Origin of the sequence: Escherichia sp. MOD1-EC6162 (assembly GCF_002965125.1) — a bacterium.
GTDB lineage: Bacteria > Pseudomonadota > Gammaproteobacteria > Enterobacterales > Enterobacteriaceae > Escherichia > Escherichia marmotae.
Window position 1 is genome coordinate 1 of record NZ_PTSB01000009.1, and the last position, 57,671, is coordinate 57,671.

Annotated in this window: 58 protein-coding genes (1 of these 58 running past the window's edge); 29 read left to right on the plus strand and 29 right to left on the minus strand. The window is 47.7% G+C overall.

The genetic code is table 11. From position 1 onward, the window contains the following. Positions 1–113 precede the first annotated feature (113 nt). Together A9587_RS25430 and A9587_RS09460 are read left to right on the plus strand one after the other, a co-directional pair. The gene (locus A9587_RS25430) at positions 114–563 is read left to right on the plus strand and encodes a sigma factor-like helix-turn-helix DNA-binding protein (protein WP_258291465.1); all 450 of its coding nucleotides are present in this window, start codon (positions 114–116) and stop codon (positions 561–563) included. Positions 564–760: 197 nt separating this feature from the next. Next, on the plus strand, positions 761–1,591 hold the full coding sequence (locus A9587_RS09460) for a helix-turn-helix domain-containing protein (protein WP_105263810.1): 831 nt from the start codon (positions 761–763) through the stop codon (positions 1,589–1,591). 153 nt (positions 1,592–1,744) lie between these two features. On the opposite strand, the gene A9587_RS09465 is transcribed toward A9587_RS09460, so the two are convergent. Continuing rightward, a complete protein-coding gene (locus A9587_RS09465) occupies positions 1,745–2,881 on the minus strand; it encodes an HlyD family secretion protein (protein ID WP_001517476.1) in 1,137 nt (378 codons plus the stop codon). Between the two features lie 2 nt (positions 2,882–2,883). Next, a complete protein-coding gene (locus tag A9587_RS09470) occupies positions 2,884–3,246 on the minus strand; it encodes a DUF3302 domain-containing protein (RefSeq protein WP_001517475.1) in 363 nt (120 codons plus the stop codon). Positions 3,247–3,781: 535 nt separating this feature from the next. On the opposite strand from A9587_RS09470, the gene mtlA reads away from it, so the two are divergent. From mtlA to mtlR, 3 genes are all read left to right on the plus strand, one after another. Beyond that, positions 3,782–5,695, plus strand: coding sequence for a PTS mannitol transporter subunit IICBA (gene mtlA / locus A9587_RS09475; RefSeq protein ID WP_000093278.1), 1,914 nt, complete (start codon positions 3,782–3,784; stop codon positions 5,693–5,695). Positions 5,696–5,930: 235 nt separating this feature from the next. Beyond that, entirely contained in the window at positions 5,931–7,079 is a 1,149-nt protein-coding gene (mtlD, locus tag A9587_RS09485) for a mannitol-1-phosphate 5-dehydrogenase (RefSeq protein WP_000645402.1), read from the plus strand. Then, positions 7,079–7,666, plus strand: coding sequence for a mannitol operon repressor MtlR (gene mtlR, locus A9587_RS09490; protein WP_000228285.1), 588 nt, complete (start codon positions 7,079–7,081; stop codon positions 7,664–7,666). Before mtlD ends, mtlR begins: the two co-directional genes overlap by 1 nt. A gap of 11 nt (positions 7,667–7,677) precedes the next feature. On the opposite strand, the gene yibT is transcribed toward mtlR, so the two are convergent. Beyond that, entirely contained in the window at positions 7,678–7,890 is a 213-nt protein-coding gene (gene yibT, locus A9587_RS09495) for a protein YibT (protein ID WP_010376448.1), read from the minus strand. A gap of 267 nt (positions 7,891–8,157) precedes the next feature. On the opposite strand from yibT, the gene A9587_RS09500 reads away from it, so the two are divergent. After that, positions 8,158–8,520, plus strand: a complete 363-nt coding sequence (locus tag A9587_RS09500) for a YibL family ribosome-associated protein (protein WP_105263808.1) — start codon at positions 8,158–8,160, stop codon at positions 8,518–8,520. A gap of 545 nt (positions 8,521–9,065) precedes the next feature. On the opposite strand, the gene A9587_RS25645 is transcribed toward A9587_RS09500, so the two are convergent. Then, positions 9,066–9,122: a lipoprotein gene (locus tag A9587_RS25645; RefSeq protein ID WP_225996959.1), complete on the minus strand. Its 57-nt coding sequence runs from the start codon at positions 9,120–9,122 to the stop codon at positions 9,066–9,068. Between A9587_RS25645 and A9587_RS09505 the strand changes: the two genes are divergently transcribed. The 6 genes from A9587_RS09505 to trmL all read left to right on the plus strand — a co-directional run bounded on the left by A9587_RS09505 (position 9,104) and on the right by trmL (position 18,925). Beyond that, positions 9,104–9,751 carry a hypothetical protein gene (locus A9587_RS09505; protein ID WP_353889687.1) on the plus strand — a complete coding sequence of 216 codons (648 nt, stop codon included), beginning with the start codon at positions 9,104–9,106 and terminating at the stop codon, positions 9,749–9,751. The genes A9587_RS25645 and A9587_RS09505 overlap by 19 nt on opposite strands. A 43-nt stretch (positions 9,752–9,794) precedes the next feature. Continuing rightward, on the plus strand, positions 9,795–14,378 hold the full coding sequence (locus A9587_RS09510; RefSeq protein ID WP_105281919.1) for a YadA-like family protein: 4,584 nt from the start codon (positions 9,795–9,797) through the stop codon (positions 14,376–14,378). Positions 14,379–14,785: 407 nt separating this feature from the next. Then, positions 14,786–16,441, plus strand: a complete 1,656-nt coding sequence (lldP, locus tag A9587_RS09515) for an L-lactate permease (RefSeq protein WP_001055313.1) — start codon at positions 14,786–14,788, stop codon at positions 16,439–16,441. Next, positions 16,441–17,217, plus strand: coding sequence for a transcriptional regulator LldR (gene lldR / locus A9587_RS09520; protein WP_001517469.1), 777 nt, complete (start codon positions 16,441–16,443; stop codon positions 17,215–17,217). The genes lldP and lldR overlap by 1 nt, the downstream gene beginning before the upstream one ends. Then, positions 17,214–18,404 (plus strand): quinone-dependent L-lactate dehydrogenase, encoded by a 1,191-nt coding sequence (gene lldD / locus A9587_RS09525; protein WP_000586943.1) that lies wholly within the window; start codon positions 17,214–17,216, stop codon positions 18,402–18,404. The genes lldR and lldD overlap by 4 nt, the downstream gene beginning before the upstream one ends. 47 nt (positions 18,405–18,451) lie before the next feature. Next, entirely contained in the window at positions 18,452–18,925 is a 474-nt protein-coding gene (gene trmL / locus A9587_RS09530) for a tRNA (uridine(34)/cytosine(34)/5-carboxymethylaminomethyluridine(34)-2'-O)-methyltransferase TrmL (protein WP_000932355.1), read from the plus strand. 55 nt (positions 18,926–18,980) lie between these two features. Here trmL and cysE read toward each other — a convergent pair whose 3' ends face one another. From cysE to A9587_RS09555, 5 genes are all read right to left on the minus strand, one after another. Then, positions 18,981–19,802 carry a serine O-acetyltransferase gene (gene cysE, locus A9587_RS09535; protein WP_001277564.1) on the minus strand — a complete coding sequence of 274 codons (822 nt, stop codon included), beginning with the start codon at positions 19,800–19,802 and terminating at the stop codon, positions 18,981–18,983. A gap of 79 nt (positions 19,803–19,881) precedes the next feature. Next, complete coding sequence (gene gpsA, locus A9587_RS09540; RefSeq protein ID WP_001517467.1) at positions 19,882–20,901, minus strand: NAD(P)H-dependent glycerol-3-phosphate dehydrogenase; 1,020 nt, start codon at positions 20,899–20,901, stop codon at positions 19,882–19,884. After that, on the minus strand, positions 20,901–21,368 hold the full coding sequence (secB, locus tag A9587_RS09545) for a protein-export chaperone SecB (RefSeq protein WP_000003377.1): 468 nt from the start codon (positions 21,366–21,368) through the stop codon (positions 20,901–20,903). Before secB ends, gpsA begins: the two co-directional genes overlap by 1 nt. A gap of 62 nt (positions 21,369–21,430) precedes the next feature. Then, the gene (gene grxC, locus A9587_RS09550; RefSeq protein ID WP_000024387.1) at positions 21,431–21,682 is read right to left on the minus strand and encodes a glutaredoxin 3; all 252 of its coding nucleotides are present in this window, start codon (positions 21,680–21,682) and stop codon (positions 21,431–21,433) included. A gap of 139 nt (positions 21,683–21,821) precedes the next feature. Continuing rightward, a complete protein-coding gene (locus tag A9587_RS09555; RefSeq protein ID WP_001517466.1) occupies positions 21,822–22,253 on the minus strand; it encodes a rhodanese-like domain-containing protein in 432 nt (143 codons plus the stop codon). A 244-nt stretch (positions 22,254–22,497) separates the two neighbouring features. Here A9587_RS09555 and gpmM point away from each other — a divergent pair, with 244 nt between their 5' ends. The 3 genes from gpmM to A9587_RS09575 are packed head-to-tail and all read left to right on the plus strand — an operon-like array spanning position 22,498 to position 26,298. Beyond that, a complete protein-coding gene (gpmM, locus tag A9587_RS09565) occupies positions 22,498–24,042 on the plus strand; it encodes a 2,3-bisphosphoglycerate-independent phosphoglycerate mutase (protein WP_001517465.1) in 1,545 nt (514 codons plus the stop codon). Positions 24,043–24,075: 33 nt separating this feature from the next. Continuing rightward, complete coding sequence (gene envC, locus A9587_RS09570) at positions 24,076–25,335, plus strand: murein hydrolase activator EnvC (RefSeq protein WP_001517464.1); 1,260 nt, start codon at positions 24,076–24,078, stop codon at positions 25,333–25,335. A 3-nt stretch (positions 25,336–25,338) separates the two neighbouring features. Beyond that, positions 25,339–26,298 carry a divergent polysaccharide deacetylase family protein gene (locus tag A9587_RS09575; protein WP_105263979.1) on the plus strand — a complete coding sequence of 320 codons (960 nt, stop codon included), beginning with the start codon at positions 25,339–25,341 and terminating at the stop codon, positions 26,296–26,298. Here A9587_RS09575 and waaH read toward each other — a convergent pair. From waaH to kbl, 3 genes are all read right to left on the minus strand, one after another. Beyond that, positions 26,285–27,319, minus strand: a complete 1,035-nt coding sequence (gene waaH, locus A9587_RS09580; protein WP_000982071.1) for a UDP-glucuronate:LPS(HepIII) glycosyltransferase — start codon at positions 27,317–27,319, stop codon at positions 26,285–26,287. The genes A9587_RS09575 and waaH overlap by 14 nt on opposite strands. Positions 27,320–27,555: 236 nt before the next feature. Beyond that, entirely contained in the window at positions 27,556–28,581 is a 1,026-nt protein-coding gene (tdh, locus tag A9587_RS09585) for an L-threonine 3-dehydrogenase (RefSeq protein WP_000645981.1), read from the minus strand. 9 nt (positions 28,582–28,590) lie between these two features. Continuing rightward, positions 28,591–29,787: a glycine C-acetyltransferase gene (gene kbl, locus A9587_RS09590; RefSeq protein WP_001213851.1), complete on the minus strand. Its 1,197-nt coding sequence runs from the start codon at positions 29,785–29,787 to the stop codon at positions 28,591–28,593. A 213-nt stretch (positions 29,788–30,000) separates the two neighbouring features. Between kbl and rfaD the strand changes: the two genes are divergently transcribed. Genes rfaD through A9587_RS09610 form a run of 4 tightly spaced genes read left to right on the plus strand, consistent with a single transcriptional unit; the run spans position 30,001 to position 34,227 of the window. Next, the gene (gene rfaD, locus A9587_RS09595) at positions 30,001–30,933 is read left to right on the plus strand and encodes an ADP-glyceromanno-heptose 6-epimerase (RefSeq protein ID WP_000587764.1); all 933 of its coding nucleotides are present in this window, start codon (positions 30,001–30,003) and stop codon (positions 30,931–30,933) included. Positions 30,934–30,942: 9 nt separating this feature from the next. After that, positions 30,943–31,989, plus strand: coding sequence for an ADP-heptose--LPS heptosyltransferase RfaF (rfaF, locus tag A9587_RS09600; RefSeq protein WP_000699256.1), 1,047 nt, complete (start codon positions 30,943–30,945; stop codon positions 31,987–31,989). 3 nt (positions 31,990–31,992) lie between these two features. Beyond that, on the plus strand, positions 31,993–32,952 hold the full coding sequence (gene rfaC / locus A9587_RS09605) for a lipopolysaccharide heptosyltransferase RfaC (RefSeq protein ID WP_105263980.1): 960 nt from the start codon (positions 31,993–31,995) through the stop codon (positions 32,950–32,952). A 9-nt stretch (positions 32,953–32,961) separates the two neighbouring features. Continuing rightward, positions 32,962–34,227 carry an O-antigen ligase family protein gene (locus tag A9587_RS09610; protein ID WP_001141924.1) on the plus strand — a complete coding sequence of 422 codons (1,266 nt, stop codon included), beginning with the start codon at positions 32,962–32,964 and terminating at the stop codon, positions 34,225–34,227. A 25-nt stretch (positions 34,228–34,252) separates the two neighbouring features. Here the strand turns inward: A9587_RS09610 and A9587_RS09615 are convergent, their stop codons facing one another. From A9587_RS09615 to rfaQ, 10 genes are all read right to left on the minus strand, one after another. After that, complete coding sequence (locus A9587_RS09615) at positions 34,253–35,326, minus strand: glycosyltransferase family 9 protein (protein WP_105281920.1); 1,074 nt, start codon at positions 35,324–35,326, stop codon at positions 34,253–34,255. A 32-nt stretch (positions 35,327–35,358) separates the two neighbouring features. Continuing rightward, the gene (gene waaZ, locus A9587_RS09620; RefSeq protein ID WP_105263474.1) at positions 35,359–36,210 is read right to left on the minus strand and encodes a 3-deoxy-D-manno-oct-2-ulosonate III transferase WaaZ; all 852 of its coding nucleotides are present in this window, start codon (positions 36,208–36,210) and stop codon (positions 35,359–35,361) included. A 73-nt stretch (positions 36,211–36,283) separates the two neighbouring features. Beyond that, entirely contained in the window at positions 36,284–36,982 is a 699-nt protein-coding gene (gene rfaY / locus A9587_RS09625) for a lipopolysaccharide core heptose(II) kinase RfaY (RefSeq protein ID WP_000615163.1), read from the minus strand. Positions 36,983–36,999: 17 nt separating this feature from the next. Next, positions 37,000–38,016: a lipopolysaccharide 1,2-glucosyltransferase RfaJ gene (rfaJ, locus tag A9587_RS09630; protein WP_000376837.1), complete on the minus strand. Its 1,017-nt coding sequence runs from the start codon at positions 38,014–38,016 to the stop codon at positions 37,000–37,002. A 39-nt stretch (positions 38,017–38,055) separates the two neighbouring features. Beyond that, the gene (gene waaO, locus A9587_RS09635) at positions 38,056–39,075 is read right to left on the minus strand and encodes a lipopolysaccharide 3-alpha-galactosyltransferase (protein ID WP_105263475.1); all 1,020 of its coding nucleotides are present in this window, start codon (positions 39,073–39,075) and stop codon (positions 38,056–38,058) included. After that, a complete protein-coding gene (gene waaB / locus A9587_RS09640) occupies positions 39,075–40,154 on the minus strand; it encodes a lipopolysaccharide 1,6-galactosyltransferase (RefSeq protein WP_105263476.1) in 1,080 nt (359 codons plus the stop codon). The genes waaO and waaB overlap by 1 nt, the downstream gene beginning before the upstream one ends. Positions 40,155–40,173: 19 nt before the next feature. Then, positions 40,174–41,154: a glycosyltransferase family 8 protein gene (locus tag A9587_RS09645; RefSeq protein ID WP_024193618.1), complete on the minus strand. Its 981-nt coding sequence runs from the start codon at positions 41,152–41,154 to the stop codon at positions 40,174–40,176. Between the two features lie 31 nt (positions 41,155–41,185). After that, on the minus strand, positions 41,186–41,983 hold the full coding sequence (gene rfaP / locus A9587_RS09650; RefSeq protein ID WP_105263477.1) for a lipopolysaccharide core heptose(I) kinase RfaP: 798 nt from the start codon (positions 41,981–41,983) through the stop codon (positions 41,186–41,188). Next, positions 41,976–43,100, minus strand: a complete 1,125-nt coding sequence (gene rfaG, locus A9587_RS09655; RefSeq protein WP_038355028.1) for a lipopolysaccharide glucosyltransferase I — start codon at positions 43,098–43,100, stop codon at positions 41,976–41,978. The genes rfaP and rfaG overlap by 8 nt, the downstream gene beginning before the upstream one ends. Beyond that, the gene (rfaQ, locus tag A9587_RS09660; RefSeq protein WP_001517455.1) at positions 43,097–44,167 is read right to left on the minus strand and encodes a lipopolysaccharide core heptosyltransferase RfaQ; all 1,071 of its coding nucleotides are present in this window, start codon (positions 44,165–44,167) and stop codon (positions 43,097–43,099) included. The genes rfaG and rfaQ overlap by 4 nt, the downstream gene beginning before the upstream one ends. Positions 44,168–44,573: 406 nt before the next feature. On the opposite strand from rfaQ, the gene waaA reads away from it, so the two are divergent. Beyond that, positions 44,574–45,851, plus strand: coding sequence for a lipid IV(A) 3-deoxy-D-manno-octulosonic acid transferase (gene waaA, locus A9587_RS09665; protein WP_000891578.1), 1,278 nt, complete (start codon positions 44,574–44,576; stop codon positions 45,849–45,851). 7 nt (positions 45,852–45,858) lie between these two features. Continuing rightward, entirely contained in the window at positions 45,859–46,338 is a 480-nt protein-coding gene (gene coaD / locus A9587_RS09670) for a pantetheine-phosphate adenylyltransferase (protein WP_001171877.1), read from the plus strand. A 38-nt stretch (positions 46,339–46,376) separates the two neighbouring features. Here the strand turns inward: coaD and mutM are convergent, their stop codons facing one another. From mutM to radC, 4 genes are all read right to left on the minus strand, one after another. Next, positions 46,377–47,186, minus strand: coding sequence for a bifunctional DNA-formamidopyrimidine glycosylase/DNA-(apurinic or apyrimidinic site) lyase (mutM, locus tag A9587_RS09675; protein WP_001114550.1), 810 nt, complete (start codon positions 47,184–47,186; stop codon positions 46,377–46,379). Between the two features lie 96 nt (positions 47,187–47,282). After that, positions 47,283–47,450, minus strand: coding sequence for a 50S ribosomal protein L33 (rpmG, locus tag A9587_RS09680; protein ID WP_001051798.1), 168 nt, complete (start codon positions 47,448–47,450; stop codon positions 47,283–47,285). 20 nt (positions 47,451–47,470) lie between these two features. Then, positions 47,471–47,707 (minus strand): 50S ribosomal protein L28, encoded by a 237-nt coding sequence (rpmB, locus tag A9587_RS09685; RefSeq protein ID WP_000091955.1) that lies wholly within the window; start codon positions 47,705–47,707, stop codon positions 47,471–47,473. 216 nt (positions 47,708–47,923) lie between these two features. Next, positions 47,924–48,592, minus strand: coding sequence for a RadC family protein (gene radC, locus A9587_RS09690; RefSeq protein WP_001517452.1), 669 nt, complete (start codon positions 48,590–48,592; stop codon positions 47,924–47,926). Positions 48,593–48,763: 171 nt separating this feature from the next. Between radC and coaBC the strand changes: the two genes are divergently transcribed. The 3 genes from coaBC to slmA all read left to right on the plus strand — a co-directional run bounded on the left by coaBC (position 48,764) and on the right by slmA (position 51,123). Then, the gene (gene coaBC, locus A9587_RS09695; protein WP_105263478.1) at positions 48,764–49,984 is read left to right on the plus strand and encodes a bifunctional phosphopantothenoylcysteine decarboxylase/phosphopantothenate--cysteine ligase CoaBC; all 1,221 of its coding nucleotides are present in this window, start codon (positions 48,764–48,766) and stop codon (positions 49,982–49,984) included. Beyond that, entirely contained in the window at positions 49,962–50,420 is a 459-nt protein-coding gene (gene dut, locus A9587_RS09700; RefSeq protein ID WP_000976070.1) for a dUTP diphosphatase, read from the plus strand. The genes coaBC and dut overlap by 23 nt, the downstream gene beginning before the upstream one ends. A 106-nt stretch (positions 50,421–50,526) precedes the next feature. Continuing rightward, positions 50,527–51,123: a nucleoid occlusion factor SlmA gene (slmA, locus tag A9587_RS09705; protein WP_000818603.1), complete on the plus strand. Its 597-nt coding sequence runs from the start codon at positions 50,527–50,529 to the stop codon at positions 51,121–51,123. Positions 51,124–51,159: 36 nt separating this feature from the next. Here the strand turns inward: slmA and pyrE are convergent, their stop codons facing one another. Together pyrE and rph are read right to left on the minus strand one after the other, a co-directional pair. Further along, positions 51,160–51,801 (minus strand): orotate phosphoribosyltransferase, encoded by a 642-nt coding sequence (gene pyrE / locus A9587_RS09710; protein WP_001517450.1) that lies wholly within the window; start codon positions 51,799–51,801, stop codon positions 51,160–51,162. Between the two features lie 65 nt (positions 51,802–51,866). Next, positions 51,867–52,583: a ribonuclease PH gene (gene rph, locus A9587_RS09715; protein WP_001247086.1), complete on the minus strand. Its 717-nt coding sequence runs from the start codon at positions 52,581–52,583 to the stop codon at positions 51,867–51,869. A 126-nt stretch (positions 52,584–52,709) separates the two neighbouring features. Between rph and A9587_RS09720 the strand changes: the two genes are divergently transcribed. After that, a complete protein-coding gene (locus A9587_RS09720; RefSeq protein ID WP_000621334.1) occupies positions 52,710–53,573 on the plus strand; it encodes a YicC/YloC family endoribonuclease in 864 nt (287 codons plus the stop codon). Between the two features lie 253 nt (positions 53,574–53,826). Further along, a complete protein-coding gene (locus tag A9587_RS09725; RefSeq protein ID WP_085449438.1) occupies positions 53,827–54,444 on the plus strand; it encodes a trimeric intracellular cation channel family protein in 618 nt (205 codons plus the stop codon). Here the strand turns inward: A9587_RS09725 and ligB are convergent. Next, a complete protein-coding gene (ligB, locus tag A9587_RS09730) occupies positions 54,441–56,126 on the minus strand; it encodes an NAD-dependent DNA ligase LigB (RefSeq protein ID WP_105263479.1) in 1,686 nt (561 codons plus the stop codon). The genes A9587_RS09725 and ligB overlap by 4 nt on opposite strands. 257 nt (positions 56,127–56,383) lie before the next feature. Between ligB and gmk the strand changes: the two genes are divergently transcribed. The 3 genes in view from gmk to spoT are tightly spaced (at most 54 nt apart) and all read left to right on the plus strand, a layout consistent with a single transcriptional unit that may run on beyond the window. Next, positions 56,384–57,007, plus strand: a complete 624-nt coding sequence (gene gmk, locus A9587_RS09740; protein ID WP_001517448.1) for a guanylate kinase — start codon at positions 56,384–56,386, stop codon at positions 57,005–57,007. 54 nt (positions 57,008–57,061) lie between these two features. After that, the gene (rpoZ, locus tag A9587_RS09745) at positions 57,062–57,337 is read left to right on the plus strand and encodes a DNA-directed RNA polymerase subunit omega (RefSeq protein WP_000135058.1); all 276 of its coding nucleotides are present in this window, start codon (positions 57,062–57,064) and stop codon (positions 57,335–57,337) included. 18 nt (positions 57,338–57,355) lie between these two features. After that, positions 57,356–57,671 carry the 5' end (the start) of a bifunctional GTP diphosphokinase/guanosine-3',5'-bis pyrophosphate 3'-pyrophosphohydrolase gene (gene spoT / locus A9587_RS09750; RefSeq protein WP_000280466.1) on the plus strand. It continues 1,793 nt past the right edge of the window, so 316 of the gene's 2,109 nt are visible here — the first part of the coding sequence; its start codon is at positions 57,356–57,358; the stop codon falls past the right edge of the window.

Genomic DNA, 57,671 nt, shown 5'->3' on the forward strand with positions numbered 1-57,671 from the left:
TATTAAAAATTATTTATTTTATAGTTGCCGCATAATATAAAAGATAATATTTTAGGATGTGCATGGATCTTGTCTTTATACTTGCAAGTGATAATAATTTTTTCAATTATGGAATGAGGTTGATATCTAATATTAACAGAACATTTAGATGCATAGATTTTACAGAGATCAATGACATAATCAGAACTGATTTTGATGCAGATGAGCTTTATCTTGTTTGTGACATCAAAAATTATTATGAATATAGTCTTCTGTTATCCAGAAAATCGATAACGTGTATTGATACTAGAAACATTAGAATACATAATAATTCTATCTATGTGGATAAAAAGAAAACATCGGTGATTGAAACAATAAATTCCTTAAACAATATTGAAATGGAGATTTTATACCTTTTCTATTTTCATGGTAAGAATGTGCGGGAGATTGCCAAAATAACCAATCTCTCAAAAGAGAAAATCTATTACCGAGTTAATCGCATCAAAGTCAAGTTGGGGATGAAAACAACCAGGAAATTACCAACATTATTAAGAGCTTTTTTTAATCAAACAATTGAGACTTAATATTGACTCGTTAATTACGCATAATTTCATCACGATAATATTATTATCCTTATAGTGATTACATCCATTCTGCATGTAATTCATTGTTTGTATTAATTATTTACCAGCCTGTTTAAAATTTACTCACGTTAAATTTTCGAGTTTACATAACTTAATAACTCATGGAATTATATATATACAAAGCATGAGGTGGCTTTATGAATAGTCGAGTTACTTGGACAAAGCTTGACATCTCCGTCAATAGGAATATTGATAATAATCATACACTTGTGTTAAAAAAAATACGCTTTTATAACAGTGCAATGATTTTTATCAGAAATGCACAATTAATCATTAAAACAAAAGATGGGGATATTATTAATATCTCTCCAGACTCTTTGTGTTATATAGAAAAGAACCTTGTCATTGATGCAACATTAAAAGTGCTTGGAAGTGGCGTACCCTATGATATTTATACGATTGATAGCGATATATTAAGTAACGTCTGTAAGGTCATGGAACCAATTTTGTCAGGCCAACATTTAGTCAGCCAGGTAAGAAAAAGAATATTTTTTTATAAACTGGAAGAAACAGATAAAGAGATTTTTAGACGCCTAATGAATGATGATTCACCACCACACAGGCAAGTTTATAAAATAACCTATTTACTTTCCAGAATCCATGAAATTGAACCTCTTGCTTATTCATTATCAGTTTCAACAGATATCACTTTTACAGAAAAAATCAAAAAGATCATCGAGTCAGATTTATCAAGAGCATGGAGGTTGATTGATCTTAGGGATATCCTGCATATGTCAGAAGTTTCAATTCGGAAAAAACTTGAAAGAGAAAACAATAACTTTAATGCGTTGGTGTTAGATATCAGAATGCAGCATGCGGCGAAGATGATTACATCCACTGAAAAGCATATCAATAGAATTTCGTATGATGTTGGATATACAAGCACATCTTATTTCATTCGAAACTTCAAAAGTTACTTTGGTATTACACCGAAACAGTTTTCTCTCAAGGTAAAAAGAAAAAATTAAATGTCCACTTTCTGGTATCAGGGGAGCGTTTATATGCTCAGTGGACTAGACAAAAAGGACACGAGTTTCGCAGGCCGAACAGCGAATACTCATGTCCTGTATTTGCAACTTTTTTAGCTCTCAACCACATTTATGCAACTCAATACCCAACATTCAATGATCCAAATAAAGATAATGCATCCAACTGGTCATTCTCAGCAGCACCTTACGCATCACTGAAACATGGCTGAAATGGTCGGAGTAAACCGCCACCTGGGCGTAGATGCCATCAGGTAAAGCATCAATATCAGCGTTAGGGTCCAGTTCGATGGTTCCCAGCACACCGTCAGTTCCAGGCACGACCGTTAATGATTGCAGTACCCCCTGCGCCTGGTACGAACCTCCAGGCACCACCGGCAAGATACTGGTCAGTTTGCCGTGGAATACCTGCCCCGGCAGCGCGTTAAATACCACTTCCGCATCATCGCCGGGTTTCAGACGCAACAGCGAGTTTTGCCGGAACTGGGCGACAATTTGCCGTTTTTGCTCAGGGATAAAGACCATCACCGGACGCAGCGGCAAAGCTGCCGCGTAAGTGCCTGGACGGATTAGCACCTGAGTAACATAGCCATTGCTCGGTGCACGAATAATGGTCTGCTCAAGGTTATATTTCGCTTCGGTAAGTTGCGCCCTTAAGCTGACAATCTGCGACTGCTCGCCGTTGACCATGCTGTCGAGTTGGCTCTGGATCTGCGCCTGCTCCGCCACGGAACCTTTCACCAGCGCATCCTGGGCGAGAAAATTTTGCCGCGCGTCGTCGATGTCACGTTCCGAAAACGGATTCACCGCCGCCTGGCTACCTTTCAGGTAACGTTGATAATTTTTAAACAGCCGGTCGCGCTCTGCTGAAACCTGAGTGGTGTTAGCCTGCGCTTCAGTGAGCTGCGCTTGCAGCGTCTTAATATTATGTGTCGCCGTCATCAGGTCGGCCTGAAGTCGGTCTACCCGCGCCTGATAACGCACCGGGTCGAGCTTAAAAAGCACCTCGCCCTTTTGAATAAGCTGATTATTTTTGTCCGTGACTTCAGTAACAATCCCTGTGACCTGGGGCGTGATGGGGATGGCAATCACCGCCTTTTGCGCCATAAAGGTGTAGGGATGGTTATAGTTCATCAATAAAATCAAACCACTCACCAGAAACACGCCACCGAGCGCCGCCGTCGCCAGCGTCCACTGATTCACCGGAATACGGAAGATTTTAAATATTGCCCACGCCAGCGCCACGTAAGTTAAGACAATCAACAGATCCATGATTAGATCTCCGGAAACGTGGAGTAGTCAGGTTTTTTCTCAGCAGCGAGTTGCTGCTCCAGCCGGGAGATGCGATCAGAAAGCGCGGCAATTTCTGGGTCAGGCGTTTTCTCTTGCGGTGTAATATGCGACTGCATTCCCCAGCCGCGCTCCGGTTGGTAAAGCGTGGCCCAGATCCACAGGAACGGCCAGATAATGTGGAGCGTAAATAAGCTGACCCACCCTGCGGTATGAATGGCGTCGGCATGAGGATGGTTGCGTTTTTTGGCAATCAAATAGGGGATGTCATGTATCGCGATGATTCCATAAAAGATCACCAGAAAGACGAAAATCAGCACTCCCAACGCGAAATAGTTTAGAAACATAGCTGCCTCGGATTCACGCTTATCAGAGTTGTTATGGGCTGGCAGCCAGATGGGCGTCGGGCTGATTATTTGACAATAATCCGGGTTTGCGATTCTCGCCATCACACCGAAGAATAATTTTAAGCGGTGATGAGTTACTCAGTGACATAACGGCCTTAAGGCAGAGCCAGAACATGCCGTAGATCACACCGGGTGAACGACTTAAGAAAATATCTTGTGATTTAGATCACAAAGATTCAACAAACCATCAAAGAAAAAACGTGACAAACCTCACATTTAAATGCCATTTTTAGCGAAAATCACCGCCTTGTTGTTTTTTTACACAAGTATTTTGTGATGAATATCACGTCAATTACCTCTCTACCCCCTATATTTATGTGATTGATATCACACAAAAGACCGTCGACTGGACAGTTAACCGATTCAGTGCCAGATTTCGCAGTATCTACAAGGTCCGGCTACCTCTGCCGCCACATTAACAAAAAACCTCGGGCTTCCAGCCTGCGCGACAGCAAACATAAGAAGGGGTGTTTTTATGTCATCCGATATTAAGATCAAAGTGCAAAGCTTTGGTCGTTTCCTCAGCAACATGGTGATGCCAAATATCGGCGCGTTTATCGCGTGGGGTATCATCACCGCGTTATTTATTCCAACAGGGTGGTTACCGAACGAAACGCTGGCGAAGCTGGTCGGGCCGATGATCACTTATCTCCTGCCGCTGCTGATCGGTTATACCGGTGGTAAGTTGGTAGGTGGTGAACGTGGCGGCGTGGTCGGTGCTATCACCACCATGGGCGTTATCGTCGGCGCAGATATGCCGATGTTCCTCGGTTCTATGATTGCAGGCCCGCTGGGCGGCTGGTGCATTAAGCATTTCGACCGCTGGGTAGATGGTAAGATCAAATCCGGTTTTGAGATGCTGGTGAACAACTTCTCTGCCGGTATCATGGGGATGATCCTCGCGATTCTGGCATTCATGGGGATTGGTCCGCTGGTTGAAGCCCTGTCTAAAATGCTGGCTGCGGGCGTTAACTTCATGGTTGTCCATGACATGCTGCCGCTGGCGTCTATCTTTGTTGAACCGGCGAAAATCCTGTTCCTTAACAACGCCATTAACCACGGTATCTTCTCGCCGCTGGGTATTCAGCAGTCCCATGAGATGGGCAAATCCATCTTCTTCCTGATTGAAGCAAACCCGGGTCCGGGTATGGGCGTTCTGCTGGCGTACATGTTCTTTGGTCGTGGTAGCGCTAAACAGTCTGCGGGCGGTGCGGCAATCATCCACTTCCTGGGCGGTATCCACGAAATCTACTTCCCGTATGTGCTGATGAATCCGCGTCTGATCCTCGCCGTTATCCTCGGCGGTATGACTGGCGTGTTTACGCTGACTATTCTGGGCGGTGGTCTGGTTTCTCCGGCATCTCCGGGTTCTATCCTCGCGGTACTGGCGATGACGCCAAAAGGTGCTTACTTCGCTAACATCGCGGGTGTATGTGCGGCAATGGCGGTTTCCTTCGTTGTCTCTGCCATTCTGCTGAAAACCAGCAAAGTGAAAGAGGAAGACGATATTGAAGCGGCAACTCGCCGTATGCAGGACATGAAAGCTGAGGCTAAAGGCGCGTCTCCGCTGTCTGCTGGTGATGTGACTAACGACCTGAGCCACGTGCGTAAAATCATCGTTGCCTGTGACGCTGGTATGGGTTCCAGTGCAATGGGCGCAGGTGTGCTGCGTAAGAAAATTCAGGATGCCGGTCTGTCACAGATTTCCGTCACTAACAGCGCGATCAATAACCTGCCGCCAGATGTGGACCTCGTCATCACTCACCGTGATCTGACCGAGCGCGCTATGCGTCAGGTTCCGCAGGCTCAGCATATTTCGCTGACTAACTTCCTCGACAGTGGCCTGTACACCAGCCTGACCGAACGTCTGGTTGCTGCCCAGCGCCATACTGAAAACGAAGAGAAAGTGAAAGACAGCCTGAAAGACAGCTTTGACGATTCTAACGCCAACCTGTTCAAACTGGGCGCGGAGAACATCTTCCTCGGTCGTAAAGCGGCAACTAAAGAAGAAGCTATTCGCTTTGCTGGCGAACAACTTGTGAAAGGCGGTTACGTTGAGCCGGAATACGTACAGGCAATGCTGGATCGTGAAAAACTGACCCCGACCTATCTGGGTGAGTCTATCGCCGTGCCGCACGGTACGGTTGAAGCGAAAGATCGCGTGCTGAAAACTGGCGTCGTGTTCTGTCAGTACCCGGAAGGCGTGCGCTTCGGTGAAGAAGAAGATGACATTGCCCGTCTGGTGATTGGTATTGCTGCCCGTAACAACGAGCACATTCAGGTTATCACCAGCCTGACCAACGCGCTGGATGATGAGTCCGTCATTGAGCGTCTGGCACACACCACCAGCGTGGACGAAGTGCTGGAACTGTTGGCCGGTCGTAAGTAACCCATTCCCACCCTCTCCACATGGAGAAGGTGTGGCTAATTGCCTGATGCGCTACGCTTATCAGGCCTACAAAACAAAGTGTAATTTATTGAATTTGCTCGTTCTTGTAGGCCGGATAAAGCGTTTACGCCGCATCCGGCAATATCTCGGCCCCTCTCCTCATGGAGAGGGTTTGGGTGAGGGAAATGCCTCACCCCAGCCCTCTCGGGTAAAAACATTGATGAAGGTTAATACTATGAAAGCATTACATTTTGGCGCAGGTAACATCGGTCGTGGCTTTATCGGTAAACTGCTGGCTGATGCGGGTATTCAACTGACATTTGCCGATGTCAATCAGGTGGTACTTGATGCCCTGAATGCCCGTCATAGCTACCAGGTTCATGTGGTCGGTGAAACCGAGCAGGTCGATACCGTTTCCGGCGTTGATGCCGTCAGCAGTATTGGTGATGACGTGGTGGATTTAATCGCTCAGGTCGATTTAGTCACTACCGCCGTTGGCCCGGTCGTGCTGGAACGAATTGCTCCGGCGATTGCTAAAGGGCTGGTGAAACGCAAAGAACAAGGTAATGCATCCCCACTGAACATCATCGCGTGTGAAAACATGGTTCGCGGCACCACTCAGTTGAAAGGCCATGTAATGAATGCCCTGCCGGAAGAAGCAAAAGCGTGGGTTGAAGAACACGTTGGCTTTGTCGATTCCGCCGTTGACCGCATCGTGCCGCCTTCTGCTTCTGCAACCAACGATCCGCTGGAAGTGACGGTAGAAACCTTCAGCGAATGGATTGTCGATAAAACTCAATTCAAAGGCGCGCTGCCAAACATCCCAGGTATGGAGCTAACCGACAACCTGATGGCATTTGTTGAGCGTAAACTCTTCACCCTGAATACGGGCCATGCTATAACCGCGTACCTCGGAAAACTGGCGGGTCATCAGACCATTCGTGACGCAATTCTCGATGAGAAAATCCGTGCGGTGGTAAAAGGTGCGATGGAAGAAAGCGGCGCGGTGCTAATCAAGCGCTACGGTTTTGATGCTGATAAACATGCTGCGTATATCCAGAAAATCCTCGGCCGTTTTGAAAACCCGTATCTGAAAGATGATGTGGAGCGTGTAGGCCGTCAGCCGCTGCGTAAACTGAGCGCCGGAGATCGTCTGGTAAAACCGCTGCTGGGTACGCTGGAGTACGGTTTACCGCACAAAAACCTGATTCAGGGTATTGCTGCCGCCATGCACTTCCGCAGTGAAGAAGATCCACAGGCTCAGGAACTGGCTGCGCTGATTGCCGACAAAGGGCCGCAGGCTGCGCTGGCACAGATTTCCGGGCTTGATGCCAACAGCGAGGTTGTCACAGAAGCGGTAACCGCTTATAACGCAATGCAATAATGGTGGACCAGGCGCAGGGGTCCCTGCGCCCGAATAACAGATTGTCAGATATGCAGGCAACAATGGAACAAACCCAGGCCTTTGAAAACCGTGTGCTTGAGCGTCTGAATGCTGGCAAAACCGTGCGAAGCTTTCTGATTACCGCCGTCGATCTCCTGACCGAGGCGGTGAATCTTCTGGTGCTTCAGGTATTCCGCAAAGACGATTACGCGGTGAAGTATGCTGTAGAACCGTTACTCGACGGCAATGGCCCGCTGGGCGATCTGTCCGTGCGCTTAAAGCTGATTTATGGGCTTGGCGTAATCAGTCGCCATGAATACGAAGATGCGGAACTGTTGATGGCACTGCGGGAAGAGCTGAACCACGACGGCAACGAGTACGCGTTTACCGATGATGAAATTCTTGGGCCATTTGGCGAACTGCATTGCGTGGCGGCGCTACCACCGCCGCCACAGTTTGAACCAGCAGACTCCAGTTTGTACGCGATGCAAGTTCAACGCTATCAACAAGCTGTGCGATCAACAATGGTCCTTTCACTGACAGAGCTGATTTCCAAAATCAGCTTAAAAAAAGCCTTTCAAAAGTAAGCAATGCTCGCTTACTGCTGCCCCTCTACCTGCTTCGGTCGATAAAGCCGACGATAATATTCCAGGCGTTGGAGATATAACGGCACGCTTTCCTCAGGTATATCGGACGGGATCGCGTTACGAGGGGGAAGTTTATTCAGATACTCCCGGAACGCCTGGCTAGATGCCATGAAATCTACGGCTTTATCGATAAAAAGCGGAACGTTTTCACCTATTTTGCCCATCATAATATCTCCGAATTACCCCGCGCCGGGAATGCGCGGCCGCCAATTTTAGTTTAGATCCCGGTAAAAATGGCATTAAGGAAAACGTGCGAAATCTACAACGCTTGTCCTCACTTGCTTATTACTTTTTATTAATCAATAAATTACATTCTTTTCTGAACGCAAAATTGGTTACCCAGCAAAACTATTACAATACCATCGGTTGTGAACAAAGCACCCCGTCACGCATACTAGGACTATAAATTTATCTTTATCAGAAGCCATCACATGAAAGAAGTCGAAAAAAACGAAATTAAACATCTTAGCGATCGCCTGGACGCCATCCGTCACCAACAGGCCGACCTGTCGCTAGTTGAAGCCGCAGACAAATATGCCGAACTGGAAAAAGAGAAAGCCACGCTGGAAGCTGAAATTGCTCGTCTGCGTGACATTCACAGCCAAAAACTCAGCAAAGAAGCACAAAAGCTGATGAAAATGCCTTTCCAGCGTGCGATTACTAAAAAAGAGCAAGCGGACATGGGCAAACTGAAGAAGAGTGTTCGTGGGCTGGTGGTAGTGCACCCAATGACCGAGCTGGGCCGTGAAATGGGCCTGCAAGAGATGACAGGGTTCTCAAAGATCGCGTTTTAAGTTCCTTTCTGGTCGCTGTAATCACAGCCTCTCACGATTTACTCGCTCCTGCTGGCACATGCAGGAGCCCCTTTCAAATACTAAAAATTATTAACATTCTTAGCATTGCATGTTCAATTTTGTCCGACTGTCTGCATGAACATCACAAGTCAAATTCTGAAAATATGCTGCGTAATAAAAGAGCTATATATAAATAATAAGTATGATTATTTACATTCCAATGATTAATTATTTATGTTTTCCAGCCAGTGTCACATTTATCGTCACAAAACATTTACCATACAAATATTAACTTCTTACCCTCCTCACCTTAACTCCGTTAAACATTTGACATGAATTGACACCGGTCATTAAAATTCGCGAGATTAGGTTATTAGTATCTACAAACTAAAATAGTTTGACATCTAATAACACACTCTCAGCACCCATTAATTCGAAAACTCTCTCATAAATTTTTATTGTGAATATGAAATATTAAATTATTCATATAAAAAATAACTACAACGTAGTTATCAAAGCATCAGGATTATGAAAAGGAATTCATCCTATGAACATGAAGAAAGCAGTACTAAGAGTGTTAACAATATCGTCACTCTGCGCATTAACAGGGTGTGACAATACTGAAAAAGTAAACGCAATTGATGAGTTCACCAAACAGCAAGCGTTGCAACAAGGTCAAATAGACACTCTAAAAAAGCAGCAAGAACAATATAAAAATAAAATTGAAATTATTGAAAAACAACAAAATAGCATCATAAGCAGTACCAAAACTCTTGCCAGCATCGTAAAGGCAGTCAAAGACAAACAGGACGAATTTGTCTTCACTGAATTTAACCCAGCACAAACCCAATACTTCATTTTAAATAACGGCTCTGTCGGTTTAGCAGGTCGGGTACTGTCTGTCGATGCGGTTGAAAATGGCAGCGTTATTCGTATTTCGCTGGTTAATCTATTAAGCGTTCCCGTATCAAATATTGGCTTTCATGCTACATGGGGCAATGAAAAACCTGCCGATCCTAAAGACTTAACAAAATGGCAGCAATTACTTTTCAGTACCTCAATGAACTCCTCGCTGAAATTATTACCAGGTCAATGGCAAGACATTAATCTGACGCTGAAAGGCGTATCTCCCAATAATCTGAAATACCTGAAACTCGCCATCAATATGGCAAACCTTCAGTTCGACGACCTTCACTCTGCGGAATCCCGACAGAGAAAAAGCAAAAAATAAATGCGGCTTCTGCGCTTATATCAAGGAATAGAGAGCATCAATAATGAACAAAATCTTTAAAGTTATCTGGAACCCGGCGACGGGCAGTTATAGCGTTGCCAGCGAAACGGCAAAAAGCCGTGGGAAGAAGAGCGGGCGCAGTAAGCTGTTAATTTCTGCGTTGGTTGTCGGTGGGTTGTTGTCGTCTGGAGCACATGCAGAAGTCACTCTTGATGGCGGTAAATCTGCTGAAGCTACTCCACTTAGTAATGGCTGGATTGCCATTGGTTTTGGAGCCATCGCAACATCAGCACAAACCGGGCCGGGTGGAGGCTCCAATACATCAAGTGTTGCAATAGGACAAAATGCGTTCTCTGGCGTGGGGGGGACCTCATTAGGCTTCAGTAGCAATGCGTCTGGAGAAAGATCGGTAGCGTTGGGGCAAGCAACTGTAGCTACTGGCAGCCGGGCTATTGCAATCGGAAGTGCGGCTCAAGCAACCAAAGAGTATTCCCTTGCGTTGGGGAATAGCGCTCATGCTAACGGTGATTATGCCACCGCGATAGGCAAAGACAGCGAAGCCAATGGCTTGCATTCACTCGCGATAGGCCAAGCAAGTGAGGCGACCAAAGCCGGTTCTGTCGCTATGGGCTATAACAGCCAGTCAAACGGAACAGGGGCTGTCGCACTGGGGCAGGACAGCTTTGTGAGCGGAAACGATAGCGCCGCTCTTGGTAATGGAGCCAGAACATCAGGAAATAATTCCGTCGCGCTTGGTGCGGGTGCTCTCGCAGCGGAAGACAATGTTATCTCTGTCGGTAACAATACGGACCAGCGAAAAATTGTATTTGTTGATAAAGGCATCATCAACAAAACAAGTACCGATGCCGTCAATGGCTCGCAGATTTTTGCGCTTAGCCAATCGGTAGCAAACCGGTTAGGCGGCAATGCCAGCGTGAATGCTGCTGACGGAACCGTTAATGCGCCAACCTATACTATTTCCTCAGGGACCTACAACAATGTAGGTGATGCTCTTGATGCAGTGAATTCGACAATCAACACCACCAATACGGCGGTGACAGATCTGAAGGACGATTCTCTGCTATGGGATGGCACTGCATTCAGTGCCAAACACGGCACCAGCACCACCAACAAAATCACCAACGTCATGGCCGGTAGCCTGTCAGACACCAGTACCGATGCCGTCAACGGCGCGCAACTGAAAACGACAAACGATAACGTTACCACCAACACCACCAATATCACCAACCTGACCAATGATGTCGCGGATATCAACACCACGATCACGGGCCTGGAAGATGATGCCCTGCAGTGGAATGGTACGGCATTCAGCGCCAAACATGGCACTAACACCACCAGCAAAATCACCAACGTCATGGCCGGTAGCCTGTCAGACACCAGTACCGATGCCGTCAACGGCGCGCAACTGAAAACGACAAACGATAACGTTGCCACCAACACCACCAACATCACCAACCTGACCAATGATGTCGCGGATATCAACACCACGATCACGGGCCTGGAAGATGATGCCCTGCAGTGGAATGGTACGGCATTCAGCGCCAAACATGGCACTAACACCACCAGCAAAATCACCAACGTCATGGCCGGTAGCCTGTCAGACACCAGTACCGATGCCGTCAACGGCGCGCAACTGAAAACGACAAACGATAACGTTGCCACCAACACCACCAACATCACCAACCTGACCAATGATGTCGCGGATATCAACACCACGATCACGGGCCTGGAAGATGATTCCCTGCAGTGGAATGGTACTGCATTCAGTGCCAAACACGGCACCAGCACCACCAACAAAATCACCAACGTCATGGCCGGTGACCTGTCAGATACCAGCACCGATGCCGTCAACGGCTCGCAACTGAAAACGACAAACGATAACGTTGCCACCAACACCACCAATATCACCAACCTGACCAATGATGTCGCGGATATCAACACCACGATCACGGGCCTGGAAGATGATTCCCTGCAGTGGAATGGCACGGCATTCAGCGCCAAACACGGCACCAGCACCACCAACAAAATCACCAACGTCATGGCCGGTGACCTGTCAGATACCAGCACCGATGCCGTCAACGGCTCGCAACTGAAAACGACAAACGATAACGTTGCCACCAACACCACCAATATCACCAACCTGACCAATGATGTCGCGGATATCAACACCACGATCACGGGCCTGGAAGATGATTCCCTGCAGTGGAATGGTACGGCGTTCAGTGCCAAACACGGCACCAGCACCACCAACAAAATCATTAATGTGGCGGCGGGAACACTATCGTCGTCAAGTACCGATGCCGTAAATGGCGGACAACTGTATGGTTTGAGCAGTTCTATCGCTAACTATTTGGGTGGAAATGCCTCTGTTGATTCAAGCGGCGTGTTTACTGGCCCAACCTATAATATCGGGGGCACTGATTACGATAACGTAGGTGAAGCATTAGCCGCTATTGACTCCTCAGTTGTAGCCTCACTCGGTGATGCCCTTGCCTGGGATGCCAAAACAGGCACATTCACAGCCAGTCATGGTGGTAGTGCCAGTAAAATCACTAACGTCGCCGCCGGTTCAATTTCTAAAGACAGCGCAGACGCAGTGAACGGTGGACAGCTCTATGATGTAAGCAACTCTATTAGTGACATTCTTGGCGGTGGTTCCACTGTTAATGCTGACGGCACAATCAACGCACCAGCCTATACTATCGCTAATACTGACTACGATAATGTAGGTGATGCACTGAGCGCGATAGACTCGACGCTTGATGATGCAATGATTTGGGATGATAACGCAGGTGCCTTTAGTGCGGCCCACGATGGTGATACCACCAGTAAAATCACTAATGTAAAAGCCGGTAACGTGGCGGTTGATAGCACCGATGCGGTTAATGGTTCTCAGTTGTATGCCACAAATGTGCTCATCAACCAGAATAGCGATATGATTAACCAGCTCGCTGGCGACACCAGTACGACCTATATTGAAGAGCATGGTGCAGGTGTAAATTACGTCCGTACAAACGATACCGGCTTGACCTTTATAGATGCCAGCGCAGCGGGCGTCGGCTCTACCGCGTTGGGTTATAACGCGACCGCATCGGGTGAAAACAGCCTCGCTATTGGTCGAGACAGTGTCAGCTCGATCGACTCCGGTATAGCACTGGGCAGTGGCTCAACCTCTGACCGTGTCATCGTCAAGGGCTCCCGTTCTGGCAGCGTAACGGAAAACGGGGTTGTCATTGGTTATGACACCACTGATGGCGAATTACTCGGTGCGCTATCTGTAGGTAAAGATGGTGAAAGTTATCGCCAAATCATTAACGTCGCAGATGGTTCAGAGGCTCATGACGTCGTCACTGTCCGTCAGTTGCAAAATGCGATAGGTTCAGTTGCAAGCACTCCTGCTAAGTACTTCCACTCAAACTCGAAAGAAGAGGATTCACTGGCCGTTGGGACGGACTCTCTGGCGATGGGTGCAAAAACAGTGGTCAATGGTGATGCCGGAATTGGTATTGGTTTTGGCTCCTTAGTGGTACAGGACGCAATTAACGGTATCGCTATCGGTTCCAGTGCTCGCGCGAACCATGCTAACAGCATTGCAATGGGTAATGGTTCTCAAACCACCGTTGGGGCCCAAAGCAACTATACCGCTTACAATATGGATGCCCCGCAAAACTCGGTGGGTGAATTCTCTGTAGGCAGCACCAATGGTCAGAGGCAAATCACTAATGTGGCAGCGGGCTCACAGGATACCGATGCGGTTAATGTTGGCCAGTTGAAAGTGACGGATGCGCGCGTTGAGATCAACACGACCAGTATCAATAACCTGAACAATCAGGTGAGCAATCTCGATACCCGTGTTACCAACATCGAGAATGGTATTGGCGATATTGTTACTACCGGAAGTACGAAATACTTCAAGGCAAATACAACCGGTGCGGATGCCAATGCACAGGGGGCGGACAGCGTCGCTATCGGTTCAGGATCAATCGCTGCTGCAGATAACAGTGTAGCCTTAGGTACAGGTTCGATCGCCGATGAAACTAATACCATATCTGTGGGGTCATCAACTAATCAGCGCCGCATCACCAATGTTGCTGCCGGTAAAAATGACACTGATGCAGTGAACGTCGCACAGTTGAAATCGTCCACTGAGGGTGGTGTTCGTTACAGTACGAATGAAGACGGTACGATTAACTACAGTACGTTAAACCTGGGTGATGGTAAGGGGGGCACGACGCAAATCAGTAATGTGTCAGCCGCTGTGAACGATCACGATGCGGTTAACTACGCACAGCTAAAACAAAGTATCCAGGATACCAATAGCTACACAGACCAGAAAATGGTTGAAATGGATAACAAAGTGAAGGGCGTAGAGAAAAAAATGAGCGGTGGTATCGCTTCGGCAATGGCAATGACTGGTCTGCCTCAGGCCTACACGCCAGGTGCCAGCATGGCTTCTATTGGTGGCGGTACTTATAACGGTGAATCGGCTGTTGCTTTAGGTGTATCGATGGTGAGTGCCAACGGTCGTTGGGTCTACAAATTACAAGGTAGTACCAATAGCCAGGGCGAATACTCCGCCGCACTCGGTGCCGGTATTCAGTGGTAATTATCCATTAACGAATGGGTAACCCTGATGCGCTACGCTTATCCGGCCTACAGGAGGATTCCACAAATTCCTGTAGGCCGGATAAGGCGTTCACGCCGCATCCGGCAAAATAAGGTGCACCAGGTCAACAATCTGCGGGCAATTCTCTGATGAGGATTGCCCTTTTCTTTACCAGACACCTTCCTCACCCCAAATTGGCCCTACCAATTCTTCCCTTATCTGGCCTCTGGTTCACAGTTCATCAATTCAAACTCACATTAACGTTGCCATTACATAACATTTGGTTAACCATTCATTGTCATTATCCCTACACAACAAAATTGGCAGTGCCACTTTTACACAACGTGTGACAAGGAGATGAGCAACAGACTCATTACACGATGTGCGTGGCCTCCAGGAGACCTGCAATGAATCTCTGGCAACAAAACTATGATCCCGCCGGGAATATCTGGCTTTCCAGCCTGATAGCATCGCTTCCCATCCTGTTTTTCTTCTTTGCGCTGATTAAGCTCAAACTGAAAGGATACGTCGCCGCCACCTGGACGGTCACTATCGCTCTGGCGGTAGCTTTGCTGTTCTATAAAATGCCGGTCGCCAACGCGCTGGCCTCCGTGGTTTATGGCTTCTTCTACGGCCTGTGGCCGATCGCGTGGATTATTATTGCAGCGGTGTTCGTCTATAAGATCTCGGTGAAAACCGGGCAGTTTGACATCATCCGCTCGTCCATTCTTTCAATAACCCCTGACCAGCGCCTGCAAATGCTGATCGTCGGTTTCTGTTTCGGCGCATTTCTCGAAGGGGCTGCAGGCTTCGGCGCACCGGTCGCGATTACCGCAGCCTTACTGGTCGGCCTGGGCTTTAAACCACTGTACGCCGCCGGGCTGTGCCTGATTGTTAACACCGCACCGGTGGCATTTGGCGCAATGGGTATTCCGATTCTGGTTGCCGGGCAGGTAACAGGCATCGACAGCTTTGAGATTGGCCAGATGGTAGGCCGCCAGCTACCATTTATGACTATTATCGTGCTGTTCTGGATCATGGCAATTATGGACGGCTGGCGCGGTATCAAAGAAACCTGGCCTGCGGTCGTGGTTGCGGGTGGTTCGTTTGCCATCGCACAGTACCTCAGTTCCAACTTCATTGGGCCGGAACTGCCGGACATTATCTCTTCGCTGGTATCGCTACTCTGCCTGACACTGTTCCTCAAACGCTGGCAGCCGGTGCGCGTTTTCCGCTTCGGTGATTTGGGGGCGTCACAGGTTGATATGACGCTGGCTCACACCGGTTACACCGCAGGTCAGGTATTGCGTGCCTGGACACCGTTCCTGTTCCTGACCGCCACCGTAACACTGTGGAGTATTCCACCGTTTAAAGCCCTGTTCGCTTCGGGCGGAGCGCTGTATGAGTGGGTCATCAACATTCCGGTGCCGTACCTCGATAAACTGGTTGCTCGTATGCCGCCGGTGGTCAGCGAAGCCACCGCCTATGCAGCCGTGTTTAAGTTCGACTGGTTCTCTGCCACCGGCACCGCCATTCTGTTTGCTGCGCTGCTCTCTGTTATCTGGCTGAAAATGAAACCGTCTGACGCTATCAGCACCTTCGGCAACACGCTGAAAGAGCTGGCGCTGCCCATCTACTCCATTGGTATGGTGCTGGCGTTCGCCTTTATTTCGAACTATTCCGGGTTGTCGTCAACACTGGCGCTGGCTCTGGCACACACCGGCCACGCATTCACCTTCTTCTCGCCATTCCTTGGTTGGCTGGGTGTATTCCTGACCGGCTCGGATACATCATCTAACGCCCTGTTTGCCGCTCTGCAAGCCACAGCAGCACAACAAATTGGCGTCTCTGACCTGTTGCTGGTTGCAGCCAACACTACCGGCGGCGTCACCGGCAAGATGATCTCTCCGCAATCTATCGCCATCGCCTGTGCGGCAGTAGGCCTGGTTGGCAAAGAGTCTGATTTGTTCCGCTTTACTGTCAAACACAGCCTGATCTTCACCTGTATGGTGGGCGTGATCACCACGCTGCAGGCCTATGTCTTAACGTGGATGATTCCTTAATGATGGTTATACCCAGACGCCTGTCAGACGAGGTAGCAGATCGTGTGCGGGCGCTGATTGATGAAAAAAATCTGGAGGCGGGCATGAAGTTGCCCGCTGAACGTCAACTGGCGATGCAGCTCGGCGTGTCGCGTAATTCATTACGCGAGGCGCTGGCAAAACTGGTAAGCGAAGGCGTGCTGCTCAGCCGACGCGGCGGCGGGACGTTTATTCGCTGGCGTCATGATGCATGGTCGGAGCAAAACATCGTCCAACCACTGAAAACGCTGATGGCCGATGATCCGGATTACAGCTTCGATATTCTGGAAGCCCGCTACGCCATTGAAGCCAGCACCGCCTGGCATGCGGCGATGCGCGCCACGCCTGGCGACAAAGAGAAAATTCAGCTTTGCTTTGAGGCAACGCTCAGCGAAGACCCGGACCTCGCCTCACAAGCAGACGTTCGTTTTCATCTGGCGATTGCCGAAGCCTCACATAACATTGTTCTGCTACAGACCATGCGCGGTTTCTTTGATGTCCTGCAGTCCTCGGTAATGCAAAGTCGCCAGCGGATGTATCTGGTTCCGCCCGTTTTTTCGCAACTGACTGAACAGCATCAGGCAGTCATTGACGCCATTTTTGCTGGTGATGCCGACGGTGCGCGTAAAGCGATGATGGCGCATCTCAGTTTTGTCCACACCACCATAAAACGATTCGATGAAGATCAGGCACGCCGCGCACGCATTACCCGCCTGCCCGGTGAGCATCATGAGCATTCGAGGGAGAAAAACGCATGATTATTTCCGCAGCCAGCGATTATCGCGCCGCCGCACAACGCATTCTGCCGCCGTTCCTGTTCCACTATATGGATGGCGGCGCATATTCTGAGTACACCCTGCGCCGCAATGTAGAAGATTTGTCCGACGTGGCGCTGCGCCAGCGCATTCTGAAAAACATGTCTGACTTAAGCCTGGAAACGACGCTGTTTAATGAGAAATTGTCGATGCCAGTAGCGCTGGCTCCGGTGGGCTTGTGCGGCATGTATGCGCGTCGCGGCGAAGTCCAGGCAGCAAAAGCGGCAGATGCGCATGGCATTCCGTTTACTCTCTCGACGGTTTCCGTTTGCCCGATTGAAGAAGTTGCACCAGCCATCAAGCGCCCAATGTGGTTCCAGCTTTATGTGCTGCGCGATCGCGGCTTTATGCGTAACGCGCTGGAACGGGCAAAAGCCGCGGGTTGTTCGACGCTGGTTTTCACCGTTGACATGCCAACGCCGGGCGCACGCTACCGTGACGCACACTCGGGTATGAGCGGTCCGAATGCCGCAATGCGCCGCTACTTGCAGGCGGTGACTCATCCGCAATGGGCTTGGGATGTGGGTCTGAACGGTCGTCCGCATGATTTAGGTAATATCTCAGCTTATCTCGGTAAACCGACCGGACTGGAAGATTACATCGGCTGGCTGGGGAATAACTTCGATCCATCCATCTCCTGGAAAGACCTTGAGTGGATCCGTGATTTCTGGGATGGCCCGATGGTGATCAAAGGGATCCTCGATCCGGAAGATGCCCGTGATGCAGTCCGTTTTGGCGCGGATGGCATTGTAGTTTCTAACCACGGCGGTCGTCAGTTGGATGGCGTGCTCTCTTCCGCCCGCGCACTGCCTGCTATTGCAGATGCGGTGAAAGGCGATATCGCGATTCTGGCGGATAGCGGCATTCGTAACGGGCTTGACGTTGTGCGTATGATCGCACTCGGTGCCGATACCGTACTGCTGGGCCGTGCTTTCCTGTATGCACTGGCCACGGCGGGCCAGGCGGGCGTAGCAAACTTGCTGAATTTGATCGAGAAAGAGATGAAAGTGGCGATGACGCTGACTGGCGCGAAATCAATTAGTGAAATCACGGAAGACTCGCTGGTTCAGGGGCTGGGTAAAGAGTTGCCTGCGGCACTGGCTCCGATGGCGAAAGGGAATGCAGCTTAAGGGTTAGATTAATATCTGCTATCCTGCCCCCGCACTAAGGGGGCAGTATGCTAAACATCGTACTTTACGAACCAGAAATTCCGCCAAACACTGGCAACATCATTCGTCTTTGCGCTAATACCGGCTTTCGTCTGCATATCATCGAACCGATGGGATTTGCCTGGGACGACAAGCGCCTGCGCCGCGCGGGGCTGGACTACCACGAATTTACCGCCGTTACGCGTCATCATGACTATAGCGCGTTTCTTGAGGCGGAAAATCCCCAGCGTCTGTTTGCCCTTACCACTAAAGGTACGCCCGCACATAGCGCCGTAAGTTATCAGGATGGCGATTATCTGATGTTCGGCCCGGAAACACGTGGCTTACCCGCAACCATCCTTGACGCCCTGCCCGCTGAACAAAAAATTCGTATTCCAATGGTGCCGGACAGCCGCAGCATGAACCTGTCCAATGCGGTGTCGGTGGTGGTGTATGAAGCCTGGCGGCAGTTGGGGTATCCGGGGGCGGTGTTGAGAGATTAGTTACCGTAGGCCGGATAAGATACGTTAGCATCGCATCCGGCACGATCACAGGACATCAGATCCCATCGCCATACTCAAACGTATGGTGAATGCCGTTGAAATGCTGATCCATATCCATTGACGGTTTATCGCTGTCTGGTTTACCGACGATACGCGCCGGAACGCCAGCGGCAGTGGTATGCGGCGGTACTGGTTGCAGCACCACGGAACCTGCGCCAATCTTCGCGCCACGACCAACTTCAATGTTGCCGAGAATTTTCGCACCAGCGCCAATCATCACGCCTTCACGAATTTTCGGGTGACGATCGCCGCTGGTTTTACCTGTGCCACCGAGCGTCACGGATTGCAGAATCGACACGTCATTTTCAATTACCGCCGTTTCACCAACGACGATGCCCGTCGCGTGGTCGAGCATGATACCGCGACCAATTTTTGCCGCCGGATGGATATCGACCTGGAACGTCACAGATACCTGGTTTTGCAAGAAAATTGCCAGTGCACGGCGGCCCTGATTCCACAACCAGTGACCAATGCGATACGCCTGCAAGGCATGAAAACCTTTCAGATATAACAATGGCGTTGAGTATTTATCTACTGCCGGGTCGCGAGTACGCACCGCCTGGATATCGCAGGCCGCAGAAGCGATCATTTCCGGGTCGGCGGCATAAGCTTCTTCAACCACTTCGCGAATAGCAATGGCAGGCATAATGGGCGATGACAGCTTGTTCGCCAGCATATAGCTCAATGCACTCCCCAGGTTTTCGTGCTTGAGTAGCGTTGCGTGGTAAAAACTGGCCAGCATTGGCTCACAGTCCGCCAGCGTTCTGGCTTCAGCTTTAATATTGTTCCAGACAATTTCCAGTTCTTCACACGACATTGCTTACTCCACACGATGAGGTAATGACCGGCCCGTTCTGCGCGAGCCGGGTCATAGCGGTAACAAAAGTTCCCTGGGTTTAGTGGCTGCTGCGCTCGTCCTTGCGTGCACGACCTAATAGTGTCAATGCTGCCTCGCGCGCGTTTTTTCCGCAATATAATACTTGATAAATTTCCTCGGTTATTGGCATTTCAACGCCGAAGCGATGCGCCAGTTCGCGAACCTCTTTCGTATTGCGGTAACCTTCCACCACCTGACCAATCTTCTCCTGCGCACTTTGTACATCCATGCCCTGACCGAGCATCATGCCAAAGCGGCGGTTACGCGACTGGTTGTCGGTACAGGTAAGCACCAGATCACCCAGGCCTGCCATGCCCATAAAGGTGGCAGGCTCGGCACCCAACGCCGTGCCCAGACGCGACATTTCAGCCAGGCCACGGGTGATCAGCGCCGTTCGCGCATTCGCCCCAAAACCGATACCGTCAGACATCCCCGCACCAATCGCAATGACGTTTTTCACCGCGCCGCCAAGTTGCACGCCAATGAAATCCGGGTTGCTGTAGACACGGAAACTTTTGCCGCAGTGCAGCAGTTGCTGGAGATCGTCAGCAAAATCCTGGTCGGTAGAGGCCAGCGAAATAGCCGTTGGTAAACCTGCTGCCAGCTCTTTCGCGAAAGTGGGGCCAGAGATAACCGCCAGCGGAATTTGATCGCCTAACGCTTCGCGCGCCACGTCCTGTAACAGACGCCCGGTTTCCGCTTCCAGCCCTTTGGTTGCCCATACCAGGCGCGCGTCAGGACGCATCAACGGTTTAATCTGCCGCAGTACTTCACCAAAGACATGGCTGGGTACGACGACGAGAATATTACGGCTGGCTGCCAGCGCAGTGGCGAGATCACTTTCAAGGTGGAGCGTATCGGGAAAAGGCACATCGGGGAGAAACGCGGCGTTACAACGGTCGCGTTCAAGCGTCGCGATATGTTCAGGGTCATGGCCCCAGAGGACAACCTCGTGGCCATTTCTTGCCAGGGTGATGGCAAGAGCGGTGCCGTACGAGCCGGCACCGATCACAGTCATTGAAGCATTACGTTGGTTCATCAGGCATCCTGATGTTCTTCAGTACCTTCGCCAGCCTGCTGCTGTAAATAGTTCATGAACAGAGCATCGAAGTTAACCGGCGCAAGGTTCAGTTGCGGGAATGTACCGCGGGATACCATGCTGGTGATGCATTCACGAGCATACGGGAACAGAATGTTCGGGCAGTATGCGCCCAGGCAATGTGCCATCTGGGTGCCTTCGATACCCGCGATGGAGAAAATACCGCCCTGCTGAACTTCGCACAGAAACGCGGTTTCTTCGCCCAGGGATGCCGTTACGGTAACACGCAGTACCACTTCGTAAACGTCATCTGCCAGTTGGGAAGATGCCGTATCCAGATCAAGTTTAACTTCTGGCTGCCAATCTTTCTGGAAAACGTGCGGCGCGTTCGGCGCTTCGAAAGAAATATCCTTGGTATAAATACGCTGGATCTGAAAAGTCATTTCGGTGTTGTTTTGTTCTGACATGTGTAGAAAACCCTTAAGTGTTGTCCTTAAATACTGCGCAATGTAATGCCAACGTTCACACGTTATTTCAGCAGAGGATCCAGTCCACCACGTGCATCCAATGCATACAAGTCGTCACAGCCGCCAATGTGCTGTGCGTCAATAAAAATCTGCGGAACCGTGGTGCGGCCACTGCGTTTGATCATCTCTTCACGCTTAGCGGCGTTGCCATCAATCGGCAGTTCCTGGAAATTCACGCCCTTGCTGCTCAGCAATGCTTTCGCACGATGGCAATAAGGGCAGGTTTCTTTGGTATAAATTTCAACATTGGCCATAATTTAGCTCCTGTTTTTTACCTGTTGTTTTATGTTGCAGGGTAGCGACAAAATAGAATATCCCCAGAAGCTTATATCAATAAGTCACTGGGGGCATAATTGCAGCTAACTATCAGCGGCATAAAAAACGACAGGTAAATTATTTGCCGCGCACCAGAGGCAAGTTCTCGCCAGCCCAGCCAGCTACGCCTTCTTTCAGCACAAATACTTGCGCAAACCCAGCTTTCGTCAGCGCGTTTGCTGGCTCCTGGCACTGCATGCCAGAACCGTCAACCACGATAACCGGTTTGTCTTTGTGCTTATCAAGCTCACCAACATTGTTGGCTTTGATTTCGGTCGGCAACAAATTGATAGAGCCAGCGATATGGCCTTTACGGAAGTCATCACGTTGGCGTAAATCCACAACCACAGCGTCTTCTTTGTTGATCAGACGCGTCGCTTCACCACGTGTAATCACCTTCACTTTCGAGGTCAGGCTTTTGAACGTAGTAACCAGGACCGCCACCAGTAACGCGATCCAGGCGATACTCAGCATGGGATGGCGGCCGACAAATTGCATAATTTCTTGCATGGGGGGTAACAACTCCCGACGTAGTGATTAAAAAAACCAGGAAAGGAGTATACCTGCGCGTTGCGGCAAATACAGCCAGCGCGTGCACTGGAATGCAATTTTGCGGGGCGCTACGAAAAAAAATCGCAAATCAGCCCCCGGCTTTCACTGTGCGGCGTCATAATTTGATCTTCAGAGGCTATTTTATCGATTCAGCTGTAGTAAAATTACGCAAATTTTGACTCTTGAGTATGAGGTTGTCGCAATGTCGGTTTCTAAAAAACCTATGGTACTGGTGATTCTGGATGGCTATGGCTATCGCGAAGAACAGCAGGATAACGCCATTTTTAGTGCAAAAACCCCGGTAATGGATGCACTGTGGGCCAATCGTCCGCATACCCTGATCGACGCTTCCGGTCTGGAAGTCGGTCTGCCTGACCGTCAGATGGGTAACTCCGAAGTAGGTCACGTTAACCTGGGTGCCGGCCGCATCGTGTATCAGGACCTGACTCGTCTGGACGTTGAAATCAAAGATCGCGCGTTCTTCGCTAACCCGGTGCTAACTGGCGCGGTAGATAAAGCGAAAAACGCGGGCAAAGCTGTACACATTATGGGTCTGCTCTCCGCAGGCGGCGTACACAGCCACGAAGATCACATCATGGCAATGGTAGAACTGGCCGCTGAACGTGGCGCAGAAAAAATCTATCTGCACGCATTCCTCGACGGTCGCGACACCCCACCGCGCAGCGCTGAAGCTTCTCTGAAAAAATTCGAAGAGAAATTTGCCGCACTGGGTAAAGGCCGTGTAGCGTCCATTATTGGTCGTTACTACGCGATGGACCGCGACAACCGTTGGGATCGCGTTGAAAAAGCTTATGACCTGCTGACTCTGGCGCAGGGCGAATTCCAGGCTGATACCGCCGTTGCCGGTTTGCAGGCCGCTTATGCTCGTGACGAAAACGATGAATTCGTGAAAGCGACTGTCATCCGTGCCGAAGGCCAGCCAGATGCAGCAATGGAAGACGGCGACGCACTGATTTTCATGAACTTCCGTGCTGACCGTGCCCGTGAAATCACCCGCGCGTTCGTTAACGCTGATTTCGACGGTTTCGCCCGTAAGAAAGTGGTTAACGTTGATTTCGTGATGCTGACCGAATACGCCGCCGACATCAAAACCTCAGTGGCTTACCCACCAGCCTCTCTGGTTAACACCTTCGGTGAGTGGATGGCGAAAAATGACAAAACTCAGTTGCGTATTTCCGAAACCGAAAAATATGCCCACGTCACCTTCTTCTTTAACGGCGGCGTAGAAGAGTCGTTCAAAGGCGAAGATCGCATTCTGATCAACTCACCGAAAGTCGCGACCTACGACCTGCAACCGGAAATGAGTTCCGCAGAGTTGACCGAAAAACTGGTTGCGGCAATCAAGAGCGGCAAATACGACACCATCATCTGTAACTACCCGAACGGCGACATGGTAGGTCACACCGGGGTGATGGAAGCGGCAGTTAAAGCGGTAGAAGCGCTGGATCACTGCGTGGATGAAGTGGCGAAAGCCGTTGAATCTGTTGGCGGTCAACTGCTGATCACCGCTGACCACGGTAACGCTGAACAGATGCGCGATCCGGCTACCGGTCAGGCGCACACGGCGCACACCAACCTGCCTGTTCCGCTGATTTACGTTGGCGATAAGAACGTGAAAGCGGTTGAAGGTGGCAAACTTTCTGACATCGCGCCGACCATGCTCTCTTTAATGGGTATGGAAATCCCGCAAGAGATGACTGGTAAGCCGCTGTTCATCGTGGAATAATCCCTCCCCATGAGGGGAAAGGCGATTAATACCATGACACGGGCCACGAAACCGCGCAGGTTTGCAGTCAGGCCCATCATTTACGCCAGCGTTCTTAGCGCTGGCGTATTGTTGTGCACTTTTTCCGCCCAGGCGGATGACCGCGACCAACTCAAGTCTATTCAGGCCGATATCGCCGCGAAAGAGCGCGCGGTACGCCAACAACAGCAACAACGCGCAAGCCTGCTCGCACAATTGAAAAAGCAGGAAGAGGCGATCTCTGAAGCCACCCGTAAGCTGCGCGAAACGCAAAACACGCTCAATCAACTGAATAAACAGATTGATGAGATGAACGCGTCAATTGCTAAGCTGGAGCAGCAAAAAGCCGCTCAGGAACGCAGCCTCGCCGCGCAACTGGATGCCGCGTTTCGTCAGGGTGAGCATACCGGTATTCAGCTCATTCTTAGCGGTGAAGAAAGCCAGCGCGGCCAGCGTTTGCAGGCTTACTTCGGTTACCTCAACCAGGCGCGACAAGAAACCATCGCTGAGCTGAAGCAGACGCGCGCAGAAGTTGCCATGCAGCGTGCTGAACTGGAAGAGAAACAGAGCGAACAACAAACACTGTTATATGAACAGCGCGCCCAACAGGCGAAGCTGACCCAGGCGCTGAATGAGCGTAAGAAGACGCTGGCAGGGCTGGAGTCTTCCATTCAACAAGGTCAGCAACAGTTAAGCGAGCTGCGCGCCAACGAATCTCGTCTGCGCAATAGCATTGCTCGTGCAGAAGCGGCAGCGAAAGCACGTGCTGAACGTGAAGCGCGCGAAGCCCAGGCAGTGCGCGACAGGCAGAAAGAAGCGACGCGCAAAGGCACCACCTACAAACCAACCGAAAGCGAAAAATCGCTGATGTCCCGTACCGGTGGTTTAGGTGCACCGCGTGGTCAGGCATTCTGGCCTGTTCGTGGGCCAACACTGCATCGCTATGGCGAACAGCTACAGGGCGAGCTGCGCTGGAAAGGGATGGTTATTGGTGCTTCTGAAGGCACTGAAGTTAAAGCGATTGCCGACGGTCGAGTAATTCTGGCTGACTGGCTGCAAGGCTACGGTCTGGTGGTGGTGGTTGAGCACGGTAAAGGCGATATGAGTCTTTACGGCTATAATCAGAGCGCACTGGTGAGCGTTGGCTCGCAGGTTCGCGCGGGTCAGCCAATTGCACTAGTGGGCAGCAGTGGCGGTCAGGGTCGGCCTTCACTCTATTTCGAAATTCGCCGCCAGGGTCAGGCGGTCAATCCACAGCCGTGGTTGGGAAGATAAGTTTTGTTTCCATTTCGTCGTAACGTTCTTGCATTTGCCGCTCTGCTGGCGCTTTCCTCCCCCGTACTTGCTGGCAAACTTGCCATCGTTATTGATGATTTTGGCTATCGCCCGCACAACGAAAGCCAGGTGCTGGCGATGCCATCCGCTATCTCCGTCGCCGTGCTACCCGACTCGCCGCACGCCAGAGAGATGGCGATCAAAGCGCATAACAGCGGTCACGAAGTGTTGATTCATCTGCCGATGGCACCATTGAGTAAACAGCCGCTGGAAAAAAATACGTTACGCCCGGAAATGAGTAGCGACGAAATTGAGCGCATCATTCGCAGTGCAGTCAATAACGTGCCCTATGCTGTGGGGATCAACAACCACATGGGCAGCAAGATGACCTCGAACCTGTTTGGTATGCAGAAAGTGATGCAGGCGCTGGCACGTTACAATCTTTACTTCCTCGACAGCGTAACCATCGGCAATACCCAGGCGATGCGCGCTGCGCAAGGTACTGGCGTGAAAGTTATTAAACGGAAGGTATTCCTCGACGATTCGCAAAACGAAGCGGATATTCGTGTGCAGTTTAATCGCGCAATTGAACTGGCGCGTCGCAACGGTTCGACGATCGCCATTGGTCATCCTCACCCTTCAACGGTACGTGTGCTGCAGCAGATGGTTTATAACCTGCCGCCAGACATTACGCTGGTGAAAGCCAGCAGCTTGCTGAATGAACCGCAGGTCGATACATCGACTCCGCCGAAAAACACCGTGCCCAACGCGCCGCGTAATCCGTTCCGTGGTGTGAAGCTGTGTAAACCGAAGAAACCGCTGGAACCGGTTTATGCTAATCGCTTCTTTGAAGTATTAAGCGAAAGCATCAGCCAGAGCACACTGATCGTTTACTTCCAGCATCAGTGGCAAGGCTGGGGCAAACAGCCCGAAGCGGCAAAACTTAACGCTAGCGCAAATTAAAGGCGCTACGCGTAATGCGATGGTGCGACCGTGTTTTGTCGCGCCATTGCCATAAGCGGAAAGACCACAGCAACGCCTGATAACCCACCTTCACGCTGCGCACATTAGTAATCAGGCGCTTATACATGCCGGAAGTAAATATCTCGGCAATCATCTGCTGGCGGGTAATAATATCCGGCTCTTTACGTACCGCATGGCAAACGCGCAATGCTTCATACGTTATTTGCTGATGAAATTCCGGATAAATCGTAATTTTGTCGGCGTACTGGCGATTTAATTTTTCCAGCAGACGCGTGATTTTAATATAGTGGCGTTGATAATTAAGGTTTTTATTCCCTTGTCTATTCAGACGACTCACTGACGAATTATGCAGATAATATTTATATAATGGTTGCTCGGTATATCGCGCGCGCAGCGCGTTAAACATAAATTCTGTTGTCCAGACAATATCCTGATGATGTAATCCGGCAATAAATTTAATGTTATTTTTTACAATAACATCGCGGCGATAAACGCCCATCCAGACAACGTGAGTCCAGCGGCGGGAAGAAAGCCCCATCCGCAGCCAGTCCGGGCCAGTTAACACGCCGGTTGAGCGAAGGCGATCGGTGGGAATAGATTGCCAGGTTTCCCCGGTATCACGAAAACACCAGTCAGCATTGCACTGCGCCACGTCGAGATCATCCTCTAACGCCATTGTCATCAGCGTTTCGTACATAGAGGGATAGACTTCATCATCTGCATCGACAAAAGCGACATATTTGCCCGTCGCCGCCTCAATCCCACGATTACGCGCTACCGATGCGCCAGCATTCGCCTGATGCAACAAGCGAACGTGCGGATAGTTTTCCGCGTAATGCTTTGCTATTTCAACAGAATTATCCGTTGAACCATCGTTAATAATAATAATTTCCAGAGCAGTCCAGGTTTGCGCAATTAAAGATTCCATACACGTGCGAAAATCATCGCCCGCATTATATAACGGGATAATAACACTAAGTTTATTGGTGCTGTTCATCATAAGTTACCGACGACCTCTGAAATTACCGTTCCTTTGTACAGGCTTTGCATTAAGAAACTATTAAGCCTGTGAGATATTATTTTTACGGGAGAGAGTAACTTCAGGTTAGAGAGATAATGAGAACAGCTATATAAGAGAACAGCGCAATTACTTATTCTTTATTGTACTGACAAGATTTTACATATTTAACGGATTATCCTCAGGAAAAAGGGCTGGAATGCCAGCCCTTTTTTGTGTTAATCCCAGCTCAGGATAACTTTCCCGGACTGGCCAGAACGCATGGCGTCAAAGCCTTTCTGGAAATCATCGATGGAGAAACGATGGGTAATGATTGGCGAGAGATCCAGACCAGACTGAATCAGCGCCGCCATTTTATACCAGGTTTCGAACATCTCACGGCCGTAAATGCCTTTAATGAACAAGCCCTTAAAGATCACTTTTGTCCAGTCGATAGACATGTCAGACGGCGGGATACCCAGCATCGCAATACGACCGCCGTGATTCATGGTGTCCAGCATGGTGCGGAACGCCGCTGGCGCACCGGACATCTCCAGACCAACATCAAACCCTTCGGTCATGCCGAGTTCTGCCATTACATCATTGAGGTTTTCTTTGGCAACGTTAACCGCGCGAGTGATGCCCATTTTGCGCGCCAACTCCAGACGGTATTCGTTAACGTCGGTGATCACCACGTTGCGTGCGCCGACGTGTTTTGCTACCGCCGCCGCCATAATACCAATTGGCCCCGCACCAGAAACCAGCACATCCTCGCCAACCAGATCGAACGACAGCGCCGTGTGTACCGCATTACCGAACGGATCGAAAATCGCAGCTAAGTCGTCGGAGATATTGTCGGGAATTTTGAAGGCGTTGAATGCCGGGATCACCAGATATTCAGCGAAGCAACCCGGACGATTAACGCCGACGCCGATCGTGTTGCGGCACAGATGAGTACGACCACCACGGCAATTACGGCAATGACCGCAAGTAATATGGCCTTCACCGGAAACGCGATCGCCAATTTTGAAGCCTTTCACTTCCTGGCCAATACCAACCACTTCACCAACATATTCATGGCCTACGACCATTGGCACCGGAATGGTTTTTTGCGACCACTCATCCCAGTTGTAGATGTGAACGTCAGTCCCGCAGATGGCTGTTTTACGGATTTTAATCAGCAGGTCGTTATGTCCGAGTTCCGGTTCAGGAACGTCGGTCATCCAGATGCCCTCTTCCGCTTTCAGTTTGGATAACGCTTTCATCTCACATCCTCAGGCGATAACGCCCAGTTGTTTACCAATACGCGTGAACGCTTCGACCGCACGCGTAATTTGCTCAGGAGTATGCGCCGCAGACATCTGGGTACGAATACGTGCCTGACCTTTCGGTACGACCGGATAGAAGAAACCGGTAACGTAAATGCCCTCTTTTTGCAGCTCACGAGCAAATTTCTGTGCCACTACAGCATCACCAAGCATGACCGGAATAATGGCGTGATCGGCACCCGCCAGGGTAAAGCCAGCGGCTGACATCTGCTCACGGAACTGACGCGCGTTCGCCCACAGGCGGTCACGCAGTTCACTGCCCGCTTCGACCATCTCCAGCACTTTAATGGAAGCGGCGACAATGGCCGGTGCCAGCGAGTTGGAGAATAAGTACGGACGAGAACGCTGGCGCAGCCACTCAACCACTTCTTTGCGCGCCGCGGTGTAACCGCCGGAAGCACCGCCCAGCGCTTTACCCAGCGTGCCGGTGATGATATCGACACGGCCCATCACGTCGCAGTATTCATGAGAACCGCGGCCGTTTTCACCGACAAAACCGACAGCATGAGAGTCATCGACCATCACCAAAGCGTCGTATTTATCCGCGAGATCGCAAACTCCTTTCAGGTTGGCAATTACGCCATCCATAGAGAACACACCATCGGTGGCGATTAACACATGGCGCGCCCCGGATTCACGCGCTTCTTTCAGCCGCGCTTCCAGCTCCTGCATATCGTTATTGGCGTAGCGATAGCGTTTGGCTTTGCACAGACGCACACCGTCAATGATCGAAGCGTGATTCAGCGCGTCAGAGATAATGGCGTCTTCTGCGCCCAGCAGCGTTTCAAACAGACCACCGTTGGCGTCAAAACAGGATGAGTAGAGAATCGCATCTTCCATACCCAGGAATGCTGCCAGTTTCTGCTCAAGCTCTTTATGGCTATCCTGAGTACCGCAAATAAAACGTACTGAAGCCATCCCGAAACCGTGAGAATCCATTCCCGCCTTTGCCGCCGCAATCAGCTCAGGATGGTTCGCCAACCCGAGATAGTTATTGGCACAAAAGTTAATGACGTGGCTTCCATCAGCCACAGTGATGTCCGCTTGTTGCGCAGACGTGATAATGCGCTCTTCTTTAAACAACCCTTCCGCCCTTGCGGTTTCCAGGTCGTTAGTTAACTGCTGATAAAATTCTCCACGCATTGCGACTCTCCAGACAGGACAAATTCCCGCACATATTACCCAAACTTACAGGTCGCGACGAGATGACGCGTTAACACTTCTGTAAAATTTAGAATAAATAACGCCCATCATTCTCACTTTCGGTGAATGGCTGAAGCCAACGCCGTGTAGTGATATGATAGAAGTATTCGTGTCTGAGATTGTCTCTGACTCCATAATTCGAAGGTTACAGTTATGATCATCGTTACCGGCGGCGCGGGCTTTATCGGCAGCAACATCGTTAAGGCCCTGAATGATAAAGGCATCACCGATATTCTGGTGGTGGACAACCTGAAAGACGGCACCAAGTTTGTGAACCTGGTGGATCTGAATATCGCAGACTATATGGATAAGGAAGACTTCCTGATCCAGATTATGGCTGGCGAAGAGTTCGGTGATGTCGAAGCGATTTTCCATGAAGGCGCGTGCTCTTCCACCACCGAGTGGGATGGCAAGTATATGATGGATAACAACTATCAATACTCCAAAGAGCTGCTGCACTACTGTCTGGAACGCGAAATCCCATTCCTGTATGCATCTTCCGCAGCCACCTATGGCGGACGCACCTCCGACTTTATCGAATCCCGCGAATACGAAAAACCACTGAACGTCTACGGTTACTCAAAATTCCTGTTTGATGAATATGTTCGTCAAATCCTGCCAGAAGCGAACTCGCAGATTGTCGGTTTCCGTTACTTCAACGTTTATGGGCCGCGTGAAGGCCATAAAGGCAGCATGGCGAGCGTCGCTTTCCATCTCAACACTCAGCTTAACAACGGTGAATCACCGAAACTGTTCGAAGGTAGCGAAAACTTTAAACGCGACTTCGTCTACGTGGGCGACGTGGCTGATGTGAACCTGTGGTTCCTGGAAAATGGCGTTTCCGGCATCTTTAACCTCGGCACCGGTCGTGCAGAATCTTTCCAGGCCGTGGCGGATGCGACGCTGGCTTATCACAAGAAAGGCCAGATCGAATACATTCCGTTCCCGGATAAACTGAAAGGCCGTTATCAGGCATTCACCCAGGCAGATCTCACTAACCTGCGTGCTGCGGGTTATGACAAACCATTCAAAACCGTTGCCGAAGGCGTAACGGAATATATGGCCTGGTTGAATCGCGACGCATAAGAGCTTTGAATGAAAATACTGGTGATCGGCCCGTCTTGGGTTGGCGACATGATGATGTCGCAAAGTCTCTATCGTACGCTCCAGGCGCGCTATCCCCAGGCGATAATCGACGTGATGGCACCTGCCTGGTGCCGTCCGTTATTGTCGCGGATGCCGGAAGTCAACGAAGCCATTCCCATGCCCCTCGGTCATGGGGCGCTGGAGATTAGCGAACGCCGCAAGCTGGGGCATAGCCTGCGCGAAAAACGTTACGACCGCGCCTACGTCTTACCCAACTCCTTTAAATCAGCATTAGTGCCTTTCTTCGCAGGTATTCCTCATCGCACCGGCTGGCGTGGTGAAATGCGCTATGGTTTACTCAACGATGTTCGCGTACTTGATAAAGAAGCCTGGCCACTGATGGTGGAACGCTATGTCGCGCTGGCCTACGACAAAGGCATTATGCGCACAGCACAAGATCTGCCGCAGCCACTGCTATGGCCGCAGCTACAGGTGAGCGAAGGTGAAAAATCGTATACCTGTAATCAATTTTCCCTCTCATCAGAACGCCCGATGATTGGCTTTTGCCCTGGTGCAGAGTTTGGTCCGGCAAAACGCTGGCCGCACTACCACTACGCGGAACTGGCGAAACAGCTCATTGATGAAGGTTATCAGGTGGTTCTGTTTGGCTCGGCTAAAGATCATGAAGCGGGTAATGAGATCCTTGCGGCATTGAATACCGAGCAGCAGTCGTGGTGTCGTAATCTGGCAGGGGAAACGCAGCTTGATCAAGCGGTTATCCTGATTGCGGCTTGTAAAGCCATTGTCACTAATGATTCAGGGCTGATGCACGTTGCGGCAGCGCTTAATCGCCCACTGGTTGCACTGTATGGCCCAAGCAGCCCGGACTTCACACCGCCGCTTTCCCATAAAGCGCGGGTGATCCGCCTGATTACGGGTTATCACAAAGTGCGTAAAGGCGACGCCGCAGAGGGTTATCACCAGAGCCTGGTCGACATTACGCCACAACTCGTGCTGGAAGAACTCAACACGCTGTTGTTACAAGAGGAAGCCTGACGGATGCGGGTACTGATCGTCAAAACATCGTCGATGGGCGATGTTCTCCACACGCTGCCCGCGCTCACCGATGCACAGCAGGCAATCCCGGGGATTACGTTTGACTGGGTGGTGGAAGAAGGTTTTGCACAAATTCCTTCCTGGCACGCCGCCGTTGAGCGGGTTATTCCGGTAGCGATACGTCGCTGGCGTAAAGCGTGGTTTTCAGCGTCTGTTAAAGCAGAGCGGAAAGCGTTTCGTGAAGCGCTACGGGCGGAAAACTATGACGCGATTATTGATGCGCAAGGACTGGTAAAAAGTGCCGCGCTGGTGACACGTCTGGCGCATGGCGTTAAGCATGGAATGGACTGGCAAACTGCTCGCGAACCACTGGCAAGCCTGTTTTATAATCGCAAGCACCATATTGCGAAACAGCAGCACGCCGTAGAACGAACCCGTGAGTTGTTCGCTAAAAGCCTGGGGTATAGCAAACCACAAACCCAGGGCGATTATGCTATTGCGCAGCATTTCCTGACAAATCCACTACCGGATGCTGGTGAATATGCTGTATTTCTGCATGCCACGACCCGTGATGATAAGCACTGGCCGGAAGAGCACTGGCGAGAATTAATCGGCTTGCTGGCAGATTCGGGGATCCGCATTAAACTCCCTTGGGGCGCACCGCATGAAGAAGCTCGGGCGAAAAGGCTGGCGGAGGGATTTGATTATGTCGACGTATTGCCGAAGATGAGTCTGGAAGGAGTTGCCCGAGTGCTGGCCGGGGCGAAATTCGTGGTTTCGGTAGATACTGGGTTAAGCCATTTAACTGCGGCTCTGGATAAACCCAATATCACTGTTTATGGACCGACCGATCCGGGATTAATTGGCGGGTATGGGAAGAATCAGGTGGTTTGTAGGGCCCCGGGGAAAAGCTTAATTAATCTCAACGGTCACGCAGTTTTGGAAAAATTATCATCATTATAAAGGTAAAACATGCCAACCTTCATTAAACTCCAATCATGGAAACCTTATGCTCTAAAATCATCTACGATTTTAGAGATAATGACTTATATATTAAGTTTTTTTTCGTTGATAATTGCATTCGTCGATAACACTTTCAGCATAAAGATATATAATATCACTGCTGTAGTTTGCTTATTATCACTAATTTTACGTGGTAGACAAGGAAATTATAATATAAAAAAACTTATTCTTCCCCTTTCTATATTTTTTATAGGATTGCTTGATTTAATTTGGTATTCTTTATTTAAAGTAGATAACTCACCATTTCGTGCTACTTACCATAATTACTTAAATACTGCCAAAATATTTTTATTTGGTTCTTTTATTGTTTTTTTAGCCCTTACCAGCAAACTAAAACAAAAAAAAGAAATTGCATTATATGTTATGTATTCTCTGTCATTTATAATTGCCGCATATGCATTTTATATTAATAGCATTTATGAACATGATCGCATTTCTTTTGGTATAGGAACGGCAACAGGAGCGGCATATTCAACTATGTTAATAGGCATAGTTAGTGGTGTTGCAATTCTTTATACTAAAAAAAATCATCCTTTTTTATTTTTATTAAATAGTTGCGCGGTGCTTTATGTTCTGGCACTAACACAAACCAGAGCAACCCTACTGCTCTTCCCTGTGATTTGTACTGTTGCATTAATAGCTTATTATAACAAATCACCAAAAAAATTCAGCACCGCTATCATTCTACTAATTACCATATTGGCTAGTGTTGTAATTATATTTAATAAACCAATTCAATATCGTTATAATGAAGCGTTAAATGATTTAAACAGTTACACCAATGCTAATAGCGTGACTTCCTTAGGTGCAAGACTAGCAATGTATGAAATTGGTTTAGATATATTCAAAGAATCACCTTTTTCATTTAGATCTGCAGAGTCGCGCGCTGAAAGTATGAATTTGTTAGTCGCAGAACACAGCAGACTGAGAGGGGCATTGGATTTTTCTAACGTACATCTGCATAATGAGATAATTGAAGCTGCTTCACTGAAAGGTATGATGGGAATTTTTTCCACTATATTCTTCTATTTCTCACTATTTTATACAGCATATAAAAAACGCGCATTGGGTTTGTTGATATTAACGCTTGGTATTATGGGGGTTGGACTCAGTGATGTGATCATATGGGCACGCAGCATTCCAATTATCGTTATATCCGCCATAGTTCTCTTACTCGTTATTAATAATCGCAACAATACTATTAATCAAGAATAGACAAGTTTAAGAAGTGAGTTAAAACTCACTTCTTATCTATACAACTTAATCTCTTTACTGAATCAGTTAAAGTTTCAGTATCGATATCTTTTACCGTAAATGTTGGGGATACTATTTGTATAGATTGATGATTATTCGGAGCCCAAATTAAATGTGAGGGATATTCCGGAGCACGTGAATTAGGATAAAATGCAAGCGTTGGTTTATGATAAGCCGCAGCGATATGAACAAGAGCTGTATCAACAGAAATGACAAAATCACTATACCTGGTCAACGCAACAGTATAAATAAATTCGTTGAAAGGTAGTGTTTCAATTTCAGATATTGGTATTGTCAATAAATCTTGCGGTAACCCGGTAAATATCACTCGATAATTTTTAAACCATATCTTCACTTCTTGATATATAAATTTTATTTGTTCAGGAGTAAGTCGGCATATTTTTTTTGCACCTAATGGGTTAATGATGACTATTTTTGTATTTCCAATAAAATCTTTTATTTTATTTTCAACATCTACAGGTAAATGCAAGTCGTAGTCGGTGGAAAATTCACCCTCACCATAAATATGCTTCAGTATTTCTGTTGCTCGTGTACTCATGTGTTCTTTTAAATATTCATCGTGGGGATGGTAAAATGAATAGTAACGCTTATACCATTGATCAAAACCCAAAATGTAAGAATCTTTTAAACTTGATAATATTAAACTATGCTTAAATGAAGGCATAGTTTCAAAGGGGTCTAATACAATATCGAACTGTAAATCCCGCAGATGCTTACATAGACTAAGCATTTTAAGGAAGCCAGTTGATTCTTTAATACAGAAATCAAATATATTTTTATTATTAGAGAGAAACTCCCCACCCTTTCTATTTGTGAGAATGGTTATTTTAACCCCTTTACTGTAAAGTTCACGATAAATCGAACTTAATACAATTAGATCACCGAGTTTATTATTATCATGAATTATAAGACATGATTTAACTTGCGCAGGTTCTGTAACTTGATTATTAATTTCCCTACGAAATATAAAAGAAAGGAAATTAATCTTGATTTTGTTTATATAAAATCTTTTCTTTTTATGAAAAGTTCCTAGGCGCATTTTTATACCATATTATTTTAGTTTCATGATGTTTAATTAGCATAAGAATCAGTTGAGACTTCATATTGTATTTTTATTTTTGTCTCATCTTTTGATTCTTCGGTACTGATTTCTTGAAGTTTAATGAATGGAATTACATCGTAAGAAATAGCTGTATCATCAGATAAATTATAAATATTAATATCTTCTACATTATCACGCATAAAACGGAAGAATGGTAATATTTTGAATAAATCCCTACTTAATTCCGAGGGCATGGGATTATTATTTTCATCATAGAATCGCGAGCAGCTACCAGTTAAATCCAGACCAGAACAAATAATCCGTGCATACTTCAGTGAATATGCTATTTGAATTGCAGCAAAGGCAATAGTATGACATGAGCAATAACCAAGACTGATGTCCTTGCAAAATCCGACCAGACGACCTCTTTTAGACCAAGGTACAGAGATCAGCAGTTCTTTGTGAATCTGACTCAATATATTAAATTTGATCTTCTTTATAAAACCACCTTTTTCCCGGCGGTAAAAAGACCGTAATACAAGGCAGTTCTGGAGGATATAAAGTTTATCTTCTTCGGAAGCGTGTTCATAAACGTCAATGTTTACTATGGTATAACGACTTCTCTGGCTAAATTTATAAAAATCATCACGACGCTGATGTAAAAAGCGAACATCTGTAAGTACATATATAAAGGGAACAATATTATGACTTAACAGATATTGCGCTGAACCATTGACAGCAATAATATCCTTTGCCCGTAATATCGACAAAGGCGTCTTTTGCGATGTGGGACCAGACAGAAAAATAATAACATCATCAGATGTCTTATTTTCTATCAGGTTTTCAACATCCTTTTTGTCAATGTATCGAATATTCTTCATGATAAACCTGTGAAATAAATAACTCCGTGTAAAAATGCCTAACGAAGACAAGTAATTGCGGGATATTTCTATTTTAGCGTGCTGGTTTCCCTTTCAAACGCCGCATAAAATTGCGCATTTTTTTACGATATACTAAAAGATAATAACCTAGATCTTTAATCTCATTTTTAATACCGTAATGACGCTCTAAATCAATACGATCTTTCGCTTTACGCTGTGCTGAAGCACGTTTTCCTGAAAGATCAATAATTCTAACCTCACCATTTTTTATAATGAAGTTACCACGATGGGGATCACCAGAAACCATACCATGTTGATGCAATGAATTAATTGATTGCTGAATTTTATTTTTTAGCACATCATCAATATCGGGTATATCACACAACTCTACACCATCAATATACTCGATAATCATAATATAAGTATGGACGAATCGTAAGGTTTTTCGCTCAGCCAACAAATAAAAATCATTGAGGGTATTTAACCCTTCATTTCGTACTTTTTGGGTTTGCTCAAAAAGGCGTTCGTAATAATCACCTTTTAACAGCGACTTAAAGAAACGTTCGTTACGCTTAACTTTCGGGGAAAAGACCTTAAGTATTAATTTACCGTAATCGGTATCAATAAGCATGACTTTCGTATCATCAATAGAACGAAAAACTTTGATGATATTTATATTATAAGACAAGAAGTCATTTAATACATTGAGATACTTTGAATTGCTTTCATCGGTAAAAACAACTAAGTCTTTGATCTTGTTCTTCTGAATCATGATAAACCAGTTAAATGTTATTTACGGTAATATTTTCGGCAAAGATAACAGACTCCTGCTATGATTCCTGAGATATAATGATGTTGCACTAACAGATGTTTATATCTTTTTTTAAATTCAATAATTGATTTTGCATCTCGCGGAGAGTCATCTTTCCAGGGGGAATTTTCTAACGCTATTTTATAGTATTTCACCGATGGATATATTGCCCATTTGTGCCACGGTTTAGTAGCACCTGTATAATGAATAAGAAGAGTACTTTCTGTAATCAACTTTTTATAGTTTTGATGTGTTTTATCTTTTAATTCACTTTTAATTGTATAAATTGTATTGTACTCACGAGGTAAAAATATTGTCATTCCCTTCAGTAAGACATTCATAACATCCTGGTCAGGATATTTATAAATATTATCTTTGCTCATAAGAATAGACAACGCTTTTTCTGTTAGTTTTGCGTCAACCCATTTTTTTAAGTCTAAATAAACGACACCAGAATTAAAGTACTGCCCCAGTAGTTCAGGATCAGACAACCTTGACACTGCCTTTTCCTGCATTGGCTCAACATCTTTAACAACAGCAGCCACCGCTCCGTTTAAATCCAGATGCAATAGCGGGCTAATATCACCTTTACAAACAACATCCGCATCAAGATAAAGCAAACGATCAAGCGTTAAACCCAATAATTGAAATGCAAATAAGCGAAAGTACATTGCTCTTGACCAGACCTGTGTACAAGGCAAGCACTGAAGCTTATCAGTATTAATTCTATATAACGTGATTCTTAATTGGTATTGTTCTGCAAGTTTTGCGACTTTTTGAAAAAAATCATCATTGTAGATATCAGCAATAATATAAAAATCAAGATTAATATGTCGATTATTTAGAACAATTGATGTGATAGAAACACCTACACCATCAAGATAATTAGCATCGACACCATAGGCAACATTTAAACATTCAGAAGTATTTATATCAGCTAGCCGAAAATCCCAGGCTTTAACTTTATCTATCTCTATGGCAGGAAATGAGTCCACAATGCTACCCTTATATCATTATTTTATAGTTTCCCAGCTTTAATGCATTATCTTTTTAATAAAATACAAAAGATAATTGCTAAATCCTTTTAGATATCTATGCTTTTTAAGCATATGTTTTGCGCTATACCTTAATTGATTGCTATTGTTAGGTTTCAGCAACGCCGTATTCTTCCATGGCGAAGCATTTTTTGCCTCCATAAAGGCTTGTGATACAGGATAATCCCAGGCCCAGTCATGCCAGGGCTTGGTTGGACCGATATAATGGATAAAAATAGTATTTTCGTTTACTGGGTTTTTAAAACTTTCTTTGAGTTGATAATTTAAGCTAAACTGGGTGTTATATTTAATATCAGCAAAAATAAGTTTGTCTGCCAGCAGCATATTTAATACATCCTGATCAGGATGTGTTATTTTTTTGATTATTTCTGGTTCATTTAACATTGCAATGGCTCGCGCAGAAACCTGCTCGACTGCCCATTGTTCTGTATTGATAAATAAAAAACCGGAGTTAAAGTAACCTTTAGCAATCCCCGCAACACCTAACGAATGTGCGCGTTTTTCCCACCAGTCAGCCTGGCCTTCCGTAACAACCATTGCGACTTTATAGTCTGGAAACGAGAATTTGATTAGTGGCTCAATAGCCCCCTGGCAAATGATATCTGCATCCAGATAAAGGACTTTAGGCACCTTATTAATAAAGTAATCCGCAATAATAAATCGAAAATATATTGCATAAGTCCAGTTCTTGGTACTTGGCAATGATCGAAGTCGATCACCATTAATCAGATATATTTTAATTCTGGTTTTATACTGTAACGCCAGGGCATCAAAATACTTACGATCATCATCACCAAAATAATCAGTAAAAATATGGAAACACAATCGACTTCCTTCATTATATTTTAATATAGAAGCAATCGATATTCCGCAACCAAAAAGAAAATTTTTGTCAGTTCCATAAGCGATGTCCAGACAAAGATTTTCTGTTTCTACTTTATGATTATAATCAATAACTGAATTAAGAAACTCAGTTTCCTGGAAAAACACCTGCTGCATTATTTCCTCCGGGAAATAGCAGAAATAATTATCTTATGTAATCTGTCGTAATACTTCGGTTGATAAAACTTATCTATCGATGAAGGAATTTTTTCATGTTCGATATGAATTTCACCTGCTATATATTTATTCAGAAGAGTTACAAAACAAGTAATATCTCCCGGTTGATACAGATGACCATTAACATCAGATTGAATAATGTCAGCAGGTCCGGAGACACAATCGGCACTGATACAAGGAATTCCCCATGATAAAGCTTCAAGTAAAGTCATTGGGAAACCTTCAAAAGATGACGTGAGTAATAACGCAGTCACTTTTTTAATATCTTGCTGGACTAATTCCCAAGGATGTTGTTGCCAACCATACCAGACAATTCGATCATCAATATTTAATTCTCTACTATAAGCCTGGCATTTTTCAAAATCGGAGCCATCACCCAATACATGGAGTTTCCAGTTACCTTGAGCTTGTGATAAGCCATCAAGGAGGTCTTTAACCCGCTTCTGGCCCTCGAATTTCATACGCCCAACATAAATGAACGTTGCCGTTTCGCCTTCCTCAGGCGCAGGAATGACTGTGTCTTTAGCTTCGGCTGGATTAAAAATAACATTTATCGTCGATTCTGGTACACCCCGATTAATCATTTGCTGTTTAATGCCAGAGCTGATTGCTAAATGATAGTCGGCACAGGTGATATATTCAGCATGTTTTTTGTGATCTAAAGAAAAATGTGACCATGAAAATACTGGCACATCAATTCCTGATTTTTTACGTGCTTTGGCCGCATACAAACACGAGATAACGTCAATACAAATAACAACATCTGGCTGATAATCCTGAAGCCATTTGCTTAAAGCATGAATATGTTTCGTTCGACGCAAAAAACCTAACCGAATATTGGAAAATGAACACGAGTATTCAATACCTTCCAACCATCCCTTATCCATTTTGTCATTGCGACAAAAGAAAAACATTTCACTTTGGATGTGTTGTTGCCTGAAGGTATTAATGACATCGCGGATAACCGTTTCCATGCCACCAAATCCAGAAACCGCTTCGCCGATAAATGCTATTTTCATAATTATATTAGTTTTCCATCTAAATTTTCACGTTGAATAATTTAGCGAACAGATAATGATAATAATAAGAAATGGCTTTGCCATATTTCCCTTCGGACCAATAAACTTTAGCTTTTAACCTAATATCACTTGATGATGGTGATAACATCCTTTTATGATGTCTCCACGGTGAATTATAAAAATAACGTTCAAAGTTTTGTGCCCTAAATATTTTATACCATGGTTTATTCTGAGTAACATAATGCATTATAATTGTGTTGGGTAAATTTTTTTGTTCTTCATCACATCTTACTGATAATGTTGTCTTTTTATTATATTTTTTATCGAGATAATATAATCGCCCATTAAGTAAAATATTTAGCACATCCTGGTCTGCATACCTATATACTTTCCCATTGTTGATCATCTCCAACGCTTTTTGTGTTATGTTCTCGTTTTTCCATGCGCTGGTATTAATAAGCATAACTCCGGCATTAAAATAATTGATAAATTCAATGCCATAGTCTAACTGTTTCACACGGTCTTGCATATCTGGTGAGTCAGGGATGACGCATGCTATATAATCATTTAAATCGTAATCAACGAGCTCATATAAAGAGCTATTACATATGATATCACAATCAAGATAAAGTATATTTGTTATTTTATCATCAATAACCTCTGGGATTAAAAAACGCAAACACGTTGATAAAGGGATGCCCAGGATTAAGGTATCCGGATTAATATCAAATTCATCTGTCACATGATATACTGATATTGACGTATTCGGTCCCTCTAGTTCGGAAAATACGGAGCATTCATTTTCACTTATTCCTGAAACAAGAAGGTGAAAGTGAAGATTAACATCACTATTATTTGAAATGATTGAATATAATGCAACACCCGCTGGCATTATGAATCCACGGTCAAAGCATAATGCTATATGCAAATGTTTAACATTCGGTATTTCGTGTTGAAATAAATTTTGTTTCTTAGCGACGAAGTTCCTAATATTTAACAATTTTTAAGCCCTTATTATAAGAAATGAACATTTAAAGCTTTTTCCTTATTGTTCTTTCTTTTATTTTTTGCGCCTTAATTCCTGCTTCTTTAATTAAGTTAACTTCCCGCAATAGAACTTCGTGTAAAGGCATTCCAAAATAAACCTTCATAAATCGCCATATATCTCTCTGCGTCAGACCAATATTCATTGATGAGAAATATAAGCCAATCAAGTCTTTATCGCGCCAACGGCGCGGTACTTTTGAGCGTATCTGCGCCCGATGTAGATCGATAACCGAAATTTTTAATTCATCTTCCCGGCCAGTAAATGGCAAATGAAGCAAAAAGTGGCAAATGTAACAGTCACGGTGATTTATCCCTGCTGCGTGCATTTTACGCACCATGGTTGCCACTCGCGTGATCAACATACGTTTAATACGCACATCAGGTGGGTTGACTGCCCAATCTGCACAATAATCTTCAAGGCTAATCGTGGGAGTGAGATCTTCGGTAATAATAAATGATGTACGGGTTAATGGATTTAAACCTTTTTCACCAAACCCAATGCCATTCATCGTATCAACACCGACATCACTCAGGCGATGAATAGCATGCCACTCTCTGTCTGCGCCCAAAACGGGCATCCGCAATGAGAGCAGATTTTTTATAATCTCTTTTAATGTTGTCCCCTTGTGCCATTTAAGAAAATAGCTTTTCCCGGACAGTTCAAAGCGTAATGTGCGACGTGTCTCCAGTTCGCGGAAGACCTCGCCATTCAGTTCCTTAACTTCGGCAAAAGCATCTTTACCACGCCAAAGTGTGGTAAGCGGCTCTTTTAATTCAACCATCTAAACCACCTGTAATGATATCCGCGGCTTTCTCTGGCAAGCTATACAAATCCTGAGTATCGGCATAATGGCGAGCATTCTCCGCCCAGGCCATTCGCAATGAAGATTGTGTTAATGCTTTACGTAAAACTTCATTTAATTGTTCCTGGGAGAAAGGTTCAGCGATAACCGTTCCACAATTGGCATCGGCAATATAATGCGCGTAGCCGCATACCGCTGTTGTCAAAACAGGTAATCCAGCAGTGATCGCTTCAAGGAGAACGATACCAGCAGCTTCCTGATAAGCGGGATGCAATAATAAATCGGCTGCAGCCATTAATTCTGACACATCATTGCGACCGGAAAAGAAATGCACGTTGCTCCGCACGCCGAGTTTTTCTGCCAGCACTTCGAATTTTCGCGGTTTATCCTGGCCAACAACAAACAAAAGCGTATTGTGGCGTAATGATTCCGGTAACGCTGCCAAAGCTTCAATTGAGCGATCCACACCTTTACGAACAAAATCTGATCCAACTTGTAGCAATAAGTTTTGTTGCTCTTTTATGCCATTTTTCTGGCGATAAATTTCACGGCTATTTGGGATTTGCTCGCTGTATTTTCTGTCCGGATAGATGCCGGGGGGAAGAATTTTAAAACGTTCAGGTTCAGTTTGATAATGCTTCTGGAAATCGGTGATTTGCTTATCAGTCAGCATCATGAGTTTCGTCGATTTACCATGCTCGAAAGTCGCTCGCTCAAATGCGGCATAATGACGATAACGTGATGTTAGACGATATAAAAAACCTTTTTCTTGCGCAACTTTCTCGGCGTAACAAACATCAGCGGCAAAATAAACATCCAACCCAGGCATCTTATTAAACCCAACAACGCGATCAGCGGGATGCGCTTTGAGATGATTTTGTACCCAGGCATAATATTCTGCATTGCGTCCATGGTTGGTATGGGACTTAACTGGCACATGAATAAGCTCAAATGTTTTTGGGCACTCGCCTTCCCACGACTGCGTATAGACCCGAACATGGTGGCCTCGTGCGGCAACGGTTGATGCAATACGCATAAAATCACGTTGAAGCCCACCAAAAGGAAAATATTTATATAAACAAAACGCCACGATCATAATTGTGCATTCCTGTCAACTGAAGGGGCATCTTCTGGCAGCAGCTTTTCCGTAGCGGCGATAACATCTTCCGCGGGGATAACAGAAAGATATTTTTTATTGCGGTCAAGTTCATGTCGGCTCGGCATTTGCTGATAATTCCCCGCCCAGAATTGAATAATATTCTCAGTCCAGGGACGCCAGAATATGTGATCAGTTGCACCAAATAAACTAATTATTGGTGTTTTCACTGCCGCTGCAATATGTCCTGGTGCAGAATCCACACCAATAAAGAGTACGGCATGATCAATTAAAGCACCCAGTTCAGTAAACCGTGTTTTACCCGCAAGGCCAGCGACAGGTTTTGTTTGGCAGCCTTGCACTATTTCATCGATACAGGCGAGATCATCTGCCGAAGGCCCGCAGGTCAGCACAACCTGATACCCTCGCTGTTGCAACGCATCGATAACCTTAGAAAATTTATCGTTATCCCAGCACTTAAATATCTGACGAGCAGTCGGCTGGATAACAACATAATGCTCTTTCACGCCCAGAGCATCTAATTCCTGGCGCATCTTCTTCCAGCAATCTTCGGCGTAACTCATTGTTGTATCAGTGTAGAAATCGGTAATACCTAATGGCTCAAGGACCGATAAATTACGCTCAACAATATGTGTGCCGTGTATTGGCGCTAAGTGTGTAAAGCTTTTTTTCCAGATGCTATGCTGCCGATGACCATAAAGTTGCGATATTTTCACCTGTGCGGGTAAACAACGTACCAACAGTGCCACCATCCACTGATCCGTAAGATTAATGACCAGGTCGTAATTATTCGCACGCAGAGTTTTTATCAATGAAAGCACATTTTTAATTTTATCGAATGTTCCTGCACTTTTATTGCTTATACCGTAGAGCGCATTAATTTCCGGGTTTTCAGACAAAATAGGGATGGTGTCCTGATAAAGCAGCATATCGATTTTTGCATCAGGATAATTCTGCTTGAGCGTACTGATGACAGGAGTAGTTAATAACATATCTCCATGATATCGCATCTTTATGACCAGGATTTTTCGAAATGGCTTTTCCACTAGCGACTCTTTTGTATGATTGTCTGGTTAAGTTAAGCAGAAAAAAAGCACGCTACCGCCCCAGGCTCAACAGCTACCTGAATACTGATAACGCACTTACTTTGACGTGCTAGTGTAGCATTTCTTTCGCAGCAATCCGACCCGAATGATTTTTATACACAAAATATGTTTTAATCATAAAAATCATATAGATAAGAAAAAGTGCGCAGATAATACCGGTATAGCCGATGTAGAGTTGAAAATAGGGTCGAGTTTCAATAAATCGCATAAAAATACAAAAAAACTGGAGATGTAGCGGCAGTTCAGGCCAAACAGAAGCTATTTAAGTCAAAAACGGGAAAAGTAATGGTAAAGCCCCAGCTAAATACATAGAATCCCCAGCACATCCATAAGTCAGCTATTTATTATGCTTGAATTGCTTTACACCGCCCTTCTCTACCTTATTCAGCCGTTGATCTGGATACGGCTTTGGGTGCGCGGACGTAAGGCTCCGGCCTATCGAAAACGCTGGGGTGAACGTTACGGTTTTTACCGCCATCCGCTGAAACAAGGCGGCATCATGCTGCACTCCGTCTCCGTCGGTGAAACCCTGGCGGCGATCCCGTTGGTGCGCGCGCTGCGTCATCGCTATCCTGATTTGCCAATTACCGTCACGACTATGACGCCGACCGGCTCGGAACGCGTGCAATCTGCTTTCGGTAAAGATGTTCAGCACGTCTATCTGCCTTACGATCTACCCGATGCGCTCAACCGTTTTCTTAATAAAGTCGATCCTAAACTGGTGTTGATTATGGAAACGGAGCTGTGGCCTAACCTGATTGCGGCACTACATAAGCGCAAGATCCCGCTGGTTATCGCCAATGCGCGACTTTCTGCACGCTCTGCGGCGGGGTACGCCAAACTGGGCAAATTTGTTCGTCGCTTGTTGCGTCGTATTACACTAATCGCCGCGCAAAACGAAGAAGATGGCGCGCGTTTTGTGGCGCTGGGCGCAAAAAATAATCAGGTGACTGTTACTGGTAGCCTGAAATTCGATATCTCGGTAACTCCGCAGCTAGCCGCTAAAGCAGTAACACTGCGCCGCCAGTGGGCACCTCATCGTCCGGTATGGATTGCCACCAGCACTCACGATGGCGAAGAGAGTGTGGTGATTGCCGCACATCAGGCGCTGTTGCAGCAGTTCCCTAATTTATTGCTTATTCTTGTTCCACGTCATCCGGAACGCTTCCCGGATGCGATTAACCTTGTCCGCCAGGCTGGGCTAAGCTATATCACACGCTCTTCCGGAGAAATCCCTTCCGCCAGTACACAAGTGGTAATTGGCGATACGATGGGCGAGCTGATGCTGCTGTATGGCATTGCCGATCTCGCTTTTGTTGGCGGTTCATTGGTCGAACGCGGTGGGCATAATCCGCTGGAAGCCGCCGCACACGCTATTCCGGTACTGATGGGGCCGCATACTTTTAACTTTAAAGACATTTGCGCACGGCTGGAGCAGGCAAGCGGGCTGATTACCGTCACCGATGCCGCGTCACTGGCAAAAGAGGTTTCCTCTTTGCTCACTGACGCCGATTACCGTAGTTTCTATGGCCGTCATGCCGTTGAAGTGCTGTATCAAAACCAGGGCGCGCTGCAGCGTCTGCTTCAACTGCTGGAACCTTACCTGCCACCGAAAACGCATTGAGGTTGTTATGCAAAAACGGGCGATTTATCCGGGGACTTTCGATCCCATTACCAATGGTCATATCGATATCGTGACGCGCGCTACGCAGATGTTCGATCACGTTATTCTGGCGATTGCCGCCAGCCCCAGTAAAAAACCAATGTTTACCCTGGGAGAGCGTGTGGCGCTGGCTCAGCAGGCAACCGCACATCTGGATAACGTTGAAGTGGTCGGTTTTAGTGATTTGATGGCGAACTTCGCCCGTAATCAACAAGCCACGGTACTGATTCGTGGCCTGCGTGCGGTAGCAGATTTTGAATATGAAATGCAACTGGCGCATATGAATCGCCACTTAATGCCGGAGCTGGAAAGCGTCTTCTTGATGCCTTCGAAAGAGTGGTCGTTTATTTCTTCATCGTTGGTGAAAGAAGTTGCGCGCCATCAGGGTGATGTCACCCATTTCCTGCCGAAGAATGTCCATCAGGCGCTGATGGCGAAGTTAGCGTAGCTTTCATGCCGGATGGAATGCCATCCGGCTCGCATGAATTACTTCTGGCACTGTCGGCAATAAAATGTCGCCCGCTGCGCATGTTTAGTCGCCACAATCGGCGTACCACAAACCCGACACGGTTCGCCTTTACGCCCGTAAACCTGTAATTCCTGCGCGAAATAACCTGGTTTTCCGTCGCTTTGCAGAAAATCTTTCAGCGTCGTGCCGCCCTGCTCAATAGAACGCAGTAACACTGCTTTAATCACCCGTGCCAGCAGTTCGCACTCCGCCAGCGACAGCGATGACGCCAGCCGATCCGGATGGATCCCCGCAGCAAACAGTGACTCGCTGGCATAGATATTCCCCACGCCCACCACCAGCTTGTTATCCATCAGCCAGGGTTTAATCGCTGTCTTTTTCTTCGCGCATTTCTGATGCAGGTATTCGCCGTTGAAATCATCGCTAAGCGGCTCCGGTCCAAGATGTGCCAACACATTGTGTCCTTCCAGCTCTTTGGTCCACAACCAGGCACCAAAGCGACGAGGATCGGTATATCGCAGCACTTTGCCGTTGCTCATCACCAAATCAACATGGTCATGCTTTTCAGGAGGACGTTCTTCCGTAAGTATGCGCAGACTGCCAGACATACCCAGATGAATGATGATCCAGCCTTCCGGCAATTCCAGCAGCAGATATTTAGCGCGGCGCTGCACACTAAGCACCGGCTGGTCACTTAGACGGTAGATTTCTTCCGAGACTGGCCAGCGCAAACGCCCGTTGCGGACCACCGCATGAAGAATGGTCGCGCCAACGAGATGCGGTTCAATGCCGCGGCGGCTGGTTTCAACTTCTGGTAATTCAGGCATAGCATCTCCTGGAATGAACAGATGCAGTCAATATGGGGGCAAGCAGATAACAAAAAACCCCGCCGGAGCGAGGTTTTTATTACATCAAAGCGAGAATTATTTGATTTTCGCTTCTTTGTAGATCACGTGCTGGCGTACAACTGGATCGAATTTTTTCAGTTCCAGTTTTTCCGGCTTAGTACGTTTGTTCTTCGTAGTGGTATAGAAGTGACCAGTACCAGCAGAAGAAACCAGCTTGATTTTCTCACGAATACCTTTAGCCATGATTTATTTCCTCTAAGTACTTAGTACTTTTCGCCACGGGCACGCAGTTCAGCCAGAACTGTATCGATGCCTTTTTTATCGATTACACGCATACCTTTAGCAGATACGCGCAGGGTGACAAAACGCTTCTCGCTCTCAACCCAGAAACGGTGAGAGTGCAGGTTAGGCAGGAAACGGCGTTTAGTCGCGTTCAGTGCGTGGGAACGGTTGTTACCGGTCACCGGACGCTTGCCAGTAACTTGGCAGACTCGGGACATGTCTATTCTCCAAAAATCAAATTAGCTCGAGCTTCGTATGGGGTATTGGCGCCTCGTCAGGCTTTACAGCCCGGTCATCGCAGTTCTATGTGAACTCTCGATTGCCAGGCCCAAATGCCAAACCCGAGATTCTCAAAGGTGGCGTAGTATACGCTGACTCAGCGATGTGCTCAAGTCCCGAACAGACAAAGATCCCGAAGGATCGCGCATAGCGGGTTAAATCCAGCCGCGTTCGGCAAAAGAAACATACTCTCCACGCCCAATCACGATATGGTCGAGCACGCGTAAATCCATGAACTGACAACTTTTTATTATCCGTTCGGTGATGAGTTTATCCGCTTTACTGGGTTCAGCACAACCCGAAGGGTGATTATGGGCAAGGATCAGTGCCGCCGCGTTTATTTTTATCGCTTCCCGAACAATCTCACGCGGATGGACTTCCACATGGTTTAGTGTGCCGGAAAACAATCGGCTGTGAGTAAGTACCCGGTGTTGAGTGTCGAGAAAGATCACCATAAAGATCTCGCGCTCTTCGCCCGTAAGCTGGCTTTGTAAAAACTCGCGCGTCATCTCCGGGCTAAGTAACGGGCTTTCTTCGCGTATCCGCACGTTGTAGTAACGCCGGGCCAGTTCGGCAATCCCCTTTAACTGGGCGAATTTCGCCACACCTATTCCATGAACGCCTCTAACTTGTTCATATTCAGAGGATAACAAGCCGTAAAGAGAGCCGAAATTCTCCAGCATCTCTTTTGCCAGGGTTAGCACATCTTTTCCGTGCGTTCCTGTACGCAGAAACAGCGCCAGCAGTTCAATATCCGTTAACGCGCTAATACCCAACTTCAGCATTTTTTCACGTGGCATCAACAAGTCAGCATTGCTTTTCACCTTCACCTCCTTTGTGGAGGGCGCATCCTGTCATAGTCGTTTGGTTAAATCGACGGTCAGTTTTCAATCCTGGAAAGCGCCTCGCAAAGTGATTCTCAGGTGAAAGCACGACAACAAAAGTATTGTGATAAAATCGCCAACTTCTGGTGTCACCCAACAGGAAAAATCATCATGAGCCTGGCCGGTAAAAAAATCGTTCTCGGCGTCAGCGGCGGTATTGCTGCCTATAAAACCCCTGAACTGGTGCGTCGTTTGCGCGATCGCGGGGCCGACGTCCGTGTAGCCATGACCGAAGCGGCAAAAGCCTTTATCACTCCACTTAGCTTGCAGGCAGTCTCTGGTTATCCCGTTTCCGACAGTCTGCTGGACCCGGCTGCCGAAGCGGCAATGGGCCATATTGAGCTGGGAAAATGGGCTGATTTAGTGATTCTTGCTCCAGCGACAGCGGATTTGATTGCCCGCGTTGCTGCTGGTATGGCGAATGATCTGGTATCAACGATTTGCCTTGCGACGCCTGCGCCTGTTGTTGTGCTGCCAGCAATGAACCAGCAGATGTATCGGGCTGCAGCTACTCAGCATAATTTAGAGGTACTTGCCTCGCGAGGTTTGTTGATCTGGGGGCCAGATAGCGGCAGCCAGGCCTGTGGTGATATCGGCCCAGGGCGAATGCTCGATCCGTTAACCATTGTTGATATGGCGGTGGCCCATTTCTCCCCCGTCAACGACCTGAAACATCTGAATATTATGATTACCGCGGGTCCGACACGTGAACCACTCGATCCGGTGCGTTACATCTCTAATCACAGCTCCGGCAAGATGGGATTCGCCATTGCCGCAGCAGCAGCACGTAGAGGAGCAAACGTCACGCTGGTTTCTGGCCCGGTTTCGCTACCGACGCCACCGTTTGTGAAACGTATTGACGTGATAACCGCACTGGAGATGGAAGCGGCCGTGAAGGCTTCTGTACAGCAGCAAAATATATTTATCGGTTGCGCTGCCGTTGCGGATTATCGCGCAGCTACCGTTGCCCGCGAAAAAATCAAAAAGCAGGCCACGCCGGGCGATGAATTAACAATAAAAATGGTTAAAAACCCCGATATCGTCGCCGGTGTTGCCGCATTAAAAGACCATCGGCCTTATGTTGTTGGATTTGCGGCCGAAACAAATAATGTGGAAGAATACACCCGACAAAAACGTATCCGTAAAAACCTTGATCTGATCTGCGCGAACGATGTTTCCCAGCCAACTCAAGGCTTTAATAGCGACAAAAACGCATTACACCTTTTCTGGCAAGATGGCGATAAAATCTTACCGCTTGAGCGAAAAGAGCTCCTTGGCCAATTATTACTCGACGAGATTGTGACCCGTTATGATGAAGAAAATCGACGTTAAGATTCTGGACCCGCGCGTTGGGAAGGAATTTCCACTCCCGACTTATGCCACTTCTGGTTCTGCCGGACTTGACCTGCGCGCTTGTCTCGACGACGCCGTAGAATTGGCACCGGGCGACACGACACTTGTGCCGACCGGACTGGCGATTCATATTGCCGATCCTTCACTGGCGGCGATGATGCTGCCGCGCTCCGGGCTGGGCCATAAGCACGGTATCGTGCTCGGCAACCTGGTGGGATTGATCGATTCCGACTATCAGGGCCAATTGATGATCTCTGTATGGAACCGTGGTCAGGACAGCTTCACCATTCAACCTGGTGAACGTATCGCACAGATGATTTTTGTTCCGGTGGTACAGGCTGAATTTAATCTGGTGGAAGATTTTGACGCTACTGACCGCGGTGAAGGCGGCTTTGGTCACTCTGGTCGTCAGTAACACATACGCATCCAAATAACGTCATAACATCGCCGCAAACATTTTGTTTGCGGTCATAGCGTGGGTGCCGCCTGGCAAGTGCTTATTTTCAGGGGTATTTTGTAACATGGCAGAAAAACAAACTGCGAAAAGGAACCGTCGCGAAGAAATACTTCAGTCTCTGGCGCTGATGCTGGAATCCAGCGATGGAAGCCAACGTATCACGACGGCGAAACTGGCCGCCTCTGTCGGCGTTTCCGAAGCGGCTCTGTATCGCCACTTCCCCAGTAAGACCCGCATGTTCGATAGCCTGATTGAGTTTATCGAAGATAGCCTGATTACTCGCATTAATCTGATTCTGAAAGATGAGAAGGACACCACTGCGCGTCTGCGTCTGATTGTGTTGCTACTTCTCGGTTTTGGCGAGCGTAATCCAGGCCTGACCCGTATCCTCACCGGCCATGCGCTAATGTTCGAACAAGACCGCCTGCAAGGGCGCATCAACCAACTGTTCGAGCGTATTGAAGCGCAACTGCGTCAGGTATTGCGTGAAAAGAGAATGCGTGAGGGTGAAGGTTACACCACCGATGAAACGTTGCTGGCAAGCCAACTTCTGGCATTTTGTGAAGGGATGCTGTCTCGTTTTGTCCGCAGCGAGTTTAAATACCGCCCGACGGATGACTTTGACGCTCGCTGGCCGTTGATTGCCGCGCAGTTGCAATAAAATGACGCCGGATGACTTACCATCCGGCGTTTTTTATCAAACCCCGTACTCTTCGCGATAAGCCTTAACGGCTGCCAGATGTTCCGCCATGTCCGGCTTCTCTTCCAGATAAGCAATCAGGTCTTTCAGGGTGATGATAGAGATCACTTTGCAGTTGTAATCACGCTCAACTTCCTGAATCGCTGATATCTCGCCACGACCACGTTCCTGACGATCGAGCGAAATCAGCACGCCAGCAAGCGTCGCGCCATTGGCCTGAATAATTTCCATCGACTCACGAATCGCCGTTCCGGCGGTGATCACATCATCCACCAGCATTACTCGTCCTTGTAACGCGCTACCAACCAGATTGCCACCTTCGCCGTGGTCTTTTGCTTCTTTGCGGTTAAAGCAGTATGGCAGGTCAAGGTCATGATGCTCCGCCAGTGCCACAGCGGTTGTGGTCGCGATCGGAATACCTTTGTAAGCGGGGCCAAACAGCAGATCGAACTCAATGCCAGAATCCACTAACGCTTCAGCGTAAAAACGGCCTAACAGTGCCAGGTCGCGCCCGGTATTAAATAGTCCGGCGTTGAAGAAATAGGGGCTTTTACGCCCGGATTTCAGCGTAAACTCACCAAACTTTAATACCTGTTTGCCAAGCGCAAACTCAATAAACTGGCGCTGATATGGTTTCATGCCTTCGCTCCTCATCTTACTTTTCTACAGACAAAAAAAAGGCGACTCATCAGTCGCCTTAAAAATCAGTTTGCCAGCGCCGCCTTCTGCGTCGCTACAATGGATTCGATTCCCCCTCGGGCCAGCGCCAACAAGGTGAGGAGTTCTTCGTGGGTGAATGGTTCGCCTTCTGCCGTTCCCTGAACCTCAATGATCCGCCCATCTTCGGTCATCACCACGTTCATGTCCGTTTCTGCGGCAGAGTCTTCAACATATTCCAGATCGCAAATCGCTTCGCCATTAACGATACCCACCGAAACCGCAGCTACCATGCCTTTCATCGGGTTGGTTTTCAGTTTGCCATTCTCAACCAGCTTATTCAGCGCATCTGCCAGCGCCACGCAAGCACCGGTGATCGAAGCAGTGCGCGTGCCGCCATCGGCCTGAAGTACGTCGCAGTCCAGCGTAATGGTGAACTCACCCAACGCTTTCAAATCAACCGCTGCACGCAATGCACGGGCGATCAGACGCTGGATTTCCATCGTGCGTCCGCCCTGCTTACCTTTCGCCGCTTCGCGGGCGTTACGGGTGTGGGTGGAGCGCGGCAACATACCGTATTCTGCGGTGATCCAGCCCTGCCCCTGACCTTTCAGGAAGCGCGGCACGCCTTCTTCAATAGAGGCAGTACACAACACTTTGGTATCGCCAAATTCGACCAGCACCGAGCCTTCTGCATGTTTTGTATAGTTACGAGTCAGGGTAACGGGACGCACCTGATTATTGCTACGGCCTGCTGGACGCATATTGAAATCTCCGGCTTGAAACAAATGTGGCTGCGCATTATACGGACTTCCGGCGGTTATTCCTATCCTGACAAGGCATCGATGGCTATAATCCTTCCACCTCTCCTTTCAAAAACAGGAACGTCTATGATCCGCAGTATGACCGCCTACGCCCGGCGTGAAATCAAGGGTGAATGGGGGAGCGCAACCTGGGAAATGCGCTCGGTAAACCAGCGTTATCTGGAAACTTACTTTCGTCTGCCGGAGCAGTTCCGTAGCCTTGAACCTGTCGTTCGCGAGCGTATTCGTTCTCGCCTGACGCGCGGTAAAGTGGAATGCACCCTGCGCTATGAGCCAGATGTTAGCGCACAAGGCGAGCTGATTCTCAACGAAAAGCTGGCTAAACAGCTCGTAACTGCTGCTAACTGGGTAAAAATGCAGAGCGACGAAGGGGAAATCAACCCGGTTGATATCCTGCGCTGGCCGGGTGTGATGGCAGCTCAGGAGCAGGATCTCGACGCCATTGCCGCTGAAATTCTCGCTGCGCTGGATGGTACTCTTGACGACTTTATTGTCGCGCGCGAAACCGAAGGTCAGGCGCTGAAAGCGTTGATCGAGCAGCGTCTGGAAGGTGTCACCGCCGAAGTGGCTAAAGTTCGTGCCCATATGCCGGAAATCCTGCAATGGCAGCGTGAACGTCTGGTAGCGAAACTGGAAGATGCTCAGGTACAGTTGGAAAACAATCGCCTGGAGCAAGAGTTAGTGCTGCTGGCGCAACGAATTGACGTTGCCGAAGAGCTGGACCGCCTCGAAGCGCATGTCAAAGAGACCTACAACATTCTGAAGAAAAAAGAAGCGGTTGGCCGTCGTCTGGACTTTATGATGCAAGAGTTTAATCGCGAGTCGAACACCCTGGCCTCGAAGTCTATCAATGCCGAAGTAACTAATTCAGCTATTGAACTGAAAGTACTGATCGAACAAATGCGCGAACAGATTCAGAATATCGAGTAACCCTCATAATTCCGTAGGCCGTTGTTAAATTACAGCGGCGCTACGTATACAGACTTCTTATTTACTTTAAAACACGCCCTAATATTTCTAATGCATTTTTCTTCTGACAATCTAAGAGAAACGCATTAAAACTACAGAAAACACCAATTTCACATAACTAAATATTATCAATAACCTCTCACCTTAAAAAATCTCAATCGTGACGATGCGTACAAATCGCTACCCTGCCAGACAGATTTTTAGGGAGAGAACCATGCTGTTACACATTTTGTATTTGGTTGGCATTACTGCCGAAGCCATGACGGGAGCGCTGGCGGCCGGACGGCGGCGCATGGATACATTTGGCGTAATTATTATTGCGACCGCCACTGCAATCGGCGGCGGTTCAGTACGGGATATACTTTTGGGCCACTATCCGCTCGGCTGGGTCAAACATCCGGAATATGTGATTATCGTCGCCACCGCCGCGGTACTCACCACTATTGTTGCTCCCGTAATGCCTTACCTGCGCAAAGTCTTTCTGGTGTTAGATGCGCTCGGACTGGTGGTCTTTTCTATCATTGGCGCACAGGTCGCGCTGGATATGGGCCACGGCCCGGTCATTGCCGTTGTCGCTGCGGTGACAACCGGCGTATTTGGCGGTGTTTTGCGCGATATGTTCTGTAAACGCATCCCGCTGGTCTTTCAGAAAGAACTGTATGCAGGGGTTTCATTTGTTTCCGCCGTGCTGTATATCGCACTGCAACACTATGTTTCCAACCATGATGTGGTGATTATCTCCACCCTGGTGTTTGGCTTTTTTGCTCGCTTGCTGGCACTGCGTCTTAAACTGGGATTACCCGTTTTTTACTACAGCCACGAAGGTCATTAAGGTACAAAACCTGCGATCTGCTGGGTAGCCAACCAGCTACCTAGCGTCTTGATTTGCACATTATTCTTCCATTCAATAATCTGGCTGGCGCGACGAGATCCGGTTCCCGGCAGATGCTGCCAATGTTGTTCACTTCTCTGCAAAAGTTGCGTCCAGGACCGTTCATCACCGGCATTAAGCGCCCCCCGGGTTAACGGTATTCCCATTGCCATCACCCAGCGGGTAAAAGGCTGCTTACGAGCCAGATTAAACTGATGCCATAACTGCCCGTTTTTACTTTTCGCTATCCCTGGCGTGTTCTGTAATTGCTCTGGCGTTAATGAAAGCCAGGAAAAGATATGCTCAAAGCGATGCGTCTGATGCAGTGCGCGCCAGCCAGCTTCGCCAATGCCATCCAGCCCCAAAACCTGTTTTGACCCCAACCAGACTAAGCGTGATATGAATTGCTCCAGACAAACATCAGAAGCAAAGTAACAGGTCAACGAGTTAAAGCGGTTTTCTGGCGGTGTCGGCTTTGTGCGTTCCGCACTCCGCCACACCACATCATCAATACGTGGAATACCCTGACCGGCAAGACTTATGAGGATTTGATCGCCAGGCGCTATGTCCCACTCCTGCCAGCGTCTGACGGAACCAATATTCACCCGCTGAACTTTTTTATCATCCAGCATGACTGGTGCGAGTGACGCCACCACCGATATTTTTCCGCTTTTGCCCACTGCAAACTGAATCGAACTCACTTCAGCAACCTGTGCCACAGGTTGATATTTCCACGCCACCAGCCAGTCCGCCTGCCCCGGTAACCAATGGCGGGATTCGGGTTCCTTAGCCGCTCGCACAACCACGCCATCGGTGACGAAGGGCAATTTCGCTTTCCACCACTCATTACGTGCTCGCTCAACCTCATCAGCATTTTTCACCGTGTAAGTGTACGCTTGCGTCAGACTAAATCCCGCGCTTGCAAGCTGCTGCAATCGCTCGGCCATTAACTGCGGTCCATCCGGCCACGCCCAGATAAAAACGCCCAGCGAATTTAGCGTGTCGTTATTGTCCTGGCGCATCAACATACCTGCAACTTTTGCACGCGCATTCATTCCGCCCATTTGCTGCTGGATATGGCCTTCGCTCCGGAGAAATATTTCTCCTTGCAGTGTGCTATTGGCTAAAGGTTCGCTGACGGATTGCGGTACAGAAGGAATCGAGCGCACTTTCTGCGTCCAGTCTTCACCTTTCAGGCCATTGCCACGGCTGATCGCCTTAATCAGTTTTCCGTCACGATAGACCAGAGTTACCGCGACACCATCAACTTTTGGCTGCACCCAAAGATCGCTGCGTTCACGCATCCAAAGGCTCAATGCATTTTTATCCGCCAGCTTACGCACTCCAGTATGAGCAACTGGATGCATTACGGTTCCAATTAAAGGCAGTATCATGGCTTCACGAGTTGCCTCTTCACCAAAACAACGTTGCCACTGTGCAAGGCGGGCGCTGAGTTGATCATAAACGCCGTCTTCAACAGCACTTTTTCCCTTTTTCCAGTAATCCTCATCCCACTGTTTTATTTGCTGTTGCAGGCGGGAAATTTCTTCATGCGCTCTGGCTGGCGACCAGACTGGGCAGACTCCCTGCGCCGATGATTGCCAGCATAAAACACTCATTAACACTGCAATCCATACTTTCATCGTCACCTCCGCTGTTGTCAGGCTGGCAGGTATACAACGAGGTGAATGCAAAGCCGAGAGGCAAAACTGAAGTGTGCGATGATGCTTCCAGAGAATCGTCCTGATTGCAGTAAATGACAGGGAATAGCGGAAACAGCTACGCAAAACGCAACAACTTTGCGCAAAAAGTGTGAGCAAGGGCTACGTCACATGGCCACGCCGTGTATAATAAGCTCGTATGTAGGCTTTATTTCGCTAATCACATACGAAAGATACTCATGGCTCAAGGCACGCTTTATATTGTTTCTGCCCCCAGTGGCGCGGGTAAATCCAGCCTGATTCAGGCTTTATTAAAAACCCAACCGTTGTATGACACCCAGGTTTCTGTTTCACACACCACGCGCGCACCGCGTCCTGGTGAAGTACACGGTGAGCATTACTTTTTTGTTAATCATGATGAATTTAAAGAAATGATTAGCAGAGATGCATTCCTTGAGCACGCGGAAGTGTTCGGTAATTACTACGGCACTTCGCGCGAGGCCATTGAGCAAGTACTGGCAAGCGGTGTGGATGTTTTTCTTGATATCGACTGGCAGGGTGCGCAGCAAATTCGCCAGAAGATGCCGCATGCGCGTAGTATCTTTATTTTACCGCCGTCCAAAATCGAGCTGGACCGCCGTCTACGCGGTCGCGGTCAGGACAGCGAAGAGGTCATTGCAAAGCGTATGGCGCAAGCAGTTGCAGAAATGAGCCATTACGCCGAATATGATTATTTGATTGTGAATGATGACTTCGATACCGCATTGACCGATTTGAAGACAATTATTCGCGCCGAACGCTTGCGCATGAGTCGCCAAAAGCAACGTCATGACGCTTTAATCAGCAAATTGTTGGCAGACTGAACCTTCTTTCAGTATCATGCCCAGTCATTTCTTCACCTGTGGAGCTTTTTAAGTATGGCACGCGTAACTGTTCAGGACGCTGTAGAGAAAATTGGTAACCGTTTTGACCTGGTACTGGTCGCCGCGCGTCGCGCTCGTCAGATGCAGGTAGGCGGAAAGGATCCGCTAGTACCGGAAGAAAACGATAAAACTACAGTAATCGCGCTGCGCGAAATCGAAGAAGGTCTGATCAACAACCAGATCCTCGACGTTCGCGAACGCCAGGAACAGCAAGAGCAGGAAGCCGCTGAATTACAAGCCGTTACCGCTATTGCTGAAGGTCGTCGTTAATCACAAAGCGGGTCGCCCTTGTATCTGTTTGAAAGCCTGAATCAACTGATTCAAAACTACCTGCCGGAAGACCAAATTAAGCGTCTGCGGCAGGCGTATCTCGTTGCACGTGATGCTCACGAGGGGCAAACACGTTCAAGCGGTGAACCCTATATCACGCACCCGGTAGCGGTTGCCTGCATTCTGGCCGAGATGAAACTCGACTATGAAACGCTGATGGCGGCGCTACTTCATGACGTGATTGAAGATACTCCCGCCACCTACCAGGACATGGAACAGCTTTTTGGCAAAAGCGTAGCCGAACTGGTAGAGGGGGTGTCAAAACTTGATAAAC

Coding starts and splice junctions, on each gene's coding strand:
- mtlA (WP_000093278.1), top strand. CDS start 3,782: ATGTCATCCGATATTAAGATCAAAGTGCAAAGCTTTGGTCGTTTCCTC.
- mutM (WP_001114550.1), bottom strand. CDS start 47,186: ATGCCTGAATTACCAGAAGTTGAAACCAGCCGCCGCGGCATTGAACCG.
- A9587_RS25430 (WP_258291465.1), top strand. CDS start 114: ATGAGGTTGATATCTAATATTAACAGAACATTTAGATGCATAGATTTT.
- dut (WP_000976070.1), top strand. CDS start 49,962: ATGATGAAGAAAATCGACGTTAAGATTCTGGACCCGCGCGTTGGGAAG.
- yibT (WP_010376448.1), bottom strand. CDS start 7,890: ATGGGCAAAATAGGTGAAAACGTTCCGCTTTTTATCGATAAAGCCGTA.
- ligB (WP_105263479.1), bottom strand. CDS start 56,126: ATGAAAGTATGGATTGCAGTGTTAATGAGTGTTTTATGCTGGCAATCA.
- kbl (WP_001213851.1), bottom strand. CDS start 29,787: ATGCGTGGAGAATTTTATCAGCAGTTAACTAACGACCTGGAAACCGCA.
- gpsA (WP_001517467.1), bottom strand. CDS start 20,901: ATGAACCAACGTAATGCTTCAATGACTGTGATCGGTGCCGGCTCGTAC.
- rpmB (WP_000091955.1), bottom strand. CDS start 47,707: ATGTCCCGAGTCTGCCAAGTTACTGGCAAGCGTCCGGTGACCGGTAAC.
- rfaG (WP_038355028.1), bottom strand. CDS start 43,100: ATGATCGTGGCGTTTTGTTTATATAAATATTTTCCTTTTGGTGGGCTT.
- A9587_RS09610 (WP_001141924.1), top strand. CDS start 32,962: ATGCCAACCTTCATTAAACTCCAATCATGGAAACCTTATGCTCTAAAA.
- coaD (WP_001171877.1), top strand. CDS start 45,859: ATGCAAAAACGGGCGATTTATCCGGGGACTTTCGATCCCATTACCAAT.
- secB (WP_000003377.1), bottom strand. CDS start 21,368: ATGTCAGAACAAAACAACACCGAAATGACTTTTCAGATCCAGCGTATT.
- rfaY (WP_000615163.1), bottom strand. CDS start 36,982: ATGATTCAGAAGAACAAGATCAAAGACTTAGTTGTTTTTACCGATGAA.
- waaO (WP_105263475.1), bottom strand. CDS start 39,075: ATGCAGCAGGTGTTTTTCCAGGAAACTGAGTTTCTTAATTCAGTTATT.
- A9587_RS09555 (WP_001517466.1), bottom strand. CDS start 22,253: ATGCAAGAAATTATGCAATTTGTCGGCCGCCATCCCATGCTGAGTATC.
- A9587_RS09720 (WP_000621334.1), top strand. CDS start 52,710: ATGATCCGCAGTATGACCGCCTACGCCCGGCGTGAAATCAAGGGTGAA.
- gpmM (WP_001517465.1), top strand. CDS start 22,498: ATGTCGGTTTCTAAAAAACCTATGGTACTGGTGATTCTGGATGGCTAT.
- lldP (WP_001055313.1), top strand. CDS start 14,786: ATGAATCTCTGGCAACAAAACTATGATCCCGCCGGGAATATCTGGCTT.
- waaA (WP_000891578.1), top strand. CDS start 44,574: ATGCTTGAATTGCTTTACACCGCCCTTCTCTACCTTATTCAGCCGTTG.
- A9587_RS09615 (WP_105281920.1), bottom strand. CDS start 35,326: ATGCGCCTAGGAACTTTTCATAAAAAGAAAAGATTTTATATAAACAAA.
- coaBC (WP_105263478.1), top strand. CDS start 48,764: ATGAGCCTGGCCGGTAAAAAAATCGTTCTCGGCGTCAGCGGCGGTATT.
- waaZ (WP_105263474.1), bottom strand. CDS start 36,210: ATGAAGAATATTCGATACATTGACAAAAAGGATGTTGAAAACCTGATA.
- rfaF (WP_000699256.1), top strand. CDS start 30,943: ATGAAAATACTGGTGATCGGCCCGTCTTGGGTTGGCGACATGATGATG.
- rpmG (WP_001051798.1), bottom strand. CDS start 47,450: ATGGCTAAAGGTATTCGTGAGAAAATCAAGCTGGTTTCTTCTGCTGGT.
- mtlD (WP_000645402.1), top strand. CDS start 5,931: ATGAAAGCATTACATTTTGGCGCAGGTAACATCGGTCGTGGCTTTATC.
- A9587_RS09465 (WP_001517476.1), bottom strand. CDS start 2,881: ATGGATCTGTTGATTGTCTTAACTTACGTGGCGCTGGCGTGGGCAATA.
- waaB (WP_105263476.1), bottom strand. CDS start 40,154: ATGAAAATAGCATTTATCGGCGAAGCGGTTTCTGGATTTGGTGGCATG.
- rfaD (WP_000587764.1), top strand. CDS start 30,001: ATGATCATCGTTACCGGCGGCGCGGGCTTTATCGGCAGCAACATCGTT.
- pyrE (WP_001517450.1), bottom strand. CDS start 51,801: ATGAAACCATATCAGCGCCAGTTTATTGAGTTTGCGCTTGGCAAACAG.
- mtlR (WP_000228285.1), top strand. CDS start 7,079: ATGGTGGACCAGGCGCAGGGGTCCCTGCGCCCGAATAACAGATTGTCA.
- waaH (WP_000982071.1), bottom strand. CDS start 27,319: ATGATGAACAGCACCAATAAACTTAGTGTTATTATCCCGTTATATAAT.
- grxC (WP_000024387.1), bottom strand. CDS start 21,682: ATGGCCAATGTTGAAATTTATACCAAAGAAACCTGCCCTTATTGCCAT.
- A9587_RS09460 (WP_105263810.1), top strand. CDS start 761: ATGAATAGTCGAGTTACTTGGACAAAGCTTGACATCTCCGTCAATAGG.
- rfaC (WP_105263980.1), top strand. CDS start 31,993: ATGCGGGTACTGATCGTCAAAACATCGTCGATGGGCGATGTTCTCCAC.
- slmA (WP_000818603.1), top strand. CDS start 50,527: ATGGCAGAAAAACAAACTGCGAAAAGGAACCGTCGCGAAGAAATACTT.
- A9587_RS09470 (WP_001517475.1), bottom strand. CDS start 3,246: ATGTTTCTAAACTATTTCGCGTTGGGAGTGCTGATTTTCGTCTTTCTG.
- lldD (WP_000586943.1), top strand. CDS start 17,214: ATGATTATTTCCGCAGCCAGCGATTATCGCGCCGCCGCACAACGCATT.
- tdh (WP_000645981.1), bottom strand. CDS start 28,581: ATGAAAGCGTTATCCAAACTGAAAGCGGAAGAGGGCATCTGGATGACC.
- A9587_RS09510 (WP_105281919.1), top strand. CDS start 9,795: ATGAACAAAATCTTTAAAGTTATCTGGAACCCGGCGACGGGCAGTTAT.
- gmk (WP_001517448.1), top strand. CDS start 56,384: ATGGCTCAAGGCACGCTTTATATTGTTTCTGCCCCCAGTGGCGCGGGT.
- lldR (WP_001517469.1), top strand. CDS start 16,441: ATGATGGTTATACCCAGACGCCTGTCAGACGAGGTAGCAGATCGTGTG.
- rph (WP_001247086.1), bottom strand. CDS start 52,583: ATGCGTCCAGCAGGCCGTAGCAATAATCAGGTGCGTCCCGTTACCCTG.
- A9587_RS09725 (WP_085449438.1), top strand. CDS start 53,827: ATGCTGTTACACATTTTGTATTTGGTTGGCATTACTGCCGAAGCCATG.
- envC (WP_001517464.1), top strand. CDS start 24,076: ATGACACGGGCCACGAAACCGCGCAGGTTTGCAGTCAGGCCCATCATT.
- rfaP (WP_105263477.1), bottom strand. CDS start 41,983: ATGGTTGAATTAAAAGAGCCGCTTACCACACTTTGGCGTGGTAAAGAT.
- A9587_RS09500 (WP_105263808.1), top strand. CDS start 8,158: ATGAAAGAAGTCGAAAAAAACGAAATTAAACATCTTAGCGATCGCCTG.
- rpoZ (WP_000135058.1), top strand. CDS start 57,062: ATGGCACGCGTAACTGTTCAGGACGCTGTAGAGAAAATTGGTAACCGT.
- trmL (WP_000932355.1), top strand. CDS start 18,452: ATGCTAAACATCGTACTTTACGAACCAGAAATTCCGCCAAACACTGGC.
- cysE (WP_001277564.1), bottom strand. CDS start 19,802: ATGTCGTGTGAAGAACTGGAAATTGTCTGGAACAATATTAAAGCTGAA.